The sequence below is a fragment of the Actinocorallia longicatena genome (assembly GCF_039534125.1).
GTDB classification, from domain to species: Bacteria; Actinomycetota; Actinomycetes; order Streptosporangiales; family Streptosporangiaceae; genus Actinocorallia; species Actinocorallia longicatena.
The window spans coordinates 1-56,994 of sequence record NZ_BAAAUV010000032.1 but is presented as its reverse complement, the minus strand read 5'-3'; the positions used below and the strand labels follow the sequence as shown (position 1 = coordinate 56,994).

At 70.5% G+C, this 56,994-nt stretch carries 52 protein-coding genes (1 of these 52 only partly in view); 31 read left to right on the top strand and 21 right to left on the bottom strand.

From position 1 onward, the window contains the following. On the top strand, positions 1–1,953 hold the 3' portion of the coding sequence (locus tag ABD785_RS35985; RefSeq protein ID WP_344837716.1) for a galactose oxidase early set domain-containing protein. 141 nt of this gene lie to the left of the window's left edge; 1,953 of the gene's 2,094 nt are visible here — the last part of the coding sequence; the start codon falls outside the window, past its left edge; its stop codon occupies positions 1,951–1,953. Between the two features lie 19 nt (positions 1,954–1,972). Here ABD785_RS35985 and ABD785_RS35980 read toward each other — a convergent pair whose 3' ends face one another. Further along, complete coding sequence (locus ABD785_RS35980) at positions 1,973–2,908, bottom strand: GH12 family glycosyl hydrolase domain-containing protein (RefSeq protein WP_344837713.1); 936 nt, start codon at positions 2,906–2,908, stop codon at positions 1,973–1,975. A 239-nt stretch (positions 2,909–3,147) separates the two neighbouring features. Between ABD785_RS35980 and leuA the strand changes: the two genes are divergently transcribed. Continuing rightward, complete coding sequence (gene leuA, locus ABD785_RS35975) at positions 3,148–4,851, top strand: 2-isopropylmalate synthase (RefSeq protein WP_344837710.1); 1,704 nt, start codon at positions 3,148–3,150, stop codon at positions 4,849–4,851. Positions 4,852–4,959: 108 nt separating this feature from the next. Here leuA and ABD785_RS35970 read toward each other — a convergent pair whose 3' ends face one another. Together ABD785_RS35970 and ABD785_RS35965 are read right to left on the bottom strand one after the other, a co-directional pair. Continuing rightward, positions 4,960–5,214: a protealysin inhibitor emfourin gene (locus tag ABD785_RS35970; RefSeq protein WP_344837708.1), complete on the bottom strand. Its 255-nt coding sequence runs from the start codon at positions 5,212–5,214 to the stop codon at positions 4,960–4,962. After that, positions 5,211–6,239 (bottom strand): M4 family metallopeptidase, encoded by a 1,029-nt coding sequence (locus ABD785_RS35965; RefSeq protein ID WP_344837707.1) that lies wholly within the window; start codon positions 6,237–6,239, stop codon positions 5,211–5,213. Before ABD785_RS35965 ends, ABD785_RS35970 begins: the two co-directional genes overlap by 4 nt. 99 nt (positions 6,240–6,338) lie before the next feature. Here ABD785_RS35965 and recO point away from each other — a divergent pair, with 99 nt between their 5' ends. After that, the gene (gene recO, locus ABD785_RS35960; protein ID WP_344837704.1) at positions 6,339–7,154 is read left to right on the top strand and encodes a DNA repair protein RecO; all 816 of its coding nucleotides are present in this window, start codon (positions 6,339–6,341) and stop codon (positions 7,152–7,154) included. Then, positions 7,081–7,863 (top strand): isoprenyl transferase, encoded by a 783-nt coding sequence (locus tag ABD785_RS35955; protein WP_344837702.1) that lies wholly within the window; start codon positions 7,081–7,083, stop codon positions 7,861–7,863. Before recO ends, ABD785_RS35955 begins: the two co-directional genes overlap by 74 nt. A gap of 94 nt (positions 7,864–7,957) precedes the next feature. Here the strand turns inward: ABD785_RS35955 and ABD785_RS35950 are convergent, their stop codons facing one another. Continuing rightward, positions 7,958–9,478, bottom strand: a complete 1,521-nt coding sequence (locus ABD785_RS35950) for a M4 family metallopeptidase (RefSeq protein WP_344837699.1) — start codon at positions 9,476–9,478, stop codon at positions 7,958–7,960. A 98-nt stretch (positions 9,479–9,576) separates the two neighbouring features. Here ABD785_RS35950 and ABD785_RS35945 point away from each other — a divergent pair, with 98 nt between their 5' ends. Both ABD785_RS35945 and ABD785_RS35940 read left to right on the top strand, forming a co-directional pair. Next, complete coding sequence (locus ABD785_RS35945; protein WP_344837697.1) at positions 9,577–10,383, top strand: hypothetical protein; 807 nt, start codon at positions 9,577–9,579, stop codon at positions 10,381–10,383. A gap of 334 nt (positions 10,384–10,717) precedes the next feature. Next, the gene (locus ABD785_RS35940; protein ID WP_344837695.1) at positions 10,718–11,314 is read left to right on the top strand and encodes a hypothetical protein; all 597 of its coding nucleotides are present in this window, start codon (positions 10,718–10,720) and stop codon (positions 11,312–11,314) included. 86 nt (positions 11,315–11,400) lie between these two features. Here ABD785_RS35940 and ABD785_RS35935 read toward each other — a convergent pair whose 3' ends face one another. From ABD785_RS35935 to ABD785_RS35915, 5 genes are read right to left on the bottom strand one after another with little or no spacing between them, the layout of a single operon-like run. Then, on the bottom strand, positions 11,401–11,787 hold the full coding sequence (locus ABD785_RS35935) for a Fur family transcriptional regulator (RefSeq protein ID WP_344837693.1): 387 nt from the start codon (positions 11,785–11,787) through the stop codon (positions 11,401–11,403). Beyond that, positions 11,784–12,662, bottom strand: coding sequence for a metal ABC transporter permease (locus ABD785_RS35930; protein WP_344837690.1), 879 nt, complete (start codon positions 12,660–12,662; stop codon positions 11,784–11,786). Before ABD785_RS35930 ends, ABD785_RS35935 begins: the two co-directional genes overlap by 4 nt. Beyond that, the gene (locus ABD785_RS35925; RefSeq protein ID WP_425547862.1) at positions 12,662–13,426 is read right to left on the bottom strand and encodes a metal ABC transporter ATP-binding protein; all 765 of its coding nucleotides are present in this window, start codon (positions 13,424–13,426) and stop codon (positions 12,662–12,664) included. The genes ABD785_RS35930 and ABD785_RS35925 overlap by 1 nt, the downstream gene beginning before the upstream one ends. 6 nt (positions 13,427–13,432) lie before the next feature. Beyond that, positions 13,433–14,356, bottom strand: a complete 924-nt coding sequence (locus ABD785_RS35920) for a metal ABC transporter substrate-binding protein (RefSeq protein WP_344837684.1) — start codon at positions 14,354–14,356, stop codon at positions 13,433–13,435. 38 nt (positions 14,357–14,394) lie between these two features. Next, positions 14,395–14,709 carry a DUF6703 family protein gene (locus ABD785_RS35915; protein WP_344837746.1) on the bottom strand — a complete coding sequence of 105 codons (315 nt, stop codon included), beginning with the start codon at positions 14,707–14,709 and terminating at the stop codon, positions 14,395–14,397. A 56-nt stretch (positions 14,710–14,765) separates the two neighbouring features. On the opposite strand from ABD785_RS35915, the gene ABD785_RS35910 reads away from it, so the two are divergent. The 3 genes from ABD785_RS35910 (at position 14,766) to ABD785_RS35900 (ending at position 17,804) form a co-directional block, all read left to right on the top strand. Beyond that, positions 14,766–15,044: an antibiotic biosynthesis monooxygenase family protein gene (locus ABD785_RS35910; protein WP_344837681.1), complete on the top strand. Its 279-nt coding sequence runs from the start codon at positions 14,766–14,768 to the stop codon at positions 15,042–15,044. Between the two features lie 86 nt (positions 15,045–15,130). Then, positions 15,131–16,312: a glycoside hydrolase domain-containing protein gene (locus ABD785_RS35905; RefSeq protein WP_344837678.1), complete on the top strand. Its 1,182-nt coding sequence runs from the start codon at positions 15,131–15,133 to the stop codon at positions 16,310–16,312. A gap of 124 nt (positions 16,313–16,436) precedes the next feature. Further along, positions 16,437–17,804, top strand: coding sequence for a glycine--tRNA ligase (locus ABD785_RS35900; protein WP_425547863.1), 1,368 nt, complete (start codon positions 16,437–16,439; stop codon positions 17,802–17,804). A 67-nt stretch (positions 17,805–17,871) separates the two neighbouring features. On the opposite strand, the gene ABD785_RS35895 is transcribed toward ABD785_RS35900, so the two are convergent. Then, on the bottom strand, positions 17,872–18,468 hold the full coding sequence (locus tag ABD785_RS35895; protein ID WP_344837674.1) for a TetR/AcrR family transcriptional regulator: 597 nt from the start codon (positions 18,466–18,468) through the stop codon (positions 17,872–17,874). A gap of 62 nt (positions 18,469–18,530) precedes the next feature. Here ABD785_RS35895 and ABD785_RS35890 point away from each other — a divergent pair, with 62 nt between their 5' ends. Then, a complete protein-coding gene (locus ABD785_RS35890; RefSeq protein WP_344837672.1) occupies positions 18,531–19,391 on the top strand; it encodes an alpha/beta fold hydrolase in 861 nt (286 codons plus the stop codon). Positions 19,392–19,478: 87 nt separating this feature from the next. On the opposite strand, the gene ABD785_RS35885 is transcribed toward ABD785_RS35890, so the two are convergent. Continuing rightward, entirely contained in the window at positions 19,479–20,159 is a 681-nt protein-coding gene (locus ABD785_RS35885) for a hypothetical protein (RefSeq protein ID WP_344837670.1), read from the bottom strand. 151 nt (positions 20,160–20,310) lie between these two features. Continuing rightward, positions 20,311–21,552: an MFS transporter gene (locus ABD785_RS35880; RefSeq protein WP_344837668.1), complete on the bottom strand. Its 1,242-nt coding sequence runs from the start codon at positions 21,550–21,552 to the stop codon at positions 20,311–20,313. A gap of 82 nt (positions 21,553–21,634) precedes the next feature. Between ABD785_RS35880 and ABD785_RS35875 the strand changes: the two genes are divergently transcribed. Genes ABD785_RS35875 through narI form a run of 4 tightly spaced genes read left to right on the top strand, consistent with a single transcriptional unit; the run spans position 21,635 to position 28,198 of the window. Continuing rightward, positions 21,635–25,234, top strand: a complete 3,600-nt coding sequence (locus ABD785_RS35875; protein ID WP_344837665.1) for a nitrate reductase subunit alpha — start codon at positions 21,635–21,637, stop codon at positions 25,232–25,234. Beyond that, complete coding sequence (gene narH / locus ABD785_RS35870) at positions 25,234–26,874, top strand: nitrate reductase subunit beta (RefSeq protein ID WP_344837662.1); 1,641 nt, start codon at positions 25,234–25,236, stop codon at positions 26,872–26,874. Before ABD785_RS35875 ends, narH begins: the two co-directional genes overlap by 1 nt. Next, entirely contained in the window at positions 26,871–27,476 is a 606-nt protein-coding gene (narJ, locus tag ABD785_RS35865) for a nitrate reductase molybdenum cofactor assembly chaperone (protein ID WP_344837660.1), read from the top strand. The genes narH and narJ overlap by 4 nt, the downstream gene beginning before the upstream one ends. Continuing rightward, entirely contained in the window at positions 27,473–28,198 is a 726-nt protein-coding gene (narI, locus tag ABD785_RS35860) for a respiratory nitrate reductase subunit gamma (RefSeq protein WP_344837658.1), read from the top strand. Before narJ ends, narI begins: the two co-directional genes overlap by 4 nt. A 52-nt stretch (positions 28,199–28,250) precedes the next feature. Here narI and ABD785_RS35855 read toward each other — a convergent pair whose 3' ends face one another. Continuing rightward, complete coding sequence (locus ABD785_RS35855; RefSeq protein WP_344837656.1) at positions 28,251–30,143, bottom strand: glycoside hydrolase family 15 protein; 1,893 nt, start codon at positions 30,141–30,143, stop codon at positions 28,251–28,253. A gap of 218 nt (positions 30,144–30,361) precedes the next feature. Between ABD785_RS35855 and ppdK the strand changes: the two genes are divergently transcribed. From ppdK to ABD785_RS35835, 4 genes are all read left to right on the top strand, one after another. Next, positions 30,362–33,031 carry a pyruvate, phosphate dikinase gene (ppdK, locus tag ABD785_RS35850; RefSeq protein WP_344837654.1) on the top strand — a complete coding sequence of 890 codons (2,670 nt, stop codon included), beginning with the start codon at positions 30,362–30,364 and terminating at the stop codon, positions 33,029–33,031. Positions 33,032–33,088: 57 nt separating this feature from the next. Beyond that, positions 33,089–33,784 carry a YdcF family protein gene (locus ABD785_RS35845; RefSeq protein WP_344837652.1) on the top strand — a complete coding sequence of 232 codons (696 nt, stop codon included), beginning with the start codon at positions 33,089–33,091 and terminating at the stop codon, positions 33,782–33,784. Positions 33,785–33,819: 35 nt separating this feature from the next. Continuing rightward, entirely contained in the window at positions 33,820–35,031 is a 1,212-nt protein-coding gene (locus ABD785_RS35840; protein ID WP_344837649.1) for a deoxyguanosinetriphosphate triphosphohydrolase, read from the top strand. Positions 35,032–35,092: 61 nt separating this feature from the next. Further along, the gene (locus ABD785_RS35835) at positions 35,093–36,328 is read left to right on the top strand and encodes an NAD(P)/FAD-dependent oxidoreductase (protein ID WP_344837646.1); all 1,236 of its coding nucleotides are present in this window, start codon (positions 35,093–35,095) and stop codon (positions 36,326–36,328) included. A 20-nt stretch (positions 36,329–36,348) separates the two neighbouring features. Here ABD785_RS35835 and ABD785_RS35830 read toward each other — a convergent pair whose 3' ends face one another. The 7 genes from ABD785_RS35830 to ABD785_RS35800 form a co-directional block, all read right to left on the bottom strand. After that, complete coding sequence (locus ABD785_RS35830; protein ID WP_344837643.1) at positions 36,349–37,620, bottom strand: ABC transporter ATP-binding protein; 1,272 nt, start codon at positions 37,618–37,620, stop codon at positions 36,349–36,351. Between the two features lie 114 nt (positions 37,621–37,734). Beyond that, a complete protein-coding gene (locus tag ABD785_RS35825) occupies positions 37,735–38,463 on the bottom strand; it encodes an urease accessory protein UreD (protein WP_344837640.1) in 729 nt (242 codons plus the stop codon). Beyond that, complete coding sequence (ureG, locus tag ABD785_RS35820; protein WP_344837637.1) at positions 38,463–39,122, bottom strand: urease accessory protein UreG; 660 nt, start codon at positions 39,120–39,122, stop codon at positions 38,463–38,465. Before ureG ends, ABD785_RS35825 begins: the two co-directional genes overlap by 1 nt. Positions 39,123–39,144: 22 nt before the next feature. Beyond that, positions 39,145–39,804 carry an urease accessory protein UreF gene (locus ABD785_RS35815; protein WP_344837634.1) on the bottom strand — a complete coding sequence of 220 codons (660 nt, stop codon included), beginning with the start codon at positions 39,802–39,804 and terminating at the stop codon, positions 39,145–39,147. Further along, positions 39,804–41,513, bottom strand: coding sequence for an urease subunit alpha (locus tag ABD785_RS35810; protein WP_344837631.1), 1,710 nt, complete (start codon positions 41,511–41,513; stop codon positions 39,804–39,806). Before ABD785_RS35810 ends, ABD785_RS35815 begins: the two co-directional genes overlap by 1 nt. Beyond that, entirely contained in the window at positions 41,506–41,838 is a 333-nt protein-coding gene (locus ABD785_RS35805) for an urease subunit beta (protein WP_344837628.1), read from the bottom strand. Before ABD785_RS35805 ends, ABD785_RS35810 begins: the two co-directional genes overlap by 8 nt. Then, a complete protein-coding gene (locus tag ABD785_RS35800) occupies positions 41,835–42,137 on the bottom strand; it encodes an urease subunit gamma (RefSeq protein ID WP_344837625.1) in 303 nt (100 codons plus the stop codon). Before ABD785_RS35800 ends, ABD785_RS35805 begins: the two co-directional genes overlap by 4 nt. 372 nt (positions 42,138–42,509) lie before the next feature. Between ABD785_RS35800 and dnaG the strand changes: the two genes are divergently transcribed. The 8 genes from dnaG (at position 42,510) to pyrF (ending at position 51,502) form a co-directional block, all read left to right on the top strand. Then, positions 42,510–45,302: a DNA primase gene (gene dnaG / locus ABD785_RS35795; protein ID WP_344837622.1), complete on the top strand. Its 2,793-nt coding sequence runs from the start codon at positions 42,510–42,512 to the stop codon at positions 45,300–45,302. A gap of 73 nt (positions 45,303–45,375) precedes the next feature. Further along, positions 45,376–46,521, top strand: a complete 1,146-nt coding sequence (rpoD, locus tag ABD785_RS35790) for an RNA polymerase sigma factor RpoD (RefSeq protein ID WP_344837744.1) — start codon at positions 45,376–45,378, stop codon at positions 46,519–46,521. Between the two features lie 64 nt (positions 46,522–46,585). Then, the gene (locus ABD785_RS35785; RefSeq protein ID WP_344837621.1) at positions 46,586–46,969 is read left to right on the top strand and encodes a YbjQ family protein; all 384 of its coding nucleotides are present in this window, start codon (positions 46,586–46,588) and stop codon (positions 46,967–46,969) included. 138 nt (positions 46,970–47,107) lie between these two features. Next, a complete protein-coding gene (efeO, locus tag ABD785_RS35780) occupies positions 47,108–48,220 on the top strand; it encodes an iron uptake system protein EfeO (RefSeq protein ID WP_344837619.1) in 1,113 nt (370 codons plus the stop codon). Between the two features lie 4 nt (positions 48,221–48,224). Continuing rightward, the gene (gene efeB, locus ABD785_RS35775) at positions 48,225–49,499 is read left to right on the top strand and encodes an iron uptake transporter deferrochelatase/peroxidase subunit (protein WP_344837616.1); all 1,275 of its coding nucleotides are present in this window, start codon (positions 48,225–48,227) and stop codon (positions 49,497–49,499) included. 20 nt (positions 49,500–49,519) lie between these two features. Then, positions 49,520–50,314, top strand: a complete 795-nt coding sequence (locus ABD785_RS35770; RefSeq protein WP_344837614.1) for a glutamate racemase — start codon at positions 49,520–49,522, stop codon at positions 50,312–50,314. A gap of 61 nt (positions 50,315–50,375) precedes the next feature. Beyond that, positions 50,376–50,609, top strand: coding sequence for a hypothetical protein (locus ABD785_RS35765; RefSeq protein WP_344837611.1), 234 nt, complete (start codon positions 50,376–50,378; stop codon positions 50,607–50,609). 62 nt (positions 50,610–50,671) lie between these two features. Next, positions 50,672–51,502, top strand: a complete 831-nt coding sequence (gene pyrF, locus ABD785_RS35760) for an orotidine-5'-phosphate decarboxylase (protein WP_344837608.1) — start codon at positions 50,672–50,674, stop codon at positions 51,500–51,502. Between the two features lie 15 nt (positions 51,503–51,517). On the opposite strand, the gene ABD785_RS35755 is transcribed toward pyrF, so the two are convergent. Further along, a complete protein-coding gene (locus ABD785_RS35755; RefSeq protein WP_344837605.1) occupies positions 51,518–52,774 on the bottom strand; it encodes a molecular chaperone DnaJ in 1,257 nt (418 codons plus the stop codon). Positions 52,775–52,959: 185 nt separating this feature from the next. Between ABD785_RS35755 and ABD785_RS35750 the strand changes: the two genes are divergently transcribed. From ABD785_RS35750 to ABD785_RS35730, 5 genes are all read left to right on the top strand, one after another. Continuing rightward, positions 52,960–53,535, top strand: a complete 576-nt coding sequence (locus ABD785_RS35750; RefSeq protein ID WP_344837602.1) for a TerD family protein — start codon at positions 52,960–52,962, stop codon at positions 53,533–53,535. Between the two features lie 78 nt (positions 53,536–53,613). Beyond that, the gene (locus ABD785_RS35745; protein ID WP_344837599.1) at positions 53,614–54,192 is read left to right on the top strand and encodes a TerD family protein; all 579 of its coding nucleotides are present in this window, start codon (positions 53,614–53,616) and stop codon (positions 54,190–54,192) included. Positions 54,193–54,247: 55 nt separating this feature from the next. Further along, complete coding sequence (locus ABD785_RS35740) at positions 54,248–55,330, top strand: DUF475 domain-containing protein (RefSeq protein WP_344837596.1); 1,083 nt, start codon at positions 54,248–54,250, stop codon at positions 55,328–55,330. 185 nt (positions 55,331–55,515) lie between these two features. Next, on the top strand, positions 55,516–56,667 hold the full coding sequence (locus ABD785_RS35735) for an HpcH/HpaI aldolase/citrate lyase family protein (RefSeq protein WP_344837593.1): 1,152 nt from the start codon (positions 55,516–55,518) through the stop codon (positions 56,665–56,667). Further along, a partial coding sequence (locus ABD785_RS35730) for a phosphoribosyltransferase domain-containing protein (protein ID WP_344837590.1) occupies positions 56,667–56,994 on the top strand: 328 nt, incomplete at its 3' end. The genes ABD785_RS35735 and ABD785_RS35730, both read left to right, overlap by 1 nt.

The following is a 56,994-nucleotide window of genomic DNA, read 5'->3' as shown; positions in this document are numbered from 1 at the left end:
TTCCCCAAGTGCTGGACGGCCTGGGGGAGCGGATCGGCCAAGGGCAGGGCGAAGGTCGTCAAGGGGCGGTCGGGCAAGCGGGGCGTCCAGGTGTCGCTCACCGGGGGCAAGGGACAGCGGGCGCTGGTCCAGACCCCCGCCTGCGCGATCAAGGCCAGGGCCGGGCAGGCGCTCGACCTGTCGGTCTACTACAAGTCGACCGCGCCGGTGCGGTTCATGCTGTTCCGGCAGAACGCCAAGGGCGTCTGGTCGCACTGGACCGACTCCGCGGGCCTGGCGAAGTCCGCCAAGGTGAAGCGGGCGAAGTTCCGGACGCCCGCCGTCCCCGCCGGGACGGTCAAGGTCCGCTTCGGGCTCGCGGTCACCGCCAGGGGGAGCGTCACGACCGACGACTACGCCGCCTACGCGGTCAAGGCGCCGAAGAGGATCTGCACCGACGCCGTCGGCTGCAAGCGCGGCAAGTGGACGGTCCGCTCGTTCGGCGGCAACGGCGTGCGCGCCATGCACAGCGTCCTGCTGCACAACGGCAAGGTCCTGCTGATCGCCGGATCGGGCAACGACCGGGGGAGCTTCGACGCCGGGCGCTTCACCAGCCGCGTCTACGACCCGGTGAAGAACACCTACACCGACGTCAAGACGCCCTACGACATGTTCTGCGCGGGCCACGTCCAGCTCGCCAACGGCAAGGTCCTCGTGCTCAGCGGCAGCGAGAAGTACGGCGAGTACACCGCGGGCGGGCAGGAGGTCGTCGGGTTCACCGGGTCGAAGAAGTCCTACCTGTTCAACCCCGCCACCAACTCCTACGAGAAGCTCAACGACCTCAACGACGGCCACTGGTACCCCTCGGCGACCATCCTCGGCAACGGCGACGTGTTCGCCGTCGGGGGCAGCGCCGACGACCTCGTCAACGGGCAGTCCTACATCTCACGGGTCACCGAGCGGTACTCCTACGCCGAGAACCGCTGGCTGAAGGCCGACGAGATCCGCCAGAGCGGCTTCCACTGGGCGATGTACCCCTCGCTGATGCTGATGGCCAACGGGAAGCTGTTCTACTCGGGCTCCTTCGTGTTCGGGCTCGGCCCGATCGCCGACCTGGGCCAGGCCGCCACCGCCGACGGCACCCTCACCGCCGGTGTCTACGACGACGGCGGCAACCGGCACGCCCCGACGTTCACCGAGACCAGGGGCCTGCGCGACCCCGTCGCCCGCGACCAGTCGGCGAGCGTCCTGCTGCCGCCCGCCCAGGACCAGCGGGTCATGGTCATCGGCGGGGCGAGCAGCACCCGGGGCATCCCCGGGCACAAGCACACCGACATCGTCGACCTCGACTCGGCGAACCCCGCCTACCGGCCGGGCCCCGACCTCCCGCAGGGCAAGCTCTACGTCTCCGCGGTGCTCCTGCCCGACGGGACGGTCTTCGAGACCGGCGGATCGCGCAACATCCGGTCCAACCACGTCTTCGAAGCGTCGATCTTCAATCCGGCGGTGCCGCGCGCCCAGGAGCGGTGGACGCCGATGGCCAGCGACCCGGTCGCCCGCAGCTACCACAACACGGCCGTCCTGCTCCCCGACGGCCGCGTGCTCGCCGAGGGCTCCAACCCGGGCGACAACAGCTTCGACACCCGTATCTCGATCTTCTCCCCGCCCTACCTCTTCAAGGGCCCCCGTCCCGCGATCAGCGGCGTGAAGAAGCAGTGGGCGTACGGCTCGAAGCAGACCTTCACCTCCAGCCAGGCCGTCACCCGCGCCTCCCTGGTCCGCCCGATCGCCGTCACCCACTCCTCCGACCCCAACCAGCGCTCCGTCGCCCTCCCGGTCGTCGCCAGGAAGGGCGGCAAGTACACCGTCAAGCTCAACGCCAACCCCAACCTGACCCCGCCCGGCTGGTACATGCTCTTCACCACCAACGCCGCCGGAGTCCCCTCCGTCGCCAAGTGGGTCCACGTCGGCTAACCCGGTGGGCCCAGGTCGGCTAGCGGCGGCGGCGCCACAGGAGGACGCCCGCGGCGGTCGTCAGGGCGATGACGGGCAGCGCCCACCAGGGTGAGGGGCCGCCCCCGCCCTCCGGGGAGGGCGGCGTGGTGGCCGCCGTCGGAGCCGGGGCCGGGGTGGCCGCGGAGGCGGTGTCGTCGAGGGCGGTGTCGTCCAGGGCGAAGGCGGTGGTGGCGAGGCCCTGGCCGGCCCGGGTGATCTCGAAGCCCGCCTGGACCTTGCAGAGGCTGGCCTCGGTCTTCTGGAAGCCGCGCCGGACGGCGTCGCGGGCGAAGGGGACGAGGTCGAAGCCGGTGATCTTCGTGGTCTCCGTGCGGAGGTCGTAGATCAGGCCGACCTGGCCGGTGGGGCCCTGGAACTTGTAGAGGTCGTAGAGGCGTCCCGCGACCGTCACTCCGTCGGCGATCTTCCAGCTCGGGGCCGGGTCGATGCCGGGGCTGGCCAGCCAGATCATGATCTCCAGGGCCCCGGGGTTGGCGACGATGTGCGGGGCGGTGGAGCGGCAGGCGGCCTCGTCGGGGTGGTACCAGAGGTCGTAGGAGGCGTTGTAGTCGCCCTCGGCCTTCCTGAACTCCCAGGTGGTCGACAGGGGGGAGTCGATGCCGCGGGGGAAGCGCCGGTCGGCCAGGGACGTCCCGATGTTGGGATAGGCGCCGGGGGGTGCGCCGTTGGACAGGGAGTCCCAGGCCAGGGTGCTGCGGCTGACCGTGAAGGCCGGGTCGCCGCCGAAGGTCACGCACAGGTCGGCACGGGAGTTCCACCGGTTGGCCTGGACGGCGTACCCGCCCGCCACGAATCCCGGTTCCCCGGTGTTGCAGCGCTCCTCGGCCCGCGCGCCCGCCGCGGGCACCGTACCGAGCAGCAGCACTGCGCTGAGCAGCAGCGCCGCCGCGATGCATCCCCCGACCCGCCGCAAGATCCCCCCTCGCATCGATCACCGGATCGCCATACAAGCACACGTTCCGCGGTGTTGAGTTCGCCACACGGGTTCGGTAACACCCGTGAAATCTGCTACGTTCGGAGACATGCTGCGTGGGCTGCTTCTTCTTAGCGGCCGCGACGAGGCCTGAGAGGCCGGCTTCCTCGTCGCGGGTGCTTCGGCTGCGCCGGTCGCGATCGAGTGAACTCTCCGACGAAAGCAGCAGGGAAGAAACCATGAATTTCCAGAAGCCCAGTGGCATGCCCTTCTCCCGGTACCAGCCCTTCACCCCGGTCAGGCTGACCGACCGCACGTGGCCCGACAAGGTGATCACCGAGGCCCCGCGCTGGTGCGCCGTGGACCTGCGCGACGGCAACCAGGCCCTGATCGACCCGATGGACACCCCGCGCAAACTGAAGATGTTCAAGCTGCTGGTGGACATGGGCTACAAGGAGATCGAGGTCGGCTTCCCCGCCGCCTCCCAGACCGACTTCGACTTCGTACGGACGATCATCGAAGAGGGCATGATCCCCGACGACGTCGTCATCCAGGTCCTGACCCAGGCCCGTCCCGAACTGATCGAGCGGACCTTCGAGTCGCTGGCCGGGTCGAAGCAGGCCATCGTCCACCTGTACAACTCGACCTCCACCCTGCAGCGCCGGGTCGTGTTCGAGAAGGACAGGGACGGCATCACCGCCATCGCGGTCGAGGGCGCCAAGCTGTGCAAGAAGCTGGCCGCCGAGTACGAGGCGCGCGGCACCCGGATCTTCTTCGAGTACTCGCCCGAGTCCTACACCGGCACCGAGCTGGAGTACGCGGTCGAGATCTGCGACGCGGTCAACGACGTGTGGCGGCCCACCCCCGAGTGGAAGGTGATCATCAACCTGCCGGCGACGGTGGAGATGGCCACCCCGAACGTCTACGCCGACTCGATCGAGTGGATGCACCGCAACCTGAAGTACCGCGACTCGATCGTCCTGTCGCTGCACCCGCACAACGACCGCGGCACCGCCGTGGCCGCCGCGGAGCTGGGCTACATGGCGGGCGCCGACCGCATCGAGGGCTGCCTGTTCGGCAACGGCGAGCGCACCGGCAACGTCTGCCTGGTCACCCTGGGCCTGAACCTGTTCACCCAGGGCATCGACCCGCAGATCGACTTCAGCGACATCGACGAGATCCGCCGCACGGTCGAGTACTGCAACCAGCTGCCGGTCCACGAGCGGCACCCCTACGGCGGCGACCTGGTCTACACGGCCTTCTCCGGCTCCCACCAGGACGCGATCAACAAGGGCTTCAAGCACCTGGCGATCGACGCCGAGGCCGCGGGCGTCCCGGTCGAGGCCTTCACCTGGGCGGTCCCGTACCTGCCGATCGACCCCAAGGACGTCGGCCGCACCTACGAGGCCGTGATCCGGGTCAACAGCCAGTCCGGCAAGGGCGGCGTGGCCTACATCATGAAGACCGAGCACGCGCTGGAGCTGCCGCGCAAGCTGCAGATCGAGTTCTCCCGCGTGGTCCAGGAGCACACCGACTCCGCGGGTGGTGAGGTCACCGCCGAGGCCATGTGGAAGATCTTCGAGGCCGAGTTCCTGTCCGGCGGGCCCAAGATCGGCCTGCTGGCGCACCGCACGTCCTCGCGGGTGGACGAGAAGGACCTGCTGAACTGCGACGTCCGCGTCGACGGCGAGATCCGCGAGATCGAGGGCATCGGCAACGGCCCGATCAGCGCCTTCGTGGACGCCCTGGCGCCGGTGGGCGTCGAGGTCAAGGTGCTGGACTACCACGAGCACGCCATGAGCGCCGGCGGTGACGCCAAGGCCGCCGCCTACGTCGAGTGCCAGGTCGACGGCCAGACCCTGTGGGGCGTGGGGGTCGACGCCAACATCGTCACCGCCTCGTTGAAGGCCGTCCTGAGCGCCGTCAACCGCGCCGCGAGGTAGCGGGACCCCAGAGCCCGGTCACGGGGGCGCGAACCGCCGCATGTGCCCGTACGAAGACCCCCGCACCCGACGATCTCGGGGCGGGGGTCTTCGCTGTGCCGAAGCCCGTCAGTCGTGTCTCAGCACATGGTGGACCAGCTCGCGCAGGGCCCCGTTGAGCTGGGAATCGCCGACCGTGATCTCACGGCCGTCGATGCCTATCTCGTAGACGAACTGGTCCGGGACGGGCCCCCTGGAGGAGGGGGCCGAGGTCAGATCGACGCGCGCGACGAGCGAGCGGAGGACCGGGTCCCCCGCGGTGTCGGCCTCGCCGCGGCGCATGATCCCGGCGAACCCGCCGGATCGGACCACGGTGACTTTCATGTCCTTACGCCTACCCCCGACCAAGCGTTCTGCACCGCCGAGTGTTCCGCGGACCCCGCTCCATAGCGGTTGGCGGCCGCCTTGAGGGTCACCGCGGCGAAGTCCTCGAAGTTCGCGTCGGGGAAGACCTCGCCCCCGGTGAGGGTGTCGAACCAGATCTGGCCCGCCCGCTCCCACGAGCTGCCGCCGAGCTCGACCGAGGCCAGGTAGAAGGCCTTGTTGGGGATGCCGGAGTTGATGTGGACCCCGCCGTTGTCGCTGTGGGTCCTGACATAGTCGGACATGTTGTCGGGCTGGGGATCCTTGCCCAGCTCGGGGTCGTCGTAGGCGGTGCCCGGGGCCTTCATGGACCGCAGGGCGACACCGTTGACGGAGGGGGCCAGGAGACCCTCGCCGATCAGCCAGTCGGCCTGGTCGGCGGTGTGGCCCAGGTGGTACTGCTTGATCAGCGAGCCGAAGACGTCGGACATGGACTCGTTGAGCGCCCCCGACTGGCCGTAGTAGGCGAGGCCGGCCGTGTGCTGGGTGACGCCGTGGGTGAGCTCGTGCCCGGTGACGTCGAGCGGGCCGGTGAAATCGGTGAACAGGACGCCGTCGCCGTCCCCGTAGACCATCTGCTCGCCGTTCCAGAAGGCGTTGTCGTACCCGGTGCCGTAGTGGACGGTCGAGATCATCGACATCCCGGCGTTGTCGATCGAGTTGCGGTCGTAGACGTCCTCGTAGAACCTGAAGGTGACGCCCAGCCAGTCGTAGGCACGATCGGCCGTGGCGTCGCCGGTCGGGTCTCCGCCCTCGATCCGGACGGTGTCACCGGGCAGGTCCTCCCGGTGCCCGGCGTCCTTGATCGTCCGGTTCGGCTCGTCACGGACTCCGTTGCCCGCCGGACCGGAGGGCGAGAGCCGTCTGCCGGTGCGGGTGAAGGAGTCGATCTGCAGATTGCGGAGCGCTCGGGCGCGGAGGGCGGGATCGTCGGTGCGCTCGACGACCCGCTCCAGGATGTGAGGGGGGACGATCGTGCATCTCATGGGCTCAACGTTGCCACGGCGAGGTGATTCCGGCCACAGGAACCGCCGTACGCGCGGTCCGGATCTGGTCGCCGCCCGTATATGCGGGAGAATGTCCCTGTGACGATCTACAGGGACGAGGGCATCGTCCTGCGCACCCACAAGCTGGGCGAAGCAGACCGTATCGTTACGATCCTGACCAGGCGGACGGGCCGGATCCGGGCCGTCGCCAAGGGCGTGCGGAAGACGAAGTCGCGGTTCGGGGCCCGGCTGGAGCCGTTCACCCATGTGGATCTCCAGCTCTACGAGCGCCGGTCGCTGGACCTGATCTCCCAGGCCGAGACCATCCGCCCCTACGGCGAGCCCCTGGTCACCGACTACCCGCGCTACACGGCGGGCGTGGCCATGCTGGAGACGGCCGAGAAGCTCACCGCCGAGGAGCGCGAACCGGCCCTGCGGCAGTTCCTGCTGCTGGTGGGCGGCCTGCGCACCCTCGGCGACCGCTCGCACGAGCCCCGCCTGGTCCTGGACGCCTTCCTGCTGCGCTCGCTGTCGATCGCCGGCTGGGCGCCCGCCCTGGACGAGTGCGCCCGCTGCGGCGGCAGGGCCGGGATCCGGTGGTTCTCGATCGCGGCGGGCGGCGCGATCTGCCTGGCCTGCAAGGTGCCGGGCTCGGCCACCCCGGCGCCCGAGACCTTCGCGCTCATGATGGCCCTGCTGCGGGGCGAATGGGATCTCGCGGACATCAGTGACGAGCGCAACCGCGTAGAGTGCAGCGGTCTCGTGGCCGCCTACCTGCAGTGGCATCTGGAGCACGGCATCAGGTCGCTGCGGCATGTCGAAAGAGAAAGAGGGTTCACCAGTGAAGTTCCGCGCCCCGGATCCTCACCCGAGCGGAGCGAAGCCGCCGGAACTGCCCAGGGAACTGGTCCCTAAGCACGTCGCCATCGTCATGGACGGCAACGGCCGCTGGGCCAAGGAACGCGGCCTGCCCAGGACCGAGGGCCACAAGATGGGCGAGTTCTCCCTCTTCGACGTGATCGAGGGCGCCATCGAGCTGGGCGTGCCCTACCTGTCGACCTACGCCTTCTCCACCGAGAACTGGCGGCGCTCGCCGGAGGAGGTCCGCTTCCTCATGGGCTTCAACCGCGACGTCATCCGCCGCCGCCGCGACCAGCTCAACGAGATGGGCGTCCGGGTCGTGTGGGCGGGGCGCACCCCGAAGCTGTGGCGTTCGGTGATCAAGGAGCTGCAGGACGCCGAGGCCATGACCGTGGACAACGACGTGCTGACGCTCCAGTTCTGCGTGAACTACGGCGGCCGGGCGGAGATCGCCGACGCCGCGCAGGCCATCGCCAGGGACGTCGCCGCCGGGAGGCTGAACCCCGAGAAGATCACCGAGAAGGTCTTCGCCCGGTACCTGTACCAGCCCTCGGTCCCGGACGTGGACCTGTTCCTGCGGCCGTCGGGGGAGGAGCGGACGTCGAACTACCTGATCTGGCAGTCCGCCTACGCCGAGATGGTCTTCCAGGACACCCTGTGGCCCGACTTCGACCGTCGCCACCTCTGGTACGCCTGTGAGCTCTACGCCTCGCGGGACCGGCGCTACGGGGGGGCCGTGCCCAACCCCGTGCCGTCCGGCTGAGAGCCGCCTTCACCGCTCCGCTCGCGCGCCGTGAGAGCGGAGCGGTGAAAGGCAATTTCAGACTAAACCTGTAGGAAAAGTCTGTCAAACCGGATCACTTGACGTTCACGGCCTTCCAGGCGGCGGCCACCGCCTGCTGCTGGGCGCTTCCGTCGCCGTACAGGTCGCGGGCGGCGTTCAGGGTGGCGGTGCGGGCCGCGGCGTAGGACGTCCCGGACGTCATGTAGGTCGTGAGGGCGCGGTACCAGATCCGGACGGCCTGGTCGCGGCCGATGCCCGTCACGGCCGCACCGTCGAAGGTCGGGCTGTCGTAGGCCACCCCGCTGATCGTCTTCGCTCCGCTGCCCTCGGCCAGCAGGTAGAAGAAGTGGTTGGCGACGCCCGAGGAGTAGTGGACGTCGAGCCCGGCGAGGCTGGAGGACCAGTAGTCGGGCGATCGGCCGTCCCTGCTGGGCCGGTCCATGTAGCGCAGGGCCGTGCCGCCGAAGCCCGGCCGGACGACCTTCTCGCCGATCAGGTAGTCGCCCGGGTCGGCGGCGTTGCCCGCGAAGAACTCCACCGACGAGCCGAAGATGTCGGAGGTCGCCTCGTTGAGCCCGCCGGACTCGCCGCTGTAGGTCAGGTTCGCCGTGGCGGAGGTCACGCCGTGGCTCATCTCGTGGCCGGCGACGTCCAGGCTGGTGAGGGGGCCGAGCTTGGTGCCGTCGCCGTCGCCGTAGGTCATGCAGAAGCAGGAGTCGTCCCAGAAGGCGTTGGCGTAGCCGCTGCCGTAGTGGACCCGGTTGTAGGAGCCCTTGCCGTCGTTCTTGATGCCGTTGCGGCCGAAGAAGGTCTTGTAGAAGTCCCAGGTGACGGCGGTGCCGTACTGGGCGTCGACGGCGACCGTGGCCTTGTCGGCGGTGGCGCCGGTGCCCCAGTGGTTGTCGGCGTCGGTGAAGACCGTGGACGGCGCCCGCCAGAAGCAGAAGATCCACAGGCAGAAGTCGGTCTGGTTCGCCGAGTCGCCGGTGTAGGTGCCGCCGCGGGAGGCGTCCTTGAGCTGGAACGTGCTTCCGCTCTTGGTGGTCTCCAGGGGGACCGTGCCGCCGTACAGGGAGGCGCCGTCGCCCGTCTCGGTCATGATCGTCTCCTCGCTCAGGAGGATCTTCCCGGTGGCGGCGTCGATCGAGACCCAGGACCGGCTGGGGGTGCCGTCGGGCTTCAGGCCGCCGACCAGCCAGCGCCAGGCCAGCCGGGGCCTGTGGTCGGCCGTGCGGGCCTCGTAGACCAGGCGTCCGGAGCCGGGGTCGGCCTGCCCGCCGCCGGAGGAGCCCGCGATCCCGGCCGCCGCGTCGGAGCCGATCTTGCGGGCGGTCCGGCGGGGGGCGTCCGCGATCGTCCTGCTGACGGCCTTCCGGCCGCCGGGGGAGCGGTGCTCGATCTGGTCGCCGCCGAGGACGGGCAGGCCGTCGAAGATCCGGGCCAGCCGGGTGTGGGTCGTCCCGTCGCGGTCCTCGGCGACGGCGATGACCTGGAGTTCGTCCTTCGGAGCCGCGGACGCGGCGGGAGCGGCGAGGGGCGTGGTGACGGCGGCGGCCGCGAGAACGGCCGTGGTGACGGTGGCGCGCTTGCGCATGGGGGGACCACCTCTCGGTAAGTGGTCTTTTATGCCATGAGTCGGAGCGCGGCGTCCATGTTGGGAAATGTCAGCCTTAGTCGATATTGTGCGCGACCATGAGCTACCCCCCACCGGGTTCGCAGCCCCCGCCTTTTGACCCCTACGGCCAGCAGCAGCCCGCTTCGCCGTATGGGCAGCCGCAGCCGTACGGTCAGCCTCAGCAGGGGCAGCCCGGCGGATACCCGCCGCCCCCGGCCCATCAGGGCCAGCAGGGCGGCTTCCCGCCCCCGCAGACGCCGCCGCCCTTCCCCGGGGGCGACCCCTTCCAGCAGCAGGCCGGTGGCTTCCCGCCCCCGCCGCAGGGCTCGCACGGCGGTGGTGGCGGGAAGAGCAAGCTCGTGGGCTGCCTCGGCATCGCCGGCCTGATCGTCGTCGGCATCGTGATCAAGGTCGCGCTCAGCCTCGGCGGCAACGCGGCGGTCAAGGGCCTCGACGGCCTCGACGACCCCGACCGGGACAAGGACAAGGGGATCACCAAGGCCGGCCAGTTCGACCCGATGAGCCTGCGGGTCGGCGACTGCTACAAGAACACCCTCGGCCAGGGCGACACGTCCCAGACCGTCCGCGAGGTCAAGGCGATCCCGTGCGCGCAGCCGCACAACGCCGAGGTGTTCGCCGAGTTCACGATGACCGGCTCCTACCCGCTCAGCAAGACGATCCTCGACCGCTGCCAGAGCAAGGGCAAGGCGTGGGCGCAGAAGAACCCGGCCAGCTACCGGGCGCTGGAGAAGAGGGACCCCAATTTCGGGATCGCCTACTTCTCCAATGACGCCGTCGGCTGGAAGAGCTCCGGCTCCAACCGCGTGCTCTGCAGCATCGTGGCCTCGACCAGCGATCTCGGCCCGAAACTGCCGACCCTCTAATTACATACCTGTCGTTCACCGCCCCGGCAAAACTTTGCCGGGGCGGTTTTCTTTGTGTAAAGCCCTTGGCCGGCAAGGGTTTGAACGACCGTTCGCATACGGTTGGTCAAGCTCTGGTTTGGCATTCCTTGACGCGTCGGGTTAACTGACGGTTATCCAGGCGAGAGCGCCTCAGAACTGATCTCTCTCGTCCCAAGTTGGTTTGCGACTCGAAGTCGCGTCAGCGCACCGCGCCAAGCGCGTATGGCTGCGCAAGGCCCCGTCTCTCTCATGGCGCCCCCGGGTTTTCCCGCGCCTTGACGGGCCTGTCCTGTCCGCAGAACAAAGGATTTCCGTGCAGAAGCGAGCCCTCACCCTGTCCGTCGCCGGTAGCGCCACCCTCGTGGCCGCGCTCACCGCGGGACTCGTGGCGAACTCCCATGACGTCTCCCAGGCCACGGACGCCGCCGGCGCTCCGAAGAAGGCCGCCGTCGCCCCCAAGGCCGGCGCCTCCGCCGCCAAGAAGCAGGAGGCCGGCGCGAAGAAGCAGGTCGCCAGGACCAAGGCCCTGCTGTCCGGCTCCACCACCGCCTCCTACTTCTGGGACGACGGTTCCGGCATCAACGGCGACACCGGCGCCCCCGCCAGTGGCAGGGCCATGCAGAAGGGCCTGTTCGCCTCCCCGAGCTGGCCGCTCGGCACCAAGGTGAAGGTCTCCGCCAACGGCCGTTCCATTACCGGCTTCGTGGGCGACCGCGGCCCGGGCAGCCCGTCCCACAGGGGCGTCATGCTCGACCTCGACACCTACACTTTCCGTTACCTGCTCGACGGGAAGACCCCGAAGAGCAAGTACAACGCCGGCTCCAGCGAGGGCCACATCAAGGGACTCAAGTGGGAGGTCCTCGAGTGGGGCAAGGGCGCGGGCAAGAAGGGCAACCCTCAGCCCCTGTAAGGCGTATATAAGAATTCTCCGGTCCCTCGGACAGGACGGGGAAAGGGCGGCGAGCAAAGGCTCGCCGCCCTTTCGCGTTCCCCGGCTCAGGCCTTCGCGGCCGCGCAGTCCGCGCAGGTGCCGAAGATCTCCAGAGTGTGGGTCATGTCCGTGAAACCGTGCTCCGCGCCGACCTGGTCGGCCCATCGCTCCACCGCGGGACCCGCCACCTCGACCGTCTTCCCGCAGGAGCGGCAGACCAGATGGTGGTGGTGGTCGCCGGTCGTGCAGGCCCGGTAGACGGCCTCGCCCTCGTCGGTCCGCAGGACGTCGACCTCACCGGCGTCGGACAGGGCCTGGAGGGCGCGGTAGACGGTCGTCAGTCCGATCTTGGAACCCTCGGCGCGGAGGAGGGCGTAGATGTCCTGAGCGCTGCGGAAGCCCTCGCTGACGGCCAAGGCGCGGCGTACGGCGTCGCGTCTGGCAGTGGTCATCTGGAGGCCTCCGTCGACGGAAGGGGATCGGATGCCCCAGACCCTACCCGTCCGGGTCCCCGCCGTCGCAGGAGCAGTCCCCCCAGCGAGGCCAGCACGAACAGGCCCAGCGCGACCATGACGATCGCGGGCCCGGGGGAGATGTTCACCTCGCCGGTGCTGAACTGGTACGAACCGGCCAGGCCGCCGACCGCGGCCAGCACACCGAAGATCATCGCCAGCCCGGCCGTCGCCCGGAAACCGCGGGTGAGCTGCTGGGACGCCGCCACCGGCACCACCATGAGGGCGCTGACCAGCAGCAGCCCGACCACCCGCATCGCCACGACGATCGTCAGGGCGGCGGTGACGGCCAGCAGCATGCTGAGGAAGCGGACGGGCACCCCGGACGCGCGGGCGACCTCCTCGTCCTGGCAGAGCAGGAACAGCTCCCGCCCGAACACCGCGAGCAGGGCGAGCACGGCCGCGACCAGCCCGCCGATCACCCACAGGTCCTGCCCTGAGACGCTGCTGATCGAGCCGAACAGATAGGCCAGCAGGTTCGAGGTGCTGCCGCCCGGCGCGAAGTTCGTGACGAGCACGCCGCCGGCCAGGCCCCCGTAGAACAGCAGGGCCAGCGCGACGTCGCCGCCGGTCCTGCCGCGGGTGCGCAGCAGCTCGATCGCGATCGCGCCGAGCGCCGAGACGATCACCGCGCCCAGGACCGGTGAGGTGCTGGTGACCAGGCCGAACGCGACGCCGGTCAGGGCGATGTGCCCGATCCCGTCGCCGAGCAGCGCCAGCCTGCGCTGCACGATGAAGGTCCCCACGGCGGGGGCGGCCAGCCCGATGAGGATCGCGGCGAGCAGGGCCCGCCGCATGAAGTCGTAGGCGAGCATCAGGCTTTCCAGACGGAGGGGGCGCCCACCGGGGCGTGCGGGTGGAGATGGTCGTGGCCCGGCTCGGCGCAGGCCCCGGTCGGCTCGGGGGGCTCGCCCCGGTGGACCACCCGGCCGTGGTCGAGGACGACGCTCCGGGTGATCAGCGGGGCCAGCGGCCCGAGCTCGTGCAGGACCAGGACGACGGTGCGCCCCTGCGCGACGAGGCCGGCGAGGGTCGAGGCCAGGGCGTCCTGGTTGGCGGCGTCCACGCCCGCCAGCGGCTCGTCCATGATCAGGACGTCGGGCTCTCCGGCCAGGGCGCGGGCGATCAGCACCCGCTGCTGCTGGCCGCCCGACAGCCGCGACGCGCTCCGCCGGGCGAGACCGGCGATCCCGGTCGCGGCCAGCGCCCGGTCGACCGCGGCCCGGTCGGCCTTGGAGGTGAGCCGGAAACGGGACTGGCGGGCGATCCTGCCCGAGGAGACGATCTCCCGGACGGTCGAGGGCACACCGCCGCCGACCTCCAGACGCTGCGGGACATAGCCGATCCGGCCCCAGTCGGAGATCTTCGGCGACCCGAAGACCGCCCGCCGTCCCGAGCTCAGCGGAATCAGCCCCAGCAGGGCCCTGACCAAGGTGGACTTGCCGGAGCCGTTCGCGCCGAGCAGGGCCACGACCTCGCCCTCGCGGATCGTCAGGTCGATTCCGGAGAGGATCTCCCTGCCGTCGAGCCGTACATGCCCGTCATGGAGTTCGAAAACGGCATCCGTCATGGTTTCCATTGTCGCTCACTTGCAGCCGAGTGCCGTCCCGAGGGCGGACAGGTTCCTGTTCTGGATCGTCAGGTAGTCGTCGGAGCTGCCCGGCCGCACGCCCTCGACCGGGTCGAGGACCGCGGTCTCGACCCCGGCGGAGTCGGCGAGCGTCTGGGCGATCTTGGGACTGACCAGGGTCTCGGTGAAGACCGTGGTCACACCGGTCCGCTTGATCTCGTCGCGGAGCTCGGCGAGCCGCCGGGGGGACGGCTCGGCCTCGGGGTCGATGCCCGCGATCCCGATCTGCTTCAGCCCGTAGCGGTCGGCGAGGTAGCCGAAGGCGGAGTGCGCGGTGACGAACTCCCTGGCCGTGCAGTTCTTCAGGCCACCGGCGAAGGCGCCGTCCAGCGCGGTCAGCTCGGAGGCCAGCTTGGCGGCGTCCGCCTTGTAGCCGGCGGCGTGGCCCGGGTCGGCCTCGGCCAGCCTGTCGCCGAGCGCCGTGGCGATGACCGCCATCCGGGCCGGGTCGAGCCAGACGTGCGGGTCGTAGGCGACGTCGGCGTGGCCCTCCTCCTCTTCCTCTCCCTCCGGTTCGGGGGCGGCCGGAAGGGTCTTGACCAGGGAGGCGGCGTCCAGGGCGCGGTCCCCGGCGTGCTGGGAGACCGCGTCGTCCACCGCGGGCTGGACGCCCTTCACGTAGACGGTGAGCTTCGTGTCGGTGATCTGGGCCACCTGCCGGGGCGACAGCTCCAGGTCATGGGGTTCCGCGCCGGGCTTGGTGAGCGTCGAGACGGAGACGTTCGCCCCGCCGATCCGCTCGGCCAGCCAGGCGACCGGATAGAAGGAGGCGACGACCGGCAGTCTGCCGTCCGCGGAATCGGCCCCGCCCCCGCAGGCCGCGGTGGTGGTGAGGAGGGCGGCGGTGAGGGAGGCGGCGATCAGGGCACGACGGTTCATTCGCCCAGTATCGGGCAAAATGAAAACCGTTGTCAAAATCAGATGAGATCACCCGCGGCGAAGGCGACCAGCAGCGCCAGCGCGGCCACCCGCAGCAGCCGCTCGGTCAGGTCGAGCCGGGGCCAGGACAGGTAGAAGAACCAGCCGAGGAAGAGCGCGAGGACGGTGAGGCAGACCGTGCCCCACGGGCCGCGCACGACCAGGCCGACCAGCATCAGCGCCGCCACCGTCAGGGGCAGCACCCACCGGGGGAGCTGGTGCAGGAAGACGACGGGGGTGGCGCTGTTCCGCTCCACCGCATCACGCAGGCTCATCCGTCCAGAGTGCCAGGCCCGGACCCCGGGACGCGCGATGCGGGGGGCCTGACATGCGGAGCCGCTCCGGCCGGGGAAGGTGAAACACTGCTGGCGTGATCGCGATTACCCGCTACCGCGTCCCCGACGCCGACGACTTCCTCACCAGGATCGGCCCCGTGCTGACCGCCCTGGAGGCCTCCCCGGGCTTCCGCTACGGGCGGCTCGGGCGCAACGCGGACGAGCCCGACCTGTGGGCACTGATCACCGAATGGGACGGCGCCGGCTTCTACCGCCGGGCCCTCGGCGCCTGGGACGTCAGGCTCGCCTTCATCCCCCTCTCGACGCTCGCGATCGACGAAGCCGGTGCCTACGAGGTCGTCAAGCCCGGGTGAAGGATCGATCTGCCGTCGTTTCCCCCTCGGCGTGTCCGGTGATCAAGGCGTCATCGACACGGGGGTAGAGCATGCGCTGCGCGGCGTTGTCCATCGGTCTCCTGGGGCTCGCGGTCCTGGCGCCCGATCTTCAGGCGGCGGCCTCGGCGCGGGTGCACGAACGGCCCACGGTCACCTACGGCGGGCTCGAGCTGCCGGTACCGGCCGGCTGGCGCGTCTACGACCTGGCGGCCGAACCCACCCGCTGTGTGCGGTTCGACGAGCACGCCATCTACGTGGGCGTCCCGCGGGGGGAGCAGGACTGTCCCGCGCGGATCGTCGGCAGGACCGAGGCCGTCCAGCTGACGCCGATCGCGAGCGACGGCGGGCGGCGGCGGGCGGCGGCCCGGCGGCGGCTGTCGTCGCTGCGGATCGAGGACGGCCCCTCGGGGGAGGCGCGGATCGACCTCCCCGAGGCCGGGGTCAGGATCACCGGGGTCTACGGCGAGCGCAGGGACCTGCTCGAGAGCACCCTGCGGGCGGCGTCCGCGGGGCCCGGCAGGACCGAGGCGGCGCCGCCCGAGGAGCCCGGGACCGTCGGGCGCAGGGCCTGGGCCACAGGGCCCGGCTTCGACACCTGCGCCGCGCCGCTGCTGTCGACCATGCGCGCCTTCCGCCAGGCCTACGCGGTCGCCAACATCTACATCGGGGGCGCCGCCCGCGGCTGCTCCCAGTACAACCTGTCCGCCTCGTGGATCCGCTCCGTCCGCCAGTACGGCTACCGGCTGATCCCCACCTACGTCGGGCTCCAGGCGCCCTGCACCGGCTACCGGACCAGGTTCAAGGCCAAGGAGGCGGCCGAGCAGGGCCGCGCCGCCGCGGGCGACGCCGTCGCCAGGGCCCGGTACTTCGGCATCCCCAGGAAGAAGCCGATCTACTTCGACATGGAGAACTACGACAGCGACGACACCGCCTGCCGGACGGCCGTCATGACCTTCCTGCACGCCTGGACCCGGCGGCTGCACGAACTCAGGTACAAGTCGGGCGTCTACAGCAGCGCGGGATCGGGCATCCGCGACCTCGGCCGGGCCACCGGCATCAAGAAGCCGAACGCCGTCTGGTTCGCCCACTGGGACGGCAAGGCCCGCACCACCGGCAGCCCCTACCTGCCCGACACCTGGTGGGCCACGCACCGGCGCATCAAGCAGTACCGTGGCGGACACACCGAGAAACACGGCGGAGTGAAGCTCAACGTCGACAGCAACATGGTCGACGGTCTGGTCTACTGAGAGTCCGCCACCCGCCGCGCTGGGTTATTCGCGTTGGTCGCCTACCCCAGTGCCCTAGACTCAAACCCGTTCAATCACCGGGGTTTCAGCTGGAGACAACATCATGGCCCGCCGTTCAGATGTGATGGAAAAGATCGTCTCGCTCTCGCAGAAGCGGGGCATCGTCTTCCCCTCCAGTGAGATCTACGGGGGCCTGCGCGCGAGCTGGGACTACGGCCCGCTCGGCGTCGAGCTGAAGAACAACGTCAAGCGCCAGTGGTGGAAGTCCATGGTGCAGGGCCGCGACGACGTCGTCGGCCTCGACTCCTGCGTCATCCTCAACCGCGAGGTCTGGGAGGCCAGCGGCCATGTCGAGACCTTCACCGACCCGCTGACCGAGTGCCAGAGCTGCCACAAGCGGTTCCGCGCCGACCACCTCATCGAGGCGTTCGAGGAGAAGAACGGCAAGGAGCCGGAGAACGGCCTCGCCGACCTCAACTGCCCGAACTGCGGCAACAAGGGCACCTTCACCGAGCCCCGCCAGTTCAGCGGCCTGCTCAAGACCTACCTCGGCCCGGTCGAGGACGCCTCCGGCCTGGCCTACCTGCGGCCCGAGACCGCCCAGGGCATCTTCATCAACTACAACAACGTCGAGACCGCCGCCCGCCGCAAGGTCCCGTTCGGCATCGGCCAGATCGGCAAGTCGTTCCGCAACGAGATCACCCCCGGCAACTTCATCTTCCGGACCCGCGAGTTCGAGCAGATGGAGATGGAGTTCTTCGTCAAGCCCGGCACCGACGAGGAGTGGCACCAGTACTGGATCGACTACCGGATGGGCTGGTACCGCGATCTGGGCATCCGTGAGGAGAACCTGCGCTTCTACGAGCACGCCGCCGAGAAGCTCTCGCACTACTCCAAGCGCACCGTCGACATCGAGTACCGCTTCGGCTTCCAGGGCAGCGAGTGGGGCGAGCTCGAGGGCATCGCCAACCGCACCGACTACGACCTGAAGGCCCACTCGGCCGCCTCCGGCAAGGAGCTCAACTTCTTCGACCAGGCGACCGGCGAGCGCTACACCCCGTTCGTCATCGAGCCCGCGGCCGGTGTGGACCGCGCCATGCTCACCTTCCTCATGGACGCCTACACCGAGGACCAGGCCCCCAACGCCAAGGGCGTCATGGAGACCAGGACCTCGCTGCGTCTCGACCCGCGCCTGGCGCCCGTCAAGGTCGCGGTGCTGCCGCTGTCCCGCAACTCCGACCTCAGCCCGAAGGCCCGCGACCTCGCCGCGGCGCTGCGCAAGCACTGGAACGTCGACTTCGACGACGCGGGCGCCATCGGCCGCCGCTACCGCCGCCAGGACGAGATCGGCACCCCGTTCTGCATCACGGTCGACTTCGACACCCTCGAGGACCATGCCGTGACGATCCGCGAGCGCGACACCATGAAGCAGGAGCGCATCGCCCTCGACCAGGTCGAGAAGTTCCTCGCCGTCCAGCTCATCGGCTGCTAGACCGCACGCCTCGAAACGGCCGTCCCGGATCTCCGGGACGGCCGTTCTCATGACCGGGGCGAGGCGCTCAGCCGAGAAAGATCCGGTCGAGCTGGGCGTCCAGGACGGCCAGTGCCTGCTCGGGGGTGAAAGCGCCGAACAGCAGCGGCCAGCGCAGTCCCTCGACGACGCTGACGAGGTGCCGGGCGGCCTGCGGCAGGTCGAGATCCGCCGGGATCTCCTTCGCCTCGGCCACCTTGCCGAGCTCACGCAGGACGAACGCGGTCAGGTTGGCATAGGCGTCCGAGGCCAGCCGGTGGGTCGGGCCGTCGACGCAGCCGCGGGCGATGAGGGCGGCCCACAGCCGGGCGCCGCGCCGCGACTGCTCGTCGAAGGGCAGCAGCAGGGTGAAGAACAGGCGGTAGGTCTCGCGGAGCGAGAGCGGCCCGGCTTCGGCCAGCAGCCGCTGGACGCGCGGGCCGAGCATGGCGTTGCCGTGCTCCAGGGCGAACAGGAGCATCTCGTCCTTGGTCTTGAAGTAGTGCTGGACCGAGCCCATCGAGACGCCCGCCTCGGCGGCGACCGTGCGGAGGGAGGCGGCCTCGACGCCGGCGGTCGTGACCAGCTCGATGACCGCCTCAGCGATGGTCCGCCGGCGTTCGTCGTGATCGACCTGCTTGGGCAACGTGCGCTCCTTTTGGCAATGCGACCGCATTTTTTGATACCATGCAAGTGCATTGTAAACCTGTGGAGGTGCTGGTCGTGGAGAGCGGGATCGCGCGCAACGGAGACGTCGAGATCGCCTACGAGGTGTTCGGGAAGCCCGGCGGGCGGCCGCTGATGCTGATCAGCGGGCTCGACGGGCAGATGGTCGGCTGGGCCGACGGGTTCTGCGAGGCCCTGGTCGCAGCCGGATTCCAGGTCGTCAGGTACGACCACCGGGACGCGGGCCTGTCCACCCACTTCACCGGGCGGAAGAAGGCCTACACCGGCGGCGACATGATCGACGACCTGGTGGCCGTCCAGGACGCCCTGGGCTGGGAGTCGGCGCACCTGTGCGGGCTGTCGATGGGCGGTGGGCTGGCGCAGTTCGCGGCGCTGAAGTACCCCGGGCGGGTGCGGTCGCTGATCCTCATGTCGGCGATCCCGATGGTCGGCACCGACTTCGGGATGTTCCGCTACGTCCGCCTGCCCGGGCCGCTCAAGCTGATCTTCAAGCGGTACGGGGACTCCCCGGCGGAGAAGGTCCGGATGCTCATGGACATCACCCGGCTCACCGGGGCCAGGAGCCTGCCCTTCGACGAGGACTGGCTGCGCGAGATCGCCGAGGAGGCGGTGCGGCGCAGGACGCCCGACCCGGACGCGCGGGCCCGCCAGCTCGCGGCCGGCCGCGGCGAGAAGCTCCCGGCGGGCGGGATCGGCGCCATCGCCCAGCCGACCCTCGTCATCAGCGGGGCGGAGGACCCCCTGATCAGGCCCGCGGGGGGAGCCGCGCTGGCGCGGAAGATCCCCGGGGCGCGGTACGTGCTGGTCGAGCGGATGGGGCACATGTTCGCTCCCGGCGTCTGGCCGGAACTCGTCAGCGAGATCGAGCGGCACGCCTTCTAAGCTGAAGGGGCGGCCCGTCCGCGCCCATGTCGGGTGGGCGCGGACGGGTCCGCTTCACATCCGGCCGGTGTCGGGTCGGCGGGACGGTCAGGCGGTGACCTGGAGGGACTGGTTGAAGACGCCCGAGCCCGCGGTGACCTCGCCCTTGAGCTGGTAGGTGCCGCTGACGGTGGCGGTGCCCGGGCACAGGAAGCTGCTCCCGGAACTGATCTTGTTGACGGTGGCGCCGCTCAGGCCGGCCTGCGCCTCGCCGTTGCCGGGGACGGGGCGGGCGGGGTTGGTGCCGTTGAAGCCGTTGGCGACGATCGTCCCGCCGTAGATGCAGGTGATCCCGCCGAACAGGTTCACGACCGCCTTGACCCTGAAGTTGGCGATGGTGACGGTCGCGTCCCTGCCGCCGGAGACGGGTGCGTAGGTGACGTTCCCGCCGGTCCACGGCGTGTTCTGGGACGTGACGGTGGAGGTGGTCGAGCCCTGGCAGCCGGGGCCGGGCGGCGAGGGGGTCCAGGCGAACGTGGCCGAGGCGATCGAGAGCCCCGTCCCGTTCGAGTTGACCGAGCCGGTCATCGTGGAGCTGTTGCAGCTTCCGCTGCCGATCGAGGTGGACACGGTGGCGGTGCCGAGCAGCAGGGCCTGCACGGCACCGGAGTAGGCGGTCCCGCCGGGGACGCGCTTGACGGTGGTCGTCGCCGCGTGGGCGGGGGCGCCGACCGCGAGGGCGGTGGCGGCCATGGCCACCGCGGCGGCGAGCTGTCTGGTTTGGCGCATCAGCGACTCCTTCGTCCGGTTTTGATGCCGCCCTGAACGTAAAGAGTCGCCGAACCGCCGTCAATGCCCGCAGAATCTTCGGCCCTGGCCGGAATGTGACAACTTCTCATGTAATCCTGGCAGGCCGATCTGACGTGTTGTCGGGGTCCTGTCAGGACCGGGTCCGCTCGGACCTCTTCCCGCCGGCGGGCCTGGGGGCCTCGTGCCGGCCGGCCGGACGGCGCTCCCGGAAGGCCGTCGCGGTGTACAGCAGCGCGGCCAGCGCGGTGGCCGACAGCAGCAGCAGGCCGATGAAGTAGGAGCCGGTCGCGCCGTAGACCGCGCCCATGACCAGCGGCGGGAAGTAGCCGCCGAGACCGCCGGCCGCCCCGACCAGCCCCGTGACGCTCCCCACCCGCTCGGGTTCGACGACCTTGCCGATGAGGGCGAACACCCCGCCCGTGCCGAGGCCGAGAGCGAGCGCCATGAGCGTGAAGGTGAGCCCGGCCGGTAGCTCGGGAGAGGGTTCCATGCCGATGGCGAGGGCGAGCAGCGCCGTCGAGGCGAAGGAGGCCATGAGCACGCTGCGGGCTCCGAACCGGTCGGCCAGCGTGCCGCCGAGCGGCCGTCCGATGACCGCGGCCAGGGAGAAGCCCGCCGTCCGGACCCCGGCCGCGACCTGGTCGTAGCCGTACTCGTTCTTCAGCAGGGTCGGCAGGTAGGTCGAGAACGCCACGAAGCCGCCGAAGGCCACCGCGTAGAGGAAGGCCGTCTTCCAGGTGATGGGCATCCTCCCGACCTCCATCAGCCGGGGCAGCACCTTCTCCTTCGAGGCCTTCCACAGCGGAGAGTTCCGCGAGGCCACGAGCATCAGGACACCGGTCGCGGCCAGCAGTGCCGCGATCACCAGATGGGTCTGGGCCCGCCCGATCGACTCCGCCAGGCGGGGCGTGAAGAACGCCGAGAGCGCGGTGCCGCCCATGCCCGCGCCGAACACTCCGGTGGCGAACCCGCGCCGGGGCTTGTCGTACCAGGCGTTGCAGAACGGCACCCCGACCGCGAAGGCCGTGCCGCCGACGCCCAGCACGAATCCGCCGACGAGCAGGGCGGGATAGGAGTCCGCGAAGCCCACGAAGACCACCGGGACGATCGTCAGGAAACTGACCACGGCGAACATGATCCGGCCGCCGTAGCGGTCGGTGAGCGCACCGACGGGGATCCGCCCGAGGGAGCCGACCAGGACCGGGATGGCCACCAGCATCGCCGCCTGGGACGCCGACAGGTCCAGATCCTTGGAGTAGGTCGCCGACAGCGGCCCGATCAGGTTCCACGCCCAGAAGTTGATCGCGAACGTCCAGGTGGCGAGCGCGAGGTTCCTGCTCTGCCCGGCTTTGAGCTCTGCTGTGGCTTCCATGGACAACTCCCGCTACTCAGTGTGATCAAACTCCTACCCTCCGGGGCATGTTCTCTATCGTTCGCCGTCCGAGGAGGAGACCATGGAGTCCGCCGCCGAGCAGGCACTGCTGCGCACCGGGCGCTTCCTGAAGCGCACCGAGACCTCGCGCGACCTGCACCAGGTCTTCCTGAAGGGGGGCCGCGAGGGCGACGCCTTCTACCGGGACCGGTGGAGCCACGACAAGGTCGTCCGATCGACCCACGGGGTCAACTGCACCGGCTCCTGCTCCTGGAAGGTCTACGTCAAGGACGGTGTGATCACCTGGGAGACCCAGGAGACGGACTATCCGAGCGTCGGGCCGGACCGGCCGGAGTACGAGCCGCGCGGCTGCCCGCGCGGGGCGGCGTTCTCCTGGTACACCTACTCGCCGACCCGGGTCCGCTACCCCTACGCGCGGGGCGTCCTGGTGGAGCGGTACCGGGAGGCGAAGGCGCGGCTCGGCGGAGACCCGGTCGCCGCCTGGGCCGCCGTGACGGGCGATCCGGAGGCGCGCCGCGCCTACCAGAGCGTCAGGGGCAGGGGCGGGCTGGTCAGGATCGGCTGGGACGAGGCCGTGGAGATGATCGCCGCCGCCCACGTTCACACGATCGCCGAGCACGGGCCCGACCGGATCGCGGGCTTCTCGCCGATCCCGGCGATGTCGATGGTGTCGCACGCGGCGGGCGCCCGGTTCGTGTCGCTGCTCGGCGGCGCGATGCTCTCCTTCTACGACTGGTACGCCGACCTGCCCGTGGCCTCCCCGCAGGTGTTCGGCGACCAGACCGACGTCCCGGAGTCCGCCGACTGGTGGGACGCCGCCTACCTGATGCTGTGGGGCTCCAACGTCCCGGTGACGCGCACCCCGGACGCCCACTGGATGGCCGAGGCCCGCTACCGGGGCCAGAAGGTCGTCGTGATGTCGCCGGACTACTCCGACGCCACCAAGTTCGCCGACGAGTGGCTCGCCCCGCGGCCCGGTACGGACGGCGCCCTCGGCATGGCCATGGGCCACGTGATCCTGCGCGAGTTCCTGGTCGACCGGCAGGTCCCGGCCTTCGCCCGCTACGTGCGCCGCTACACCGACCTGCCGTTCCTGGTCACCCTCGACCGCCGGGAGGACGGCACGCTGGTGCCGGGCCGCTTCCTCACCTCCGCCGACCTCGGCGACACGGGGGAGGGGGCGCAGTGGAAGACCGTCCTGCTCGACGCCGACGGCGCCCCGGTCGTCCCCAACGGCTCGGCGGGCTTCCGCTGGAACGACTCCGGCAAGGGCCGCTGGAACCTGGACCTCGGCGAGGTCGAGCCGCGCCTGACCCTGCTCGGCGACGGGACGCCCGCCGAGATCCTGCTGCCCCGCTTCGACGCCCCCGACGGCTCCGGCGACGTCCTGCGCAGGGGAGTGCCCGCCCGGGAGGTCGGCGGCAGGCTCGTCACCACCGTCTTCGACCTGGTCCTCGCCCAGTACGGCGTCGAGCGCGCGGGGCTGCCCGGTGAGTGGCCGTCCTCCTACGACGACGCCGGGACGCCCTGCACCCCCGCGTGGCAGGAGCAGATCACCTCGGTCCCCGCCGCGACCTGCACCAGGATCGCCCGCGAGTTCGCCGAGACCGCCGAGAAGTCCGGCGGCCGCTGCATGATCCTGCTGGGCGCCGGGACCAACCACTGGTTCCACGCCGACGCCACCTACCGCTCGTTCCTGGCGCTGCTGATGTTCACCGGCTGCCAGGGCGTCAACGGCGGCGGCTGGGCGCACTACGTCGGCCAGGAGAAGGTCCGGCCCTACACCGGCTGGGCCCAGCTCGCCAACGGGCTCGACTGGTCGCGGCCCGCCCGGCAGATGCCCGGGACCTCCTACTGGTACCTGCACACCGGGCAGTGGCGCTACGACGGCTACCAGGCCGACGCTCTGGCCTCGCCGCTGGCCAGGGGGCTGTTCACCGGGAGGCACACCGCCGACCTCGTCGCGGAGTCGGCGCGGGCCGGCTGGCAGCCGTTCTTCCCCTTCTTCGACCGCAACCCGCTCGACCTGGCCGACGAGGCGGGCGACGACCCGGCGGGCTACGTCGCCGGCCGGCTGGCCGACGGGACGCTGAGGCACGCCGCCGACGACCCCGACGCCCCGGAGAACTGGCCGCGCGTCCTCACCGTCTGGCGGGCCAATCTGCTCGGCTCGTCCGGCAAGGGCAACGAGTACTTCCTGAAGCACCTGCTCGGCACCGACGCGAGCCTGCGCGCCACCGAGACCCCGCCCGATCGCCGCCCGGCCGAGGTGGAATGGCGGGAGGAGACGCCGTCGGGCAAGCTCGACCTGCTGGTCTCGCTCGACTTCCGGATGACCTCCACCACCCTGTTCTCCGACATCGTGCTGCCCGCCGCGACCTGGTACGAGAAACACGACCTGTCCTCGACCGACATGCACCCGTTCGTCCATGCCTTCACCCCGGCGATCGACCCGCCGTGGGAGGCGCGCACCGACTTCACCGCCTTCCAGGACATCGCGAAGGCCTTCAGCGCCCTCGCCGCGGACCGCCTGGGGGTCCGCAGGGACCTCGTACCGGTGCCGCTCGGCCACGACACCCCGGCCGAGCTCGGGCAGCCGTTCGGTGAGACGGGCGCGACCCGTCCCGGATTCGTGGTCGTCGAACGGGACTACCCGGCCGTCGCCGAGCGGATGGCCGCGCTCGGGCCGCTCGCGGAGAAGGCCGGGCTTCCCGTCAAGGGGCTGGCGTTCAAGCCCGACAAGGAGATCGGCTGGCTGGCCGGGCGCAACGGCGTCACGGCCGGCGGACGCCCGCTGCTCGACACCGACGTCAAGTGGTGCGAGGCGATCCTCGCCCTGTCGGGCACCACCAACGGACGGCTCGCCGCGCAGGGGTTCGCCCAGCTCGGCGAGCGCACCGGCACCTCCTTCGAGCACCTGGCTACGGCGGGGGAGGAGCGCCGGATCACCTTCTCCGACACCCAGGCCAGGCCCGTCCCGGTCGGCGCCTCGCCCGAGTGGTCGGGCAAGGAGGCGCCCGACCGGCGCTACTCGCCGTTCACGATCAACCTCGAGCACGACAAGCCCTGGCACACCCTCACCGGGCGGATGCACTTCTTCCTCGACCACGCCTGGATGGCCGAGCTCGGCGAGCAGCTCCCGGTGTTCCGGCCGCCGCTCGACCTGCACCGGCTGTTCGGCGAGCCCGACGGCGACGGCGCGGCCGCCATCACCGTGCGCTACCTCACCCCGCACTCCAAGTGGTCCATCCACTCCGAGTACCAGGACAACCTGTTCATGCTGACGCTCTCGCGCGGCGGTCCCACGGTCTGGATCAGCACCGAGGACGCCGCCAGGATCGGCGCGGCCGACAACGACTGGGTCGAGATGGTCAACCGCAACGGCGTGGTCTCGGCGCGGGCGGTGGTCTCCCACCGGATGCCCGCCGGGACGGTCTACTACCACCACGCCCAGGAACGCGTCATCGACGCCCCGCTCACCGAGGCCGACGGGAAGCGCAGCGGCATCCACAACTCGCTGACCCGGCTGCTGGTGAAGCCGACCCACCTCATCGGCGGCTACGCCCAGCTCTCCTTCGGCTTCAACTACCTCGGTCCGACCGGCAACCAGCGCGACGAGATCACCCTGATCCGCCGCCGCTCCCAGGAGGTGACGTACTGATGCGCGTGATGTCCCAGCTCGCCATGGTCATGAATCTCGACAAGTGCATCGGCTGCCACACCTGCTCGGTCACCTGCAAGCAGGCCTGGACCAACCGGAGCGGTGTCGAGTACGCGTGGTTCAACAACGTCGAGACCCGTCCGGGACAGGGCTATCCCCGGCGGCACGAGGACCAGGACGTCTGGAAGGGCGGCTGGAAGCTGAACCGGCGCGGCGGCCTGACGCTCCGCGCGGGCGGCCGCTTCCGCAAGCTGGTCACGATCTTCGCCAACCCGCTCATGCCGTCGATCAAGGACTACTACGAGCCCTGGACCTACGACTACGAGACCCTCACCACCGCGCCGCTGTCGGAGAACATCCCCGTCGCCCGGCCCTTCTCGCTCATCACGGGCGAGCCCACGAAGGTCGAGTGGAGCGCCAACTGGGACGACGACCTCGCGGGCGGCCCCGAGCTCGCGGCGCAGGACCCGGTGGTGGAGAGGATCTCCGGCAGGGTGCGGCTCGACTTCGAGAACGCCTTCATGTTCTACCTGCCGCGGATCTGCGAGCACTGCCTCAACCCGGCGTGCGGGGCGTCCTGCCCGTCGGGGGCGATCTACAAGCGCGAGGAGGACGGGATCGTCCTGGTCGACCAGGACAAGTGCCGGGGCTGGCGGATGTGCGTCACCGGCTGCCCGTACAAGAAGATCTACTTCAACCACAAGACCGGCAAGGCCGAGAAGTGCACGCTCTGCTACCCGCGGATCGAGGTCGGGCTGCCGACCGTCTGCTCCGAGACGTGCGTGGGCCGGCTGCGCTACCTCGGGGTGCTGCTGTACGACGCCGACAGGGTCCTGGAGGCGGCGTCCGTCGAGGACGACCAGGCGCTCTACCGGGCCCAGCTCGACCTGCTGCTCGACCCGTCCGACCCGGAGGTCATCGCCGCGGCCCGCCGCGACGGCATCCCCGAGCCGTGGCTGGAGGCCGCCCGCCGCTCGCCCGTTCGGGCCCTCATCAGCGAGCACCGGGTGGCGCTGCCGCTGCATCCGGAGTACCGGACGATGCCGATGGTCTGGTACATCCCGCCGCTGTCCCCGGTGGTCGAGGCGCTGCGCGACAGCGGTCACGACGGCGAGGACGCCGGGAACCTCTTCGGCGCGATCGACGCGCTGCGGATCCCGGTGGAATACCTCGCCGAGCTGTTCACCGCCGGCGACACCACCGTGGTCACCGGCGTGCTGCGCAAGCTGTCGGCGATGCGCTCGCACATGCGCCGCGCCAACCTCGGCGAGGAGCCCGACCCGTCCATCGCGGAGTCGGTCGGCATGGACGCCACCGGGCTCGAGGCCCTGTACCGGCTGCTGGCGATCGCCAAGTACGAGGAGCGGTACGTCATCCCGACCCAGGCCGCGCGGGAGGCCGCGCAGCTCGAGGAGACGGCCTGCTCGGTCGACTACGCGGCCGGGGGAGCGGACGGGCCCTTCGGCGAGGCGTCCGGGCGGCCCATGCCCGCCTCCGTCGAGACCTTCCACGCCCTGAAGGAGCGCCAGAGCACCGGCGCGCTCACCGACCCCGAGGACCGCAGGGGCCGGGTCAACCTCCTCAACTGGGACGGCAAGGGCAGACCCCAGGGACTGTTCCCCGGAAAGGACGCCGAATGAGCCGCGCCGTCTGGCAGGCGGCCTCGTTGCTGCTGGCCTACCCGAGCGACGAGCTGTACGACCGCCGCGCCCTGCTGCGCGAGGCCGTCCCCGGCCGCTTCACCGCCTTCCTCGCCCACCTCGACACCACCGCGCGGGCCGACCTGGAACGGCACTATGTCGAGACCTTCGACCTGCGCCGGCGCTGCTGCCTCTACCTGACGTTCTACCGGGACGGCGACACCCGCAACCGGGGCGCCTCGCTGGCCGCGCTGAAGGCCCGCTACCGTACGGACGGCTACGAGGGCGCGACCGGTGAGCTGCCCGACTTCCTGCCGGTCGTCCTGGAGTTCTCGGCCACGACCGGCTCGCCCGGCCTGCTCGCCGAGCACCGCGCGGGCCTGGAGCTGCTGCGGCTGGCGCTCACCGACCGGGGCTCGCCCTACGCCGGCGTCCTGGAGACCGTCTGCGCGACCCTGCCCGGAGCCTCGCCCCGCGACAGGGCCGAGGCGCTGCGGCTGGCCCGCCAGGGCCCGGCCGCCGAACAGGTGGGCCTCGAACCCTTCGGAACGCCGAACCTCCGCACGACACGGAACCTCCTCCCGACAAGGAGCACCCCGTGAACCTTCTGCTCTGGACGGTCCTGCCGTACGTCGTGCTGGTCATCGTGATCGGCGGGACGATCTGGCGCTACCGCTACGACCGCTTCGGCTGGACGACCCGCTCCTCCCAGCTGTACGAGGCGCGGCTGCTGCGGGTGGCCTCGCCGCTGTTCCACTTCGGGCTGATCTTCGTGATCCTCGGCCATGTGATGGGCCTGCTGATCCCCGAGAGCTGGACCGAGGCGATCGGCGTCTCGGAGACCTTCTACCACTGGGTGTCGCTGGTCTCCGGCGCGCTGGCCGGGATCGCGACGCTCGCCGGGATCGTCCTGCTGATCTACCGGCGCCGCACCAGCGGGCCCGTCTTCTCCGCGACGACGCGCAACGACAAGCTGATGTACGTCTTCCTCGGCGGCGCGATCGCGTTCGGCCTGCTGGCGACCCTGGTCGAGAACGGGATCCTCGGCGGTTACGACTACCGGCAGACCATTTCGCCGTGGTTTCGCGGCATCTTCCTGCTGCGGCCGGACGCCGACCTCATGACCGGCGTCCCGCTGCTGTTCAAGATCCACATTCTGGTGGCGTTCGGGCTGTTCGCCCTGTTCCCCTTCACCCGGCTGGTCCACGCCTTCGCGGCGCCGGTCGGGTACCCGTTCCGCTCCGCCGTGGTCTACCGGAGCCGGGGCGCGGGCCAGGCCACCCGTGACCCGCGTCGTGGCTGGGAGCCGACCCACCGGCCCTGACCCAACACCGGCCCTGACGGCCCGATCGGGGCGGCCGGACCGGTCCAAGTGATCAGCTGAAGGGGAAGAGGCGCTGTCCGCGCTCGATCCCGATCACCTGCATGACGGCGTTGATGAGCGCCAGATGGGTGAACGCCTGGGGGAAGTTGCCCAGGTGGCGTCCGGTGTGCGCGTCGATCTCCTCGGCGTACAGGTGGAGCTGGCTCGCGTAGGACAGCAGCTTGTGGCAGAGGGTCTTGGCGCGCTCCACCTCCCCGATGGTCACCAGGGCGGAGACCAGCCAGAAGGAGCAGATCGTGAACGTGCCCTCCTCGGAGGAGAACCCGTCGTCGGTCTCGGCGGCGCGGTAGCGCAGGACCAGATCGTCCTCTGTGAGCTCCTCGGCGATGGCCAGGACGGTGTCGCGGACCCGCGGGTCGTCCGGCGGCAGGAAGCCCAGCAGCGGGATCAGCAGGACCGAGGCGTCCAGGGCCTTGGTGCCGTAGTGGGCGGTGAAGACGCCGCGCTCGTCGAGGGCGTTGGCGAGGATGTCGTCCTTCATCTCGTCCGCGGCCTTCTGCCACAGCACGGCCCGGTCGGCCTCGTCGGCGCCGCGGAGCCTGGCCAGCCGGGCGCCGCGGTCGGCGGCCAGCCAGCAGAAGATCTTCGAGGAGGTGAAGTGCTGGGGTTCGCCCCTGACCTCCCACATCCCGCAGTCGGGACGCTTCCAGTGGACGAGCGCCTCCTCCACCTGGGTGACGACGATCTTCCACAGCCGGTCGTCGAGCCGGTCCCGCTTCTTGACGAAGAGGTAGACCGAGCCGATGATCGCGCCCCACACGTCGTGCTGCGCCTGGGTGTAGGCGCCGTTGCCGATCCGCACGGGCTTGGCGTTGTTGTAGCCCGACAGATGGTCGAGCGTGGACTCCGGCAGCTCCGAGCGGCCGTCGACGCCGTACATGATCTGAAGATGGCCGTCGGACTGCTCGGCCATGTCCGTGATGAAGTGGAAGAAGTCGTTGGCCTCCCAGTCGTACCCGAGGGTGTAGAAGGCCCACAGCGTCATGGTGCTGTCGCGGATCCAGGTGTAGCGGTAGTCCCAGTTGCGGTCACCGCCGTCCGTCTCCGGCAGCGACGTGGTCGCCGCGGCGGCCACGGCCCCGGTGGGGGAGAAGGTCAGCCCCTTCAGGGTGAGGGCGCTGCGCTGCAGGTAGGACCGCCACGGGTGGTCGGGAAACTCGCCCCGGTCCAGCCAGTGCTGCCAGTGATGGACGGTCCAGCGCAGCTGCTCGGCGGCCTCGGGCATGGTGGTCGGCGCGCCGTGGGAGCTCCACGACAGCGCGACGAACCGCGACTCGCCCTCCTTCAGCAGGGTCCGGCTCGTGGCCAGGGACCCCTCGAAGCCGATGTTCATGTCGCTGTGGACGTCGATCCGCTGGCCGGCGCCCGCGGCGACCGCCGACTGGTAGCCGTCACCGGTGTAGGCCCACTGGGCGGGCGTGCGCCCGTAGTCGAACACCGGCATGCAGTCCATGCGGACCTGGACGCTCCCGTTCACGCACTTCACCGTGCGCAGGAGCACGTGCTGGGCGTCGTAGTCGGTGGGCGCGCGGCGGTGCGACTCCGACCGCTCGTTCTCATGGTGCCAGGGCCCCATGAGCAGGGCGTCGGTGACGACCAGCCACCCTCCCTGCGTCCACCAGGTGGTCTCGAGCACCATCGTGCCCGGGATATAGCGCTGCGCGGCGGGCACCTCCACGCCGGCCGGGCCGATGCGGAAGTAGCCCGCGTCCCGGTCCAGGATCGAGCCGAACACACTGGGAGAGTCGATGCGCGGCACGCACAGCCACTCGACGTTCCCGGACGGCGCGATCAGTGCCGTGGTCTCGCAGTCGGACAGGAAGCCGAAGTCCGCGATCGGAGCGAACGGCTCACTGCCAGGTCCCAGGGCCCCACGACGACGCACGGCCTCACCCCCTTCGTACGTACCATCCCCGGATTTCACGGATGATCAGTCCCCAATCTACTGTGAAAATACTGCAAAGTTTCCGGAACCGGACTATTGGAATAGACCACGTTCGCCCACTTGACCAGCGGAAACATACTTTGGACAAAGGGTGCGTCAGGGCACGGAACAGGCACGAGGTACAGTCCCCGACCAAAGGGTGGAAGGAGCTGGTGGCCGTGCCGAAGTTCGTTTACGACTTCACAGAAGGCAACAAAGATCTTAAAGATCTGCTGGGCGGAAAAGGTGCGAATCTTTCCGAGATGACAAATCTCGGGCTTCCTGTGCCTCCGGGGTTCACCATCACCACGGAGGCGTGCCGGACCTACCTGACCGAGGGCTCCCCGCCCGCCGAGCTCACCGACGAGGTGTCGGCCCATCTGGCCGCCCTCGAGGCCACCATGGGCAAGCGCCTCGGCCAGAGCGACGACCCGCTGCTGGTCAGCGTGCGGTCGGGCGCCAAGTTCTCCATGCCGGGCATGATGGACACGGTCCTGAACATCGGCCTCAACGACCAGTCGGTCGAGGGCCTCGCCAAGCAGGCCGGCAACGACCGCTTCGCGTGGGACTCCTACCGCCGCCTCATCCAGATGTTCGGCAAGACCGTCCTGGGCGTCGACGGCGAGCTGTTCGACGAGGCGCTGGAGGAGCTCAAGCACGGCAAGGGCACCCACGACGACCTCGACCTCGACGCCGCGGACTTCCAGGCCCTGGTCGCCACCTACAAGGCCCTGATCGCCGAGCACGCCGGCCGCGCCTTCCCCTCGGACCCGCGCGAGCAGATGGACCTGGCCATCAAGGCGGTCTTCGACTCGTGGAACGCCGACCGCGCGGTCCTCTACCGCCGCCAGGAGCGCATCCCCTCCGACCTCGGCACCGCCGTCAACGTCTGCTCGATGGTCTTCGGCAACCTCGGCATGGACTCCGGCACCGGCGTCTGCTTCACCCGCGACCCCGCCTCCGGCCACCAGGGCGTCTACGGTGACTACCTGCAGAACGCCCAGGGCGAGGACGTCGTCGCCGGCATCCGCAACACGGTCCCGCTGGCCGCGCTCGGCGATCTCAACCGCCCCGTCTACGACGAGCTGCTCGCGATCATGGAGAAGCTCGAGAACCACTACCGCGACCTGTGCGACATCGAGTTCACGGTCGAGCGCGGAAAGCTCTGGATGCTCCAGACCCGGGTCGGCAAGCGCACCGCGGGCGCGGCGTTCCGCATCGCGATCCAGCTCGTCGACCAGGGCCTGATCGACCTCGACGAGGCCGTCCACCGGGTGACCGGCGACCAGCTCGCCCAGCTCATGTTCCCGCGCTTCGACGAGACCGCGACGAAGAACCGGATCGGCAAGGGCATGAACGCCTCGCCCGGCGCGGCCGTCGGCAAGGCGGTCTTCAGCTCGCCCGCCGCCGTCGAGGCCGCCGCGCGCGGGGAGAAGGTGATCCTGGTACGCAGGGAGACCACCCCCGACGACCTCACCGGCATGATCGCCGCCCAGGGCATCCTGACCTCGCGCGGCGGCAAGACCTCGCACGCCGCCGTCGTCGCCCGCGGCATGGGCAAGACCTGTGTCTGCGGTGCCGAGGAGCTCGACGTCGACGTGAAGGCCAAGCGGATCACGGCCGGCGACGTCGTGGTGAACGAGGGCGACGTCATCTCGATCGACGGCACCAGCGGCGCCGTCTACCTGGGCGAGGTCCCGGTCAGCGCCTCGCCGGTCGTCCAGTACTTCGAGGGCGAGCTCGACCCGGCCCAGGGCGACGAGCTCGTCGGGGCCGTCCACCGGATCATGGAGCACGCCGACGGGGCGTCCCGGCTCCGGGTCCGCGCCAACGCCGACAACCCCGAGGACAGCGCGCGGGCGCGCCGGTTCGGCGCGGACGGGATCGGGCTGTGCCGGACCGAGCACATGTTCCTCGGCGACCGCCGCCAGCTCATCGAGGACCTGATCCTCGCCGATTCGGCGGCCGACCGCGAGGCGGCCCTCGACGCCCTCGAACCGCTCCAGCGCGAGGACTTCCGCGGCATCCTGGAGGAGATGGACGGGCTGCCGGTCACGATCCGGCTCATCGACCCGCCCCTGCACGAATTCCTCCCGGATCTGACCGAACTGTCGGTGAAGGTGGCGCTCGCCGGCGACGCGGCGTCGGCGAAGGACAGGCGCCTGCTCGAATGCGTGCACCGGCTGCACGAACAGAACCCTATGCTCGGTCTGCGCGGGGTGCGGCTGGGTTTGGTGATTCCTGGCCTATTCGCGATGCAGGTGCGGGCCATCGCCGAGGCGGCGGCCGACCGGCTCGCCGCGGGCGGAGACCCGCGGCCGGAGATCATGATCCCGCTCGTCGGGTCGATCCAGGAGCTGGAACACGCCCGCGAGGAGGCCGAGTCCGTTCTCGCCTCGGTCGCAGGGACCGCCCGGACCCTCATCGGCACGATGATCGAGCTGCCGCGCGCCGCGCTGACGGCCGGCCAGATCGCCGAGGCCGCCGAGTTCTTCTCCTTCGGCACCAACGACCTCACCCAGACGACCTGGGGCTTCTCCCGCGACGACGTCGAGGCCGCGTTCTTCAGCCGCTACCTCGACCTCGGCATCTTCGGCGTCTCCCCGTTCGAGACCCTCGACCGCGACGGCGTCGGCCGGCTGGTGAGGATCGCCGTCGAGGAGGGCCGCAGGACCCGTCCGGGGATCAAGCTCGGCGTCTGCGGCGAGCACGGCGGCGACCCCGACTCGGTCCACTTCTTCCACGAGGTCGGGCTCGACTACGTGTCCTGCTCGCCCTTCCGGGTACCCGTGGCCCGCCTCGAGGCGGGCCGTGCCGCGGTGGAGACGGCGGGCAGCGACAGCCGCTGACCCCCGAACCCGCCGTCGTCCTCCGTCATCTGACCTAATGTGGGTACCGAGATGGCGATGGACGTGGACGTGGACGAAGAAGCCGAAGAGAGCACTCCCGAACCCGCCGCCGGGCGCAGGCGCGCACGGCGGCGGCCCCGGTTCCTGTCGTGGCTGGGGCGCGCGCTCTTCGTCGTGGTCGCGATCGCGGTGCTGACCCCCCTGACGGTCGGCTTCCGGGTCTGGTACGAGGCCAGGCAGGACCACCATCCGAAGTCCGACGCGATCATCGTCCTGGGCGCGGCCCAGTACGACGGCAAGCCCTCCCCCTACCTCAAGGCGCGCCTCGAGCACGCCTACGAGCTCTACAAGGAGGGCGTCGCCCCGGTCATCATCACCGTGGGCGGCAAGCAGATGGGCGACAGGACCACCGAGGCGGCCTCGGGCAAGGTGTACCTGATGAACGCCGACCACAAGGTCCCCGCGGGCAGCCTCATCGCCCTGGAGACCGGCAGCGACACCCTGACGAGCATGGTGGCGGTGGGCAGGGAGTACAGGGCGAAGGGCTGGAAGACCGGGGTCGTGGTGACCGACCCGTGGCACAGCCTGCGCTCGGACAAGATGGCCTCCGACAACGGGATCAGGGCCGTGTCCTCGCCGACCCGGTCCGGGCCGAGCGTCCAGACCCGCGACACCCAGTTCAGCTCGATCGTCCGCGAGACCGGCGGCTACCTGTACTACGTCCTGCTGGGACGCTCCCGAGGCAAGATGTAAACGCGGATGTCACCTTGTCGCTCTACCATCAGGAGATGAACGGCTACACCTCGCGTGACATCCAGCGTTGGGCCCCCGAACCGCCGAAGCGGCGCGACCGCACGGCGTTCGAGCGGGACCGCGCCCGCGTCCTGCACAGCGCGGCGCTGCGGAGGCTGGCCGCCAAGACCCAGGTCGCCGATCCCGGTGCCCACGACTTCCTGCGCACCAGGCTCACCCACTCGCTCGAGTGCGGCCAGGTCGGGCGCGAGCTCGGCAAGGTCCTCGGCTGCGACCCCGACCTCGTCGAGACGGCCTGCCTCGCCCACGACCTGGGGCATCCGCCGTTCGGCCACAACGGCGAGAAGGCGCTCGACGACTTCGCGCAGGCGTGCGGCGGGTTCGAGGGCAACGCCCAGAGCCTGCGGCTGCTGACCCGGCTGGAGTACAAGTCCTTCGCCGCCGACGGCCGCAGCGTCGGGCTGAACCTGACCCGCGCGACCCTCGACGCGACCATGAAGTACCCGTGGCGCAAGCAGGAGAATCCGCGCAAGTACGGCGTCTACGACGACGACCTCGAGGTCGCGCTGTGGGCCCGCGAGGAGGCTCCGGAGAACCGGACCTGCTTCGAGGCCCAGGTCATGGACTGGTCCGACGACGTCGCCTACTCCGTGCACGACCTGGAGGACGCGCTGGTCTCCGGCGCGGTCCGGCTGCCGCTGCTGTCGGATCCCGCGGCGGCCAGGGAGGTCGCGGCGACCGCGGCCAAGATGTACTGCGACGCCGAGGTCCCCGAGCTGGAGGAGTGCTTCGCGGCCCTGCGGAGCCAGCCGTTCTGGCCGCGCACCCTCGACCTCACCGCGTCCGGCTACGCGTCGCTGAAGGACCTGACGAGCTGGCTGATCGGCCGGTTCTGCATGGCCGCCGAGCAGGCGACCCGCGAGGCCCACGGGCCCGGCCGGCTGACCAGGTACGCCGCCGACCTGATCGTGCCGCGGCACGTCCGGCTGGAGGTCGGCCTGCTCAAGGCGATCACCGCGCACTACGTGTGGACCTCCTACTCCGAGACCCGGGCCCACCAGCGCGACGTGATCGCCGAACTCGCGGAGGCCATCGCGGCGGGGGCGCCCGACACCCTCGACCCCCTCTTCCGCTGGGCTTACGCCGACGCGGCCGATGATTCGGCGAGGCTCAGGGTCGTCGTCGACCAGGTCGCTTCTCTCACCGACACCTCCGCCCTCTCCCTCCACGCCCGTCTCGCTGGGTAGGTGGACAGTTACTCCTCCGGCTGTTCATATGAACTGAGGTTTTCCCGGACGAGGAGGTCCCATGCCCGCGCTCGAGTCCTATGTGATCGCCGGTGCCGGCCTGGCCGGTGCGAAGGCCGCGCAGACGCTGCGCGAGGAGGGTTTCGAGGGGAACGTCCTGCTCGTCGGCAGCGAGACCGAGCGCCCGTACGAGCGGCCCGCGCTGTCGAAGAGCGTCCTGCTGAACCGGGAGCCGGCCGACTCGGTGTACGTCCACGAGGAGGCGTTCTACCGCGACCACGACATCACCCTGCTGACCGGCACCACGGTCCTGTCGATCGACCGCGACCGGAGACGGACCCGGCTGTCGGACGGCAGCGAGCTGCGCTACGACCGGCTCCTGCTCGCGACCGGTGCCGCGCCGCGCAGGCTGCGCGTCCCCGGGGCGTCGCTGCCGGGCGTCCACACGCTGCGCACCCTCGGCGACTCCCTCGCCCTGCGCGAGCAGCTGCGCGAGGGCGACCGGCACGTGGTCGTCGTCGGCGCCGGCTGGATCGGCCTCGAGACCGCGGCCGCCGCCCGCGAGTACGGCAACCGCGTCACGGTCGTCGACGTCGAGTCGACCCCGCTGCACGTCCCGCTCGGCGCGGAGGTCGGCGCGCACTTCGCCGCCCTGCACCGGCGCAAGGGCGTCGAGTTCGTCTTCGAGGACGGGCTGTTCGCCGTCCGCGGCACCGGCTCGGTCGACCACGTGACGACCTCGCGCGGCGCAGAGCTCCCCGCCGACCTCGTCGTCGTCGCGGTCGGCGTCGCCCCCGGCACCGGCCTGGCGAAGGCCGCGGGACTGAAGGTCGACAACGGCGTGGTCGTCGACGAGTCGCTGCGCACGAGCGATCCCGACATCTTCGCCGCGGGCGACGTCGCCAACGCCCACCATCCCCTCTACCAGCGGCACATCCGCACCGAACACTGGGCGAACGCCCTGCACAGCGGCCCGGCCGCCGCCCGCTCCATGCTGGGCCGCGAGGTCGCCTACGACCGGGTGCCCTACTTCTACTCCGACCAGTACGACCTGGGCATGGAGTTCTCCGGCTTCGCCGAGCCCGGCTGCTACGACCGGATCGTCTACCGCGGCGACCCCGCCGGCGGCGAGTACCTGGCCTTCTGGCTGCGCGCGGGCCGCGTGGTCGCCGGGATGAACGTCAACGTCTGGGACGTCACCCAGGACCTCCAGGCGCTCATCCGCGCGCAGGTCCCGGTCGACCGGACCCGCCTGGCCGACCCGAAGACCCCCCTCGCGGAACTCCTGCCCGGCTGACTCCGGACCCGGCACCCGTCCTAACGGCGGACCTGGTCGACGCGGCGGCCGTCGGGGCCGAAGAAGAGGGCGCGGTCGAGGTCGACGGCCAGATGGACGTCGGCCCCGCGGGACATGCCCCGGGCGTGGCCGGCGCGGAAGAGCAGGTCGGTGCGGCGGCGGGCGCCGGGCTTGGCCGCCTCCTCGGCCGGTGCCTCCGGCGTGCGGCGCAGGAAGCGCTCGCGCAGGCCGAGGCCCGTCCTGGACTCGGCGGCGGCCGGGCGCGGGCGGGTGCGGGTGCTGCGGCCGACCGTGTCGACGTCGATGCCCGGGATGTTGGCCTGGGCGAAGGCCATCCACTCGTGGCCGTGGAACTCCGCCGTGCGGAGCTTGGCGGTGAGGACGGGACGCCCGTCGGGGGCCGTCACGGCGTGCAGGGCGTCGGGGCGCAGGCCGACGATGACCGGCCCGCCGTGCAGCGGGATGAACGAGCCCGCCCGGGGGTCGGTCCACGGCAGGACGATCTGCTGGTCGCCGAGCTGGATGACGACGCCCTCGCCCTGGACGGCCCACGCGGTGCCGCCGAGCAGGTTGATCTGGGGGGAGCTGAGGAAGCTGGCGGTGAAGACCGTCGCGGGGTCGTCGTAGACCTGCTGGGGCGTGCCCAGGTCCTGCAGGACGCCGTCGCGCATGATGCCGATGCGGTCGGCGAGGGTGAGCGCCTCGACCTGGTCGTGGGTGACGTAGATCGTGGTGGCGCGCAGGCTGCGGACCATGCCGCCGATCTCCATGCGCAGCTCGGTGCGCAGCGCGGCGTCGAGGGAGGACAACGGCTCGTCCATGAGGAAGACCTGGGGGTCGCGGACCATGGCCCGGCCCATCGCGACGCGCTGCCGCTGGCCGCCGGACAGGGTGCCGGGCCTGCGGCTGAGCATGGTGTCGAGGCCGAGGGCGCGGGCCATCTCGGTGACCTTGCCGTAGGTCTCCTCGGGGTTCTCCTTGGAGAGCTTCAGCGGGAAGCTGATGTTGTCGCGGACGCTGAAGTGCGGGTAGAGCGCGCCGCTCTGGAAGATCATCGCCACGTCGCGGTCGCGGGGGGCGAGGTCGTTGGCGTGCCGTCCGCCGAGCCACAGGTCGCCCGAGCTGATCTCCTCCAGGCCCGCGATCATCCGGAGGACGGTGGATTTTCCGCAGCCGGACGGGCCCAGGAGGACGAATACTTCACCGTCCCGGATGTGCAGCCGCATATTGTCCACGACGCAGTGGTCGGGAGTGTAGAACTTGCTCACACCGTCGAGGACGACGTCGGACATAGCGGGTCCACCTTGCGCGCCAAAATGAGGATCAGAAATGTGTGCTAGCGCACAATCTAGGGCAAACTAGAACGGAAAAGAAGGTTTACAATCTTGGTATCGGTCGGGTCGCTGTTACTGACCGGTCAGTACCTGTTCGCCCTTTTCCAGTCGCCGCCGCAGTTCCGCCGAATCGGCCGCCAGCGCGGTGACCAGCACCCCTTCCGCCGCGAGCGGCATGACGCCGAAGCCCTCCCCGCCGAGGGCCGTGCCGGTCAGCCCCGGTCCGATCCGCACGACCGCCCCCGCGGCCCTGGCGTCGCCCAGCACCGCCCTGCTCCGAGCCGAGCCGTCCAGCCGCAGCTCGTGCCGGAGCACCGGCCGGTCCCCGCGGGTGACGTCGAGACGGCTGACATGGCGTCCCGGCTCCTCCCCGTACCGGCCGAGCACCAGCTCCTCCGACCAGCGCAGGGTCGCGTCCGGGCCGAGCCGCACCTCGCTGACCGCCCGGTGCAGGCACCCGCGCGCCGCGACCGTCGGCTCCGGGGCGAAGTCGAGATGCCCCCGCACCCGGGCGTCGATCGTGAAGAGGGACTCCTCCCCGGCCGTGCCGGGCAGGGCCAGGGCCGCCGCGACGGACCGGATCCGCAGCGACGCCCCCGCCCCGACGACGATGTCGAGCCGCAGCCTGTCCCCGCCGAGCGGCCCGGCCCCCGCCCCGACGATGTACAGGCCGTCCGGGGTCTCGCGCAGGGCGATGGGGCCGTCCGAGCGCAGCCGGGTGAGCCGGGTCCGCCCGTGGGGCCCCGGCTCCGCCGTGACGGCCGCGTGCGCGGTGAAGACCCGCGTGTCCGCCACCGTCATCAGTGGTGCTGGAACTCGTGGACGAGACCGCGCACCCAGTCGGCGATCTTCGGGACCTCCGGCTCCTCGCGGACCGAGCTGAACACCACCGGACGCCCCTCGCGGACCTTGGCGGAGTCGCGGTCCATCACGCCGAGGTCGGCGCCGACCATCGGCGCGAGATCGGTCTTGTTGATGACCAGCAGATCGCTGCTCGTGACCCCCGGGCCGCCCTTGCGGGGGACCTTGTCGCCGCCGGAGACGTCCAGGACGAAGATCTGCCGGTCGACCAGGCCCTGGGAGAAGGTCGCGGTCAGGTTGTCGCCGCCGCTCTCCACGATGACCAGCTCCAGGTCCTCGAACCGGTGCTCCAGCTCCTCGACGGCGTCGAGGTTGGCCGAGATGTCGTCGCGGATCGCGGTGTGCGGGCAGCAGCCCGTCCTGACCGCGAGGATCCGGTCGTCGGCCAGGACCGCGTTGCGGCGCAGGAAGTCGGCGTCCTCGGTGGTGTAGATGTCGTTGGTGACGACCGCCAGCCGCAGCTCGTCCTTCAGCACCCGGCACAGCGCGGCGGTCAGCGCGGTCTTCCCGCTGCCGACGGGGCCGCCGATGCCCAGCCGCAGCGCCCGGCCGTGCTTCGGCGCGGCGTGGTGCTGGTCGGGTCCGTGGTATCCACCCATGGTCAACTCCTTGTGATTCGGATCAGGACTCGAAGAGCCGCAGGTCGGCCCGGAGATGCTCCTCGGCCCACAGGTCGAGGGCGGGTGCCGAGACGCACGGCAGCGCGGACCAGTCCCCGGCGGCGCAGGCGGCGGCCTCCCGGGCGACGTCGTCGATGTCCCCCGCGAGATCGGCCAGGGCCCGCTGAACTCCCAGGGGGTCCAGCCCCAGCAGCCGGACGGCCGCCGAGGCGGGCCCCCCGACCGACTGGTAGGCCGCGATCCCGGCCGCGTCCAGGACCGAACCGCCCACCAGGCGGGTGACCGCCCCCAGCACGACCGGCTGGTGCGGCAGGCGGCCCAGGCCGTCCAGGAGCGGGTCCGGCCAGGTGCGCCGCGCCGCCCGCAGCAGCGCCCTGCCCTGCGCCCGGGAGGCCGTGCGCTGGGCCGGGCTCGGCGTGCGGGCGTCGGCCTCGGCGTCCAGCAGCTCCCAGCCGCTCCCGCCGGGGGCGTGGTGGCAGGCCGCCGCGGCGATCGCGGCCGTGACCAGGCCCGTGGTCCACAGCCGCCCCGCCAGGAAGCCCGCCAGATCGGGGACGGTCTTCACCGCCCCCGCCGTCACGGCCGGCTCCAGCCCGCCCGAGTGGGCGTGCCCCCCGGCGGGCAGCCGGGAGTCGCTGAGCATCAGCAGATGGGCGTTCATCAGAACAGGAAGTAGCGCTGGGCCATCGGGAGCTCGGCGACCGGCGCGGGCTCGACGGCCTCCCCGTCGATCCGGACGGTGAAGGTGTCCGGATCGACCTCGATCGAGGGCAGCGCGTCGTTGAGCGGCATGTCCGCCTTGGTGAGCCGCCGGGTGCCGCGGACCGGGACCAGCCGCCGCCGGACGTCGATCTTCGAGGCCAGGTCGTCCTCGAGGGCCGCCTCGGACACGAAGTGCACCGAGGTCGCCGCCGCGACGGCGGGGGAGGCCCCGAACATCGGCCGGGGCAGGACGGGCTGCGGGGTCGGGATGGAGGCGTTCGCGTCGCCCATCTGCGCCCACGCGATCACCCCGCCCTTGATGACGAGCTGCGGCCTGACCCCGAAGAACCGCGGATCCCACAGCACCAGGTCGGCGAGCTTGCCGACCTCGACCGAGCCGACCTCGCCGTCCAGGCCGTGGGCGATCGCCGGGTTGATCGTGTACTTGGCGACGTAACGCCGGGCCCGCAGGTTGTCGGCCGGGCCCTCGAGCTCGCCGAGCCGCTGCTTCATCACGTGCGCGGTCTGCCAGGTCCTGATGACGGTCTCGCCGATCCGGCCCATCGCCTGGGAGTCCGAGCCGATCATCGAGATCGCGCCCATGTCGTGCAGGACGTCCTCGGCGGCCATCGTGGTCGGCCGGATCCGCGACTCGGCGAACGCCAGGTCCTCCGGCACCGACGGGCTGAGGTGGTGGCAGACCATCAGCATGTCGAGGTGCTCGTCGAGGGTGTTGACGGTGTGCGGCCGCGTCGGGTTGGTCGAGGACGGCAGCACGTTGGGGTGCGAGGCGACCGTGATGATGTCGGGGGCGTGCCCGCCGCCGGCGCCCTCGGTGTGGTAAGCGTGGATGCCCCGGCCGTTGATCGCGCCGAGGGTCGAGGCGACGTAACCGGCCTCGTTGAGGGTGTCGGTGTGGATCGCGACCTGGACGCCCGAGGCGTCGCAGACCCGCAGGCAGGCGTCGATGGCCGCCGGGGTGGTGCCCCAGTCCTCGTGCAGCTTGAACCCCGACGCCCCGGCCCGCAGCTGCTCCCACAGAGCCGGCTCGGAGACGGTGTTGCCCTTGCCGAGCAGGGAGACGTTCATCGGCCAGGAGTCCAGGGCCTCGAGCATCCGGTGCAGGTACCAGGCGCCGGTGACGGTCGTGGCCTTGGTCCCCTCGGCCGGTCCCGTGCCGCCGCCGATGAGCGTGGTCACGCCCGCGCCCAGCGCCTCCTCCAGGAGCTGGGGGCAGATCAGGTGGACGTGGGAGTCCACCGCGCCCGCGGTGAGGATCTTGCCGTTCCCCGCGATGATCTCCGTGGACGGGCCGATCACCAGGCCGGGGTGGACCCCGGACATGATGTCGGGATTGCCCGCCTTGCCGATCGCGACGATCCGGCCGTCCCGGACGCCGACGTCGGCCTTGACGATCCCCCAGTGGTCGAGGATCACCACACCCGTGATCACCAGGTCGGCGGCGCCCTCGGCCCGGGTCGTCCTGGCCTGGCCCATCGACTCGCGGATGACCTTCCCGCCGCCGAACACCGCCTCGTCGCCCGCCCCGGCGCCGCGCGCCAGGTCGTCGGTGACCTCGATGAACAGGTTCGTGTCGGCCAGCCGCACCCGGTCGCCGGTCGTGGGTCCGTAGAGCGCCGCGTACCTGGCGCGTGACAGTTCAGCCATCGATGCCCCCCTCAAGCCGCAGGCCCGGCACGACGCCGAGACCCGCGAGCGCCACCAGTTCGACCTCCCGGGTGATCCCCGGCTCGAACCGCACGGCCGTCCCGGCGGGCACGTTCAGCCGGAACCCGCGCGCGGCGTCCCGGTCGAAGCTCAGCGCCGGGTTCGCCTGGGCGAAGTGATAGTGCGAACCGACCTGGACGGGACGGTCCCCGGTGTTCTCCACGACCAGCGTGCGGGTCGCCCGGCCGGGGTTCAGCTCGACCGGGCCCTCGCCCGGCACGACCTGGCCCGGCGCGAAGAAGCCCGGGGGCTCGGGCGCGCTCACGGGATCGGCCTGTGCACGGTCACCAGTTTGGTCCCGTCGGGAAAGGTCGCCTCTATCTGGACCGAGTCGAGGAGCTCCGGTATCCCGTCCATGACGTCCTCGCGGGCCAGCACGGACCGCCCGGACTCCATCAGCTCAGCGACGGTCCTGCCGTCGCGGGCGCCCTCGAGCACATGGACCGCGATGATCGCGGTCGCCTCCGGATGGTTCAGCCGCAGTCCCCGGGCCCGGCGCTCACGCGCCACCCCGGCCGCCACATGGATGAGCAGGCGCTCCTGCTCGTGAGGAGTGATCAGCACCTTCGTGACATTAGCGCTGGTCAAAGCCCATCTCTACGGGCGATTTGCCGAGTTAACTCGGATTTAACGGCGGATTCCGACCACGGGCCGGGTGTCCCGACTCCGCGAATGACCACGAGTCGGCCTTCTGTCCAGCGGGCCAGAGCTAACTTCCCGGCCCCCTCCAGGAAACCTGCACGGAACGTTCCACCTCCACACTCCCGTTCATGACGTCCTCCGGCGCCTGGCGCGGGTGTGGGGGGAACGGGCACACGGGACGCCCCGGACCGGCCAGGAAGCCGTACGGCCCGGGGCGTCCCTCTTTCCGCGGACGGCCCCTCACCGGGCGGTCCGGCGGCCCGGACTGTCGGACCGGAGCCGTAGACTCGCGCCATGGCTGGACGGATCCGACAAGAGGACATCGCGATCGTCCGCGAGAGGTCCCCGATCGACGCGGTGATCGGCGAGTACCTCCAACTGGTCGGAGCGGGCGGCGGCAACGCCAAGGGCCTGTGCCCCTTCCACGACGAGAAGACCCCCTCCTTCAACGTCACCCCCTCCCGAGGCCTCTATTTCTGCCTCGAGGGCTCCACGAGGGTGCTGACCTGGGAGGGCGTGAAGCCGATCCGGGAACTGGCCGGGGGAACCCACCGGATCCTCGGCCGGGACGCGAACTGGTACGACGCTCCGTTCCACTCCTTCGGCGAGCAACCGCTGATGCGGATCGTCCTCGGGCGCAACGGCCAGACCAAGGAGATCTTCGCCACTCCCGAGCACCGCTGGTTCGTCAGGTCGGGTCAGTCCCGCAGGACCGAGCGCGAGGTCGTCACCAGCGATCTCAAGCCGGAGCACAGGCTCGCCTCGGTCTTCCCCCGGTCGAGGGTCGCCCGGACCAAGCCCTCCCCGTTCGGGATCGCCCACGGGATCACCTTCGGTGACGGGACGAGGACCGCCTCGGGCAGCAGGGCGACGCTCGACAGCGTCAAGGACGCCCAGCTCCTCAAGTGGTTCCCCTTGAGCCTGGTGACGGAGAACGTCGGGCCGTCCGACCGCGCCCAGCTGCTCGTCCACGGGCTGCCGAACTTCTTCAAGGACCTGCCCGACCCGGATGAGGCCGTCCACTACCTGTACGGCTGGCTGGCGGGGTACTTCGCCGCGGACGGCACGGTGGCCGCGGACGGGACGATCGCGCTGCACTGCGCGGACCGTGAGGTCCTCGAGTTCGTGCGCCTGGTCTGCACCCGGCTGGGGATCGGCACCTACGGCATCACGGGCCATGACCGTGAGGGGTTCCCGGGGCGGGAACCAAGCACCATCTACCGCGTCCACCTGCTCGGAGAGGACCTGTGCGAGGACTTCTTCCTCCTCGACCACCACAGGTTCCGGTGGGACTCGAGCCGGAAGAAGTCCTCCCGCCTGGGCTGGGTCGTGAAGTCCGTCGAGACGACCGACCGGTTCGAGGAGGTCTTCTGCGCCGTCGTCGAGGAGGGCCACGCCTTCGTCCTCGAGGACAACATCCTGACCGGCAACTGTCACGGGTGCGGGGTCGGCGGGGACGTCATCAAGTTCGTTCAGGAGATCGAGCACCTCAGTTTCGCGGAGTCGGTGGAGAGGCTGGCGGCGAAGGCCGGGGTGCAGCTGCAGTACGAGGAGGGCGGGTACGTCCCGCGCAAGGACCTCGGGCAGCGGGCGCGGCTCGTCGACGCGCACAAGGAGGCCGCGGCCTTCTACGCGCAGCAGCTGACCTCGCAGGAGGCGTCGATCGCGCGCAAGTTCCTCACCGAGCGGGGCTTCCAGGCCGCCGACGCCGCGCACTTCGGGATCGGGTACGCGCCGAACGAGTGGGAGGCGCTCGTCGGGCATCTGCGCTCGCGCGGATTCACCGACGTCGAGATCCTCAAGGGCGGGCTGGCCGTCGAGGGCAGGCGCGGGCCCCGCGACAGGTTCAGGGGGCGCCTGATCTGGCCCATCCGCGACCAGACAGGCGACGTGATCGGGTTCGGGGCGCGCAAGCTGCACGACTCCGACGACGGGCCGAAGTACCTCAACACCCCCGAGACCCCGCTCTACCACAAGAGCTCCGTGCTCTACGGGCTCGACCTGGCCAAGAAGGACATCGCCAAGCTGCGCAAGGCCGTGATCGTCGAGGGGTACACCGACGTCATGGCCTGCCACCTGGCGGGCGAGACCACGGCTATCGCGACCTGTGGCACCGCGTTCGGCGACGACCACATCAAGATCCTCCGCCGGATGCTGATGGACCAGGCCGAGGCCCGCGGCGAGGTGATCTTCACCTTCGACGGCGACAGCGCCGGGCAGAAGGCGGCGCTGCGCGCGTTCGAGGACGACCACAAGTTCGCCACGCAGACCTTCGTGGCCGTCCAGCCCGACGGTCTCGACCCCTGCGACCTGCGGATCAAGCAGGGCGACGCCGCCATCCGCGACCTGGTGGCCTCCCGGGTCCCGCTGTTCGAGTTCGCGATCAAGAACAGGATCGAGAAGTTCGACTCCGCGACGGTCGAGGGCCAGATGGCCGCCCTGGACGCCGTCGCGCCGATCATCGCCGGCATCCGCGACGCCGGGATGCGCAAGAGGTACGCCGTCAACCTCGACCGCTGGCTCGGGCTGATGGACGAGGAACTGGTGCTCAGCCGTGTCCAGCAGCACATGAGCGGCGGGCAGAAGCCGCGCAGGCGCCCTCCGGCCGACCCGAACGATCCGACCGTCGAGCTGGAACGCGAGCTGCTGAAGATAGCCCTGCAGCGTCCGGTGGCCCTCGGGCCGCTGTACGACCAGTTCCCGGCCGAGGCCTACACGGTCCCCGAGCACCGCGCGGTCCACGAGGTGATCCTGTCGATCGGCGGCTGCGCCTCGGCCACGGCGCCGCTGGAGTGGGCGTCGCGCCTGCGTGACGCGGCCCCGGGGGAGGAGGTCCGGACGGTCCTGACCCGGCTGAGCGTGGAGTCTCCGAAGTCGCAGGGCAATTCGGACGATCCCTATGCCCAGGCGCTGCTCGTCCGATTCATGGAACTCCAGCTCACGCGGGAGATCGCGACGGCTCAGGCCAAACTCGGGAGGCTGAATCCGGTCTCCGAGGCGGACGAGTACAACCGGCTTTTCGGCGACCTTGTGGCCCTTGAGCAGCGCAGACGTCATCTTCGTGATCGCGGAGTAGAGGGCCTGTGACGCTCCGCCCATAAATTGGGGCCTGCGATCTAGATGTGTTCTGACGCACACTGTCTGCGTGGGCCCTTTGGTAATGCCCAGCGAGGCACCGTCGGTTGAGCAGGTGGCTGACCTCGTCGTACGTGGCAGAGAGCGTGGAGGCGGCGTCACCGTTGACGACGTCGCGGCCGCGCTCGATCGCTCCGAACTGCCGGCCGACGCGCTGGAGCGCGTCGTCCGTTTGCTCGCAGAGCAGGGGGTAGAGGTCCTGGAGTCCGAGGAGGACTCCAAGGAGCTCACGCGAGCGGAAGAGGGAGACCTCAGCAGGCGGGCGCCTACGAGCGACCTGGTCCGCATCTATCTGCGAGAGATCGGCCGCGTTCCGCTGCTGACGGCAGAAGACGAAGTAGAACTAGCCAAATCGATCGAGGCGGGGCTTTTCGCCGAGGAGAAGATGGCGCACACGTCCATCATCTCCCGGACCGAACGGCTCGACCTCGAGATGCTGTCCCGTCAGGGTGTGCGGGCGAAACAGCGTCTCATCGAGGCCAACCTGCGCCTGGTGGTGTCCATCGCCAAGCGTTACGTCGGCCGGGGAATGCTCTTCCTGGACCTCATCCAGGAGGGCAACCTCGGGCTGATAAGGGCGGTCGAGAAGTTCGACTACACGAAGGGGTACAAGTTCTCCACCTACGCCACCTGGTGGATCCGGCAGGCCATCACCCGCGCCATCGCGGACCAGGCCCGCACGATCCGGATCCCGGTGCACATGGTGGAGACCATCAACAAGCTGATCAGGGTGCAGCGCCAGCTGCACCAGGACCTCGGGCGCGAGCCGCTGCCCGAGGAGATCGGCCAGGAGATGGGCCTTCCCCCCGACCGCGTGGTCGAGATCCAGCGCATCGCGCAGGAGCCCGTGTCCCTGCAGTCGCCGATCGGCGAGGAGGACTCCGACCTCGGTGACTTCATCGAGGACGCCGACGCCGTGGTCCCGATCGAGGCGGCCGCGTTCATCCTCCTCCAGGACCAGCTGGAGGACATCCTCGCCACTCTGTCCGACCGCGAGCAGCGCATCATCCAGCTGCGCTTCGGTCTCGCCGACGGGCACCCCCGGACGCTCGAGGAGGTCGGCCGGGAGTTCGGTGTGACGAGGGAGCGCATCCGCCAGATCGAGTCCAAGACCCTCGCCAAGCTGAGGCATCCCTCCCGGGCGCAGATGCTCCGGGAGTACCTCGAATAGGGCGGGACCGACGACATCCCCCGGAGGGGCGACCGGGGGATTTTGTCGCGCTAAGTTGGACTCCATGCTGATCGTGACGACCGACACCCTTCCCGGCTATGAGATCCGATTCGTCCGGGGCGCGGTGTCCGGAATGGGGTTGCAGAGTTCGGGTGCGGGCGGTCTGACGGACGCGCGTCGCGTCGCGATCGAGCGGCTGAAGGCCGACGCCGAGCGGCACGGCTGCAACGCCGTCCTCGGGATGCGGTTCGAGAACACCGTGCTCGGCAACGGCGGCTTCGAGGTGTGCGCCTACGGGACGGCCGTGATGGCCGACCAGGTCGCGGCCGGCGCGCCCGTCCACCACCAGGCGGGCATGGTGCCCCCCGCGCAGCCGGGCGGCCCGTCCTCCGGCGGGATCCCGATGGTCGGCCGCAACATGACGGTTCAGGTGCCGGGCGGCCGCTGAGCGGGGGAGGGTCCGGTAAAGATCGCGGACCGTTACCCAATTCACACCGAACGGGGGCAGTTCCGGCTTGACGGGATGAGCTTAGGGGAGGCTAACTTAGGTCAGCTTTACCTCACACCCCGTACTCTGGAGTTTTGCATGCGGTCCGTCCCCCTCCTCGCTGTCACCGGTCTGCTCTCCGTCACCGCCCTGGCGGCGTGCGGAGGCGAGGACAAGCCGGCCGATCCGAACGCGCTGACGATCACCTCGACCGACACCGAGTGCGAGGTGTCGAAGACCGAGCTGGCGGCGGGCTCGAACACCTTCAAGATCCTTAACAAGGGCACCCAGGTCACCGAGGTCTACTTCTACGGTCCCGACGGCAAGATCGTCTCCGAGAAGGAGAACATCGGCCCGGGCACCAACTACGACATCACGGTCAGCCTGTCCTCCGGTGACCAGCAGATCGCGTGCAAGCCCGGCATGGTCGGCGACGGCATCAAGCAGAACATCAAGGTCTCCGGCCAGGCCTCGGCCCTCGACCCGCGCCTGACCAAGGCCGTCGCGGACTACCGCGCCTACATCGACGCCCAGATCGCCGACACGATGGCCAAGACCCAGAAGTTCGCGGAGTCGGTCAAGAAGGGCGACGTCGACGGCGCCAAGGCCCTCTACGCCCAGTCCCGCTTCGGCTGGGAGAGCATCGAGCCGGTCGCCGAGGCGTTCGGCGACATCGACCCGAAGGTCGACCTGCGCGAGGCCGACCTGGAGTCCGGCGACACCTGGTCCGGCTGGCACAAGATCGAGAAGGCCCTCTGGGTGAAGAAGACCACCAAGGGCGAGGAGGGGACCGCCGACCAGCTGCTCGCCGACCTCAAGACCCTCCAGGACCAGGTCCACACCGTCGACATCACCCCGGCGTCCATGGCCAACGGCGCCAAGGAACTCCTGGACGAGGTCGCCACCGGCAAGATCACCGGCGAGGAGGAGGCGTTCTCCCACACCGACCTCGTCGACTTCCAGGCCAACCTCGACGGCGCCCAGAAGGTCTTCGAGCTGCTCAAGCCGGTCGTCGTGGAGAAGGACGCCGCGCTCGACAAGACGCTCACCGACGGCTTCGCCACGCTCCAGACGCTGCTGAAGAAGTACGACGAGGGCAACGGCGCCAAGACCTCCTACGACAAGGTCAAGCCCGCCGACCGCAAGGAACTGTCCGACGCGGTGAACGCCCTCGCCGAGCCGCTGTCCAAGCTCGCCGCGACCGTGGGGTAGTGCGATGACCGAGGAGAACGCCGAGAAGACGCCCGTCGAGAAGACGAGCACCGAAGCCGCCGGCCGTGCCACCGGGCTCAGCCGCAGGGGCGTCCTCGGCGCGGGCGGGGCCGGTGTCCTCGCCGGCGCCGCCCTCGGCGCCGGGCTGGTGAGCGTCGCGCGCGCCGACGACTCCGCCGCGCCGACCTACGGCGGGCGGATCCCCTTCCACGGGGACCACCAGGCCGGGATCGCCACCCCGGTCCAGGACCGGCTGCACTTCGCGGCCTTCGACGTGGTCACCACGGACAGGGCCAGGCTCGTGGCGATGCTGCGGGAGTGGACGATCGCGGCCGAGGCCATGACCGCCGGACGCCCCGCGGGCCGCGGCGCGGTCGGCGGGAACGTCCTGGCCCCGCCGGACGACACCGGCGAGGCCCTCGGGCTCGACGCCTCCCGGCTGACCCTGACCATCGGTTTCGGCCCGTCCCTGTTCGGGCGGTTCGGGCTGGAGGGCAGGCGCCCGGCGGCCCTGGTCGACCTGCCGCACTTCCCCGGGGACCGGCTCGACCCGGCCCGCAGCGGCGGCGACCTCTGCGTCCAGGCCTGCGCCGACGACCCGCAGGTCGCGGTGCACGCCGTCCGCAACCTCGCCAGGATCGGCTTCGGCGTGGTGTCGGTGCGCTGGTCGCAGCTCGGCTTCGGCAAGACCTCCTCGACGACCCCCGACGCCCAGACGCCCCGCAACATGATGGGCTTCAAGGACGGCACGGAGAACGTCCCCGGCACCGACGCGGCCCAGCTGGACGAGCACGTCTGGGCCACCGCGGAGGACGGCGCGGACTGGATGGCGGGCGGGTCCTACCTGGTGGCCCGCCGCATCCGGATGCACATCGAGACGTGGGACAGGACCGGCCTGCGCGAGCAGGAGGACATCATCGGCCGCGACAAGGGCGAGGGCGCCCCGCGCGGCCGGCAGAAGGAACGCGACAAGGTGATCCTCGAGGCGATGAAGCCGGACGCCCACGTCCGGCTCGCCCATCCCGACACCAACGGCGGCGCCAAGATCCTGCGCCGCGGCTACTCCTTCACCGACGGCACCGACGGCCTGGGCCGCCTCGACGCCGGCCTGTTCTTCCTCGCCTACCAGCGGAACGTCACCAAGGGGTTCGTCCAGATCCAGAAGAGCCTCGGCGCCGACGCCCTGAACGAGTACATCCAGCACGTCGGCAGCGGTGTCTTCGCCGTTCCCCCCGGCGTGGCCAAGGGCGGTTTCTGGGGCGACACGCTGTTCACCTGAGCACCGCTAAAGTGCCCGTCATGCGCATCGCCCTCGTCGACTCGGGATTCGGCCTGCTGGCCGCCGCCGCGGCCGTGCGGGAGGCCAGGCCGGACGCGGATCTGGTCCTGTCGAACGACGTCGAGGGGATGCCGTGGGGGCCGCGGACGCCCGAGGACATCACCGAGCGCGTCCTGGCCTGCGCCGGGGCCGCGCTCGACCTCGAGCCCGACGCGCTGATCGTCGCCTGCAACACCGCCAGCGTCCACGCGCTGCCGGCGCTGCGCGAACGGCTCGAACCCGGCCTGCCGGTGATCGGCACGGTCCCGGCGATCAAGCCGGCCGCCGCCGCGGGGGAGGCCTTCGCGGTCTGGGCGACGGTGGCGACCACCCGCAGCGCCTACCAGGCCGATCTGATCGCCCGGTTCGCCCCCGGCCTCCCGGTCGCCGCGGTGGCCTGCCCGGGGCTCGCCGAGGCGATCGAGCACGCCGACGAGGACGCCCTGGCCGAGGCGCTCGCCGACGCCGCGTCCCGCACGCCCGCGGGAGTGCGCCGGGTGGTCCTCGGCTGCACCCACTACGAGCTGGTCGCGGCGGAGATCGGGGCCGCCCTCGCCCGCGGCGGCCCGGCCCCCGAGCTGTTCGGTCCCGCGGCGGCGCTGGCCCGCCAGGCCCTCGACCGGCTCGGCGAGCAGGCGCGGCCGGACGCGTCCGGAACGGGCGGCCTGGTCCTCCTCCAGAACGGCCGCTCCACCCCGATCCCGGCCGCGCTGCTGCGCTATCCCCAGACCCGTGTCCTGGGATCGGTGCAGGTGGAAGGTGCCACCCCGGTGTGATCGGCGTTACAGTGGTCGATCTATGCGTTGTGGAATGTGTGGTTCTGAGCGGTTGAGCCCTGTGGGGGAGCTTTATCCGGCGCACAAGTGGCTGGAGCGGATGGAGCTGAGGTTCGCCAAGAAGGGGTTCCTCTCGGCGAAACCGACCTTCGTCGCCGGATACGGCAGGGCCTGCCGGGACTGCGGCCATGTCGCCCTCCTGCTGGACGACGCGAGCCGCCGCAGGCTCGACGAGGTCGCCGACCGGCTCGACGACGTCGAGGGGCACGCCCCCGAGGGCGAGAGACGCACGTAACAACGGCTTCCCTGTCCGGACATGTCATCCTTGACTGTTTCGCATCCGACGAGGGGAATGTTGTGAGCCGGTCCTTCGGTCAGCGTCTGTGGTCTTCTCTGCAGGAGAGGGGACCCCTGTGCGTGGGGATCGACCCGAGCCCGGCCCTGCTGGCCGCGTGGGGGCTGCCCGACACCCCCGAGGGCCTCGAACGCTTCTCCCGGACGGTCGTCGAGGCCGTCGGCGACCTCGTCGCGGTCGTCAAGCCGCAGTCGGCCTTCTTCGAGCGGCACGGCAGCCGGGGGATCGCGGTCCTGGAGACGGTGCTGGCGGAGCTGCGCCGGCGGGGCACCGTCGTCGTCCTCGACGCCAAGCGCGGCGACATCGGCAGCACCACGGCCGCCTACGCCGACGCCTACCTCGACCGGTCGAGCCCCCTGTCCGCCGACGCCGTGACCGTCACGCCCTACCTCGGTTTCGGCTCGCTCCAGCCGATGATCGACAAGGCGGCCGAGCACGACGCGGGCCTGTTCGTCCTGGCCAGGACCTCCAACCCGGAGGGCGCCGGGGTCCAGCTCGCCGTCGCGGCGGACGGCCGCACGGTCGGCGGGACCATCCTCGACGAGGTGGCGGCCCTCAACCGCGGGGCCGCCCCGCTCGGCTCCCTCGGCGTGGTCCTGGGCGCGACCCTGACCGGGCTCGCCGCCGACGTCGCCGGCCTCAACGGCCCCGTCCTGGCCCCCGGCGTCGGAGCCCAGGGCGCCGACCCCGCCGGCCTGCGGCGGACCTTCGGCACCGCCGCCACCGTGGTCCCCTCGGTCTCCCGCGGCCTCCTGGCCAGGGGGCCCGGCGTCGCCGACCTCCGCGAGGGCGCCCGCCGCCTCATCGACGAGTGCGCCGAGGCCCTGTCCTGAATCCCAGGCCGTGTCTCAGCGAGGGCTGTGCTCGGAGCGGATGATCTCGACGACGTCGTGGGCCTGCTGGGTGATCGACCTGAGCTCCTTGAGGTAGGCCCAGTAGTCGGGGTGGCCGCCCTCCAGGGTGCCGGGGGCCCTCTCCAGCCGGGCGACCAGGGCGTCCAGGGCCTGGGCGTGGCGGGGGGCGGCACCGCCGGGCTGGGCGACGGCCAGCCGCTGGGCGTCCCTGACGGCGAACCGCGCCTGCTCCAGCGGCTTCCCCGGATCGGCCTCGGCCTCGCGCAGGTCGTCGACCCGGTCGGTGACGGCCTTCGCCCGGCGCTCGGCGTCCTTCAGCTCCGCCCGCGCGGCCGCCAGCGACCGCGCCACCTCGCGCCACTCCTGGCGGCCGGCCGCGGCGTCGGTCTCGGCGATCCGCTCCCGCGACCGCTCGAGGGCCTGCTCGATCGCGTTCGGCGCGCCCTGCAGGTCCTGCCAGCAGGCCGCCGCGTAGGAGCGGCGCAGCACGCTCATGGCGTCCACGACCCGCTCCCTGCGGCCCGCGACCATCTGGACCCGGGTCCGCACCGAGGCGAGGTCGTTGCGCGTCTTCTGCACGGCCACCGCCAGGGCCCGCGCCTCCTCGGCGACGCCGCCCGCCCTGGCCGTGATCTCCTCGGCCCTGCGCATCGCGCCCTGGAGCCCCAGCCCGCCGAGCCCGGCGCTGTTCAGCTCGGCCAGCAGCGCCTGGACGGCCTCCAGATCGGCCTCGACCTCCCCGGTCCGCATCCCGGCGTCCCGCGCCGCCGTCACGGCCTCCTGGGCGCTCTGAAGGGCCGCCTGGGCCGCTCGCAGCCGCGGCGGGAGCTGGTCGAGGGACGACTCGAGCCTGGCGAGCTGCGGCTGGATCTCCGCGGCGACCTGGTTGATCTCCGCGGTGACCCGCTTCAGGGTCTCCGTGACGCCCGACAGGGCCCGGTGCCCGGCGTCGTACTCGGCGAAAGCGCGGTTCACGTCGTCGAGATCGTGGGCGTCCACGATCGTGATGTAGGCGAGGGCGGCCTCGTTGGCCGTGGCGTCGGCCCGCTCGAAGCGCGGCCGGAGCCGGTCGGCCGCCGTGAGATCGAGATCACCCAGGAGCGTCAGCCGTCCGCCGACGTACTTCTGGGCCTGATCCATGTCGTAGAAGGCCTCCGCGGCCTGCTCTTTCGCCTGCAGGGCGGCGGTCTGGGCCTGCTCCGCACGGGCGTCCCTGCGCCCCCGGCGGCGCTGGTCACCAGGTCTCTGCACCCTGCCTCCTCCGACGAGATGTCTGGGTCTCCATCCCACCACGCCCGGTTCCGGACGCAAAAGAGTGATGACCTTGGCGAGAAGAGGGGAACCGATAGCATCGCTGAGACGTCTGTCAGGGCGAACTGGTTCGCTCAGTTCCCGATCGAGTCTCATTCGAATCCAACGAATCCCTGGAGGCAAAGATGCCGGTCAGCCTGAGCAAGGGCGGAAACGTCTCGCTGAGCAAGGAGGCCCCCGGCCTCACCGCCGTGATCGTCGGACTGGGCTGGGACGTCCGCACGACGACCGGCACCGACTTCGACCTCGACGCGTCCGCGATCGTCGTCGACGCCGGCAACAAGGTCATCTCCGACGGACACTTCGTGTTCTTCAACAACCTCAAGACCCCCGACGGCGCCGTCGAGCACACCGGCGACAACACCACCGGCCAGGGCGAGGGCGACGACGAGCAGGTCAAGGTCAACCTCGCGGGCCTGCCGCCGAACGCGGAGAAGATCGTCTTCCCGGTGTCGATCTACGACGCCGTCAACCGCGGCCAGAGCTTCGGCCAGGTCCGCAACGCCTTCATCCGCGTCCTCAACCAGGCCGGTGGCACCGAGATCGCCCGCTACGACCTCTCCGAGGACGCCTCCACCGAGACGGCCATGATCTTCGGTGAGCTCTACCGCAACGGCGCCGAGTGGAAGTTCCGCGCCGTGGGCCAGGGCTACGCTTCGGGCCTCACCGGCATCGCGCAGGACTTCGGGGTGAACGTCTGATCCGGCCCGAACGGGCCGGTCCCATCACCGGCTGATCCCTCGGACCGGCCGATCCCTCGTCAGTAGGAGCGAACAACCATGGGCGTCTCCCTCGCCAAGGGCGGCAATGTCTCACTGAGCAAGGCCGCCCCCAACCTCACAGCGGTCACCGTCGGCCTGGGCTGGGACGCCCGGGCCACGACGGGCTCCGACTTCGACCTCGACGCCTCCGCGCTGATGCTCGGCGGCAACGGGAAGGTCGTCTCGGACGCGCACTTCGTGTTCTTCAACAACCTCAAGAGCCCGGACGGGTCCGTCGAGCACACCGGCGACAACCTGACAGGTGAGGGCGAGGGGGACGACGAGTCCATCAACGTCGATCTGGCGAACGTGCCCGATCAGGTCGACCGGATCGTGTTCCCCGTCTCGATCTACGACGCGGTCAACCGCGGCCAGAGCTTCGGCCAGGTGCGCAACGCCTTCATCCGCGTCGTGAACCGTGCCGACGGCTCCGAACTGGCCCGCTACGACCTGTCGGAGGACGCGTCCACCGAAACGGCCATGGTCTTCGGTGAGCTGTACCGCTACAACAACGAATGGAAGTTCCGGGCGATCGGCCAGGGGTACGCCTCCGGTCTGCACGGGATCGCACAGGACTTCGGCGTCAACGTAGGTTGATCGCCGCTCGACAGTGGCCCGCCGGCCCTTACCGGCGGGCTACGGAAACTTAGGCATGATTCTTCGCACGTTCGGCTGGTCCTTCGCCGTCACTCTTCTCGGCCTGATCGCAGCCTTCCTCTATGACAGCACCGAGGGCCTGGCCCTCGTGGCGATCCTGGCCGTACTGGAGATCTCGCTCTCGTTCGACAACGCCGTGGTCAACGCCAAGGTGCTGGAACGCATGAGCCCGTTCTGGCAGAAGATCTTCCTGACGGTCGGCATCGCGATCGCGGTCTTCGGCATGCGTCTCGTCTTCCCCGTGATCATCGTGGCGATCACGGCCCAGCTGGGCCCGGTCGAGGCCGTCCAGCTGGCGCTGAACGACCACGAGGCGTACCAGGAGAAGATGGAGTTCGCCTATCCGATGATCGCCGCCTTCGGCGGCATGTTCCTGATGATGCTGTTCCTGGACTGGATCTTCGAAGAGCGTTCGGTGCACTGGCTGTCGTGGCTGGAGAAGCCGCTCGTCCGCATCGGCAAGCTCGACCAGCTCTCCGTGGTGATCGCCGGCGGTTCGCTGGCCGCCGCGGCGTTCTGGTGGGCCGACGACGCGCACCGCGAGAACGTCCTCATCGCGGGCATCCTGGGCATGATCACCTACATCCTCGTGAACGGGCTCGGCTCGCTGTTCGAGATCGACGACGACGAGGAGGAGGGGGCCGAGAAGAAGTCCGGCGGGCCCACCGCGCTGGCGCAGGCCACCGGCAAGGCCGGGTTCTTCCTGTTCCTCTACCTCGAGGTCCTCGACGCGTCCTTCTCCTTCGACGGCGTCATCGGCGCGTTCGCCATCAGCACCGACCCGATCATCATCGCGATCGGCCTGGGCGTCGGCGCGATGTACATCCGGTCGCTCACGGTCTTCCTGGTCCGCAAGGGCACGCTGCACGAGTACCGCTACCTGGAGCACGGCGCCCACTGGGCGATCGGCGCGCTCGCGGTGTTCATGCTCGTCAGCATCGGCAGCCACCTGTCGGAATGGATCACCGGTGGCGTCGGCGCGGGCCTGATCATCATCTCGTTCATCAGCTCGGTCCGGCGCAACCGGCAGGACGACGAGAACGACACCGAAGCGGCACTGGAATCCAGCCGAATCTGATTCTGCCTCTTTGCCCGGCCCTGGCCCGTTAACGGCCAGGGCTTTTGGTTTTAACACGGCGATAACCGGCGTTTCGGATGCATCGTGCTGTTATGGGTAATATTTCATTCGTTGGCCCCAGAAGGCGGAACTACGAACGTGGTCCCTACGTTGTGCGGCCGAAGCGAACGGAAGGGTTCTCAGCCGTGCGTCATTTCGACCACATCGACGTCGCCCGCCGGGCCTCGCTGTTCCATGTCCAGCCCGGCGAGTTCGACCGGGACGGCGATCCCGACATTCTCGCCATGGCCATGGGCGCCACCCTCTACAGTCCCGCGACGCGTCCCCATCTCGCCCGCGACATCGCCAAATGCCACCGCCAGGGCGTCCGCAGCATGGTCCTGTGCCTGGAGGACTCCATTCCCGACGGCGAAGTCGCACAGGCGGAGCGCAATCTCGTCGCCCAGCTCCAGGCCGTCTCGGCGGACGAGGCGCCGCTGCTGTTCGTGCGGGTCCGCGAACCCGCCCAGATCCCGGACCTGACGCGCAGGCTCGGCCCGGCGGCCGGGCTGCTGACCGGGTTCGTGCTGCCGAAGTTCGAGGCGTCCGGCGGCAAGGCCTACCTGGACGCCCTCGGCGACGCCACCAAGATCAGCGGATTCCGGCTGCTCGGCCTCCCGGTGATCGAGACGCCCGAGGCGATCTACCGCGAGACCCGGGCCGGGGTCCTGCACGACATCGCCCGGCTGCTCGCCCACCACCGCGACAAGGTGCTGGCCGTCCGGCTCGGCGCCGCCGACCTCTGCTCCGCTTACGGCCTGCGCCGCCCGCGCGATCTCACGATCTACGACATCCAGCCGGTCGCCGGGCTGATCTCCGACGTGGTGAACGTCCTGGCCAGGGCGGACTCGACCGGATTCGTGGTCTCGGGGCCCGTCTGGGAGTACTTCTCCGGCGGCGAGCGGCTGTTCAAGCCCCAGCTACGGCAGTCGCCGTTCGAGGAGAACCAGGCCGGGCCGCTGCGCAGCCTGCTGATCGGCACCGACCTCGACGGGCTGATCCGCGAGGTCACCCTCGACAAGGCCAACGGCCTCACCGGCAAGACGGTCATCCACCCGAGCCATGTGGCGGCCGTCCACGCGCTGATGGTCGTCACGCACGAGGAGTACTGCGACGCCACCGACATCCTCGGGGTCGAGGCGGGCGGGGCGATGGCCTCCAGCTACAGCAACAAGATGAACGAGGCCAAGCCGCACCGCGCCTGGGCCGAGCGGACCCTGCGCCGCGCCCGTGTGTTCGGCGTCGCCGCCGAGGACGTCGGCTTCGTCGACCTGCTCACCGCCGCGGTGGCCGCCTGATGGCATGGCCGGGGGAGTGGGTGACCGGGCGGCTCGACCTCGTGCTGACCACGACGGCCGAGCCGGTCGGCGTCGGGCTTCCCGCGCTGGTCGGGCTGGCGGTGCGGCGCAATCCGCGCCGGGCCCACCTGCTGGTCTCCACGGTCCTCGGCAAGCACGTGCCGACCGATCCGCGGCTCGTCCACGGGGCCGGCCTGCTGCTCGGAAGCCTGGTCGCGGTGGTGCTCGGCGGCTCCGCCGGGCCGCCGCCCGAGGCCGGCGGCCTGCTGCGGGCGGCGCTCGGCGGGGAGCCGGGAGCGGCGCGGCGGCTGCGCGACGCCCTGGCCG

Coding starts and splice junctions, on each gene's coding strand:
- ABD785_RS35830 (WP_344837643.1), bottom strand. CDS start 37,620: ATGTCCGACGTCGTCCTCGACGGTGTGAGCAAGTTCTACACTCCCGAC.
- narJ (WP_344837660.1), top strand. CDS start 26,871: ATGAGCCGCGCCGTCTGGCAGGCGGCCTCGTTGCTGCTGGCCTACCCG.
- narH (WP_344837662.1), top strand. CDS start 25,234: ATGCGCGTGATGTCCCAGCTCGCCATGGTCATGAATCTCGACAAGTGC.
- ABD785_RS35770 (WP_344837614.1), top strand. CDS start 49,520: ATGCGCATCGCCCTCGTCGACTCGGGATTCGGCCTGCTGGCCGCCGCC.
- ABD785_RS35935 (WP_344837693.1), bottom strand. CDS start 11,787: ATGACCACTGCCAGACGCGACGCCGTACGCCGCGCCTTGGCCGTCAGC.
- ABD785_RS35750 (WP_344837602.1), top strand. CDS start 52,960: ATGCCGGTCAGCCTGAGCAAGGGCGGAAACGTCTCGCTGAGCAAGGAG.
- ABD785_RS35880 (WP_344837668.1), bottom strand. CDS start 21,552: ATGGAAGCCACAGCAGAGCTCAAAGCCGGGCAGAGCAGGAACCTCGCG.
- ABD785_RS35840 (WP_344837649.1), top strand. CDS start 33,820: ATGAACGGCTACACCTCGCGTGACATCCAGCGTTGGGCCCCCGAACCG.
- ABD785_RS35970 (WP_344837708.1), bottom strand. CDS start 5,214: ATGAAAGTCACCGTGGTCCGATCCGGCGGGTTCGCCGGGATCATGCGC.
- ABD785_RS35965 (WP_344837707.1), bottom strand. CDS start 6,239: ATGAGATGCACGATCGTCCCCCCTCACATCCTGGAGCGGGTCGTCGAG.
- dnaG (WP_344837622.1), top strand. CDS start 42,510: ATGGCTGGACGGATCCGACAAGAGGACATCGCGATCGTCCGCGAGAGG.
- ABD785_RS35920 (WP_344837684.1), bottom strand. CDS start 14,356: ATGAACCGTCGTGCCCTGATCGCCGCCTCCCTCACCGCCGCCCTCCTC.
- ABD785_RS35885 (WP_344837670.1), bottom strand. CDS start 20,159: ATGCGCCAAACCAGACAGCTCGCCGCCGCGGTGGCCATGGCCGCCACC.
- ABD785_RS35745 (WP_344837599.1), top strand. CDS start 53,614: ATGGGCGTCTCCCTCGCCAAGGGCGGCAATGTCTCACTGAGCAAGGCC.
- rpoD (WP_344837744.1), top strand. CDS start 45,376: ATGCCCAGCGAGGCACCGTCGGTTGAGCAGGTGGCTGACCTCGTCGTA.
- ABD785_RS35945 (WP_344837697.1), top strand. CDS start 9,577: ATGAGCTACCCCCCACCGGGTTCGCAGCCCCCGCCTTTTGACCCCTAC.
- ABD785_RS35740 (WP_344837596.1), top strand. CDS start 54,248: ATGATTCTTCGCACGTTCGGCTGGTCCTTCGCCGTCACTCTTCTCGGC.
- ABD785_RS35900 (WP_425547863.1), top strand. CDS start 16,437: ATGGAAAAGATCGTCTCGCTCTCGCAGAAGCGGGGCATCGTCTTCCCC.
- ABD785_RS35835 (WP_344837646.1), top strand. CDS start 35,093: ATGCCCGCGCTCGAGTCCTATGTGATCGCCGGTGCCGGCCTGGCCGGT.
- ABD785_RS35810 (WP_344837631.1), bottom strand. CDS start 41,513: ATGGCTGAACTGTCACGCGCCAGGTACGCGGCGCTCTACGGACCCACG.
- ABD785_RS35925 (WP_425547862.1), bottom strand. CDS start 13,426: ATGGAAACCATGACGGATGCCGTTTTCGAACTCCATGACGGGCATGTA.
- ureG (WP_344837637.1), bottom strand. CDS start 39,122: ATGGGTGGATACCACGGACCCGACCAGCACCACGCCGCGCCGAAGCAC.
- efeB (WP_344837616.1), top strand. CDS start 48,225: ATGACCGAGGAGAACGCCGAGAAGACGCCCGTCGAGAAGACGAGCACC.
- ABD785_RS35845 (WP_344837652.1), top strand. CDS start 33,089: ATGGACGTGGACGTGGACGAAGAAGCCGAAGAGAGCACTCCCGAACCC.
- efeO (WP_344837619.1), top strand. CDS start 47,108: ATGCGGTCCGTCCCCCTCCTCGCTGTCACCGGTCTGCTCTCCGTCACC.
- ABD785_RS35875 (WP_344837665.1), top strand. CDS start 21,635: ATGGAGTCCGCCGCCGAGCAGGCACTGCTGCGCACCGGGCGCTTCCTG.
- leuA (WP_344837710.1), top strand. CDS start 3,148: ATGAATTTCCAGAAGCCCAGTGGCATGCCCTTCTCCCGGTACCAGCCC.
- ABD785_RS35815 (WP_344837634.1), bottom strand. CDS start 39,804: ATGAACGCCCATCTGCTGATGCTCAGCGACTCCCGGCTGCCCGCCGGG.
- ABD785_RS35785 (WP_344837621.1), top strand. CDS start 46,586: ATGCTGATCGTGACGACCGACACCCTTCCCGGCTATGAGATCCGATTC.
- ABD785_RS35825 (WP_344837640.1), bottom strand. CDS start 38,463: ATGACGGTGGCGGACACGCGGGTCTTCACCGCGCACGCGGCCGTCACG.
- ABD785_RS35950 (WP_344837699.1), bottom strand. CDS start 9,478: ATGCGCAAGCGCGCCACCGTCACCACGGCCGTTCTCGCGGCCGCCGCC.
- ABD785_RS35930 (WP_344837690.1), bottom strand. CDS start 12,662: ATGCTCGCCTACGACTTCATGCGGCGGGCCCTGCTCGCCGCGATCCTC.